35 protein-coding genes and 4 pseudogenes (1 of these 39 running past the window's edge) are annotated in these 57,671 nt (G+C 68.4%); 19 read left to right on the forward strand and 20 right to left on the reverse strand.

From position 1 onward, the window contains the following. A pseudogene (locus tag ABZU91_RS08175) lies at nt 1-463 on the reverse strand (transposase); the annotation flags it as partial. A gap of 1,790 nt (nt 464-2,253) precedes the next feature. Here ABZU91_RS08175 and ABZU91_RS08180 point away from each other — a divergent pair. Both ABZU91_RS08180 and ABZU91_RS08185 read left to right on the forward strand, forming a co-directional pair. Beyond that, nucleotides 2,254-8,634, forward strand: a complete 6,381-nt coding sequence (locus ABZU91_RS08180; RefSeq protein WP_355235789.1) for a DEAD/DEAH box helicase — start codon at nt 2,254-2,256, stop codon at nt 8,632-8,634. Then, complete coding sequence (locus tag ABZU91_RS08185) at nt 8,634-10,787, forward strand: UvrD-helicase domain-containing protein (RefSeq protein ID WP_355235792.1); 2,154 nt, start codon at nt 8,634-8,636, stop codon at nt 10,785-10,787. Before ABZU91_RS08180 ends, ABZU91_RS08185 begins: the two co-directional genes overlap by 1 nt. 95 nt (nt 10,788-10,882) lie before the next feature. Here ABZU91_RS08185 and ABZU91_RS08190 read toward each other — a convergent pair whose 3' ends face one another. From ABZU91_RS08190 to ABZU91_RS08205, 4 genes are read right to left on the reverse strand one after another with little or no spacing between them, the layout of a single operon-like run. Next, nucleotides 10,883-12,097: a TIGR02679 domain-containing protein gene (locus ABZU91_RS08190; RefSeq protein ID WP_355235795.1), complete on the reverse strand. Its 1,215-nt coding sequence runs from the start codon at nt 12,095-12,097 to the stop codon at nt 10,883-10,885. Further along, on the reverse strand, nt 12,087-17,090 hold the full coding sequence (locus ABZU91_RS08195; protein ID WP_355235798.1) for an SbcC/MukB-like Walker B domain-containing protein: 5,004 nt from the start codon (nt 17,088-17,090) through the stop codon (nt 12,087-12,089). The genes ABZU91_RS08190 and ABZU91_RS08195 overlap by 11 nt, the downstream gene beginning before the upstream one ends. After that, nucleotides 17,087-18,370 carry a DUF2398 family protein gene (locus ABZU91_RS08200; RefSeq protein WP_355101608.1) on the reverse strand — a complete coding sequence of 428 codons (1,284 nt, stop codon included), beginning with the start codon at nt 18,368-18,370 and terminating at the stop codon, nt 17,087-17,089. Before ABZU91_RS08200 ends, ABZU91_RS08195 begins: the two co-directional genes overlap by 4 nt. Continuing rightward, nucleotides 18,367-19,914: a DUF2397 family protein gene (locus tag ABZU91_RS08205; RefSeq protein ID WP_355101609.1), complete on the reverse strand. Its 1,548-nt coding sequence runs from the start codon at nt 19,912-19,914 to the stop codon at nt 18,367-18,369. The genes ABZU91_RS08200 and ABZU91_RS08205 overlap by 4 nt, the downstream gene beginning before the upstream one ends. Before the next feature lie 486 nt (nt 19,915-20,400). On the opposite strand from ABZU91_RS08205, the gene ABZU91_RS08210 reads away from it, so the two are divergent. Together ABZU91_RS08210 and ABZU91_RS08215 are read left to right on the forward strand one after the other, a co-directional pair. After that, entirely contained in the window at nt 20,401-20,703 is a 303-nt protein-coding gene (locus tag ABZU91_RS08210) for a hypothetical protein (RefSeq protein ID WP_355235802.1), read from the forward strand. Beyond that, on the forward strand, nt 20,693-21,763 hold the full coding sequence (locus ABZU91_RS08215) for a site-specific integrase (RefSeq protein WP_355235805.1): 1,071 nt from the start codon (nt 20,693-20,695) through the stop codon (nt 21,761-21,763). The genes ABZU91_RS08210 and ABZU91_RS08215 overlap by 11 nt, the downstream gene beginning before the upstream one ends. 291 nt (nt 21,764-22,054) lie before the next feature. On the opposite strand, the gene ABZU91_RS08220 is transcribed toward ABZU91_RS08215, so the two are convergent. Beyond that, a complete protein-coding gene (locus tag ABZU91_RS08220) occupies nt 22,055-22,888 on the reverse strand; it encodes a hypothetical protein (RefSeq protein ID WP_355235808.1) in 834 nt (277 codons plus the stop codon). Then, a complete protein-coding gene (locus ABZU91_RS08225) occupies nt 22,885-27,363 on the reverse strand; it encodes an AAA domain-containing protein (protein WP_355235811.1) in 4,479 nt (1,492 codons plus the stop codon). The genes ABZU91_RS08220 and ABZU91_RS08225 overlap by 4 nt, the downstream gene beginning before the upstream one ends. 225 nt (nt 27,364-27,588) lie before the next feature. Between ABZU91_RS08225 and ABZU91_RS08230 the strand changes: the two genes are divergently transcribed. The 3 genes from ABZU91_RS08230 (at nt 27,589) to ABZU91_RS08240 (ending at nt 30,988) form a co-directional block, all read left to right on the forward strand. Then, nucleotides 27,589-27,975, forward strand: a complete 387-nt coding sequence (locus ABZU91_RS08230) for a hypothetical protein (protein ID WP_355235814.1) — start codon at nt 27,589-27,591, stop codon at nt 27,973-27,975. Next, nucleotides 27,972-28,499: a DUF6036 family nucleotidyltransferase gene (locus ABZU91_RS08235; protein WP_355235816.1), complete on the forward strand. Its 528-nt coding sequence runs from the start codon at nt 27,972-27,974 to the stop codon at nt 28,497-28,499. The genes ABZU91_RS08230 and ABZU91_RS08235 overlap by 4 nt, the downstream gene beginning before the upstream one ends. Before the next feature lie 2,189 nt (nt 28,500-30,688). Further along, nucleotides 30,689-30,988, forward strand: a complete 300-nt coding sequence (locus ABZU91_RS08240; RefSeq protein ID WP_355235819.1) for a hypothetical protein — start codon at nt 30,689-30,691, stop codon at nt 30,986-30,988. Between the two features lie 93 nt (nt 30,989-31,081). On the opposite strand, the gene ABZU91_RS08245 is transcribed toward ABZU91_RS08240, so the two are convergent. Together ABZU91_RS08245 and ABZU91_RS08250 are read right to left on the reverse strand one after the other, a co-directional pair. After that, nucleotides 31,082-31,300 (reverse strand): hypothetical protein, encoded by a 219-nt coding sequence (locus ABZU91_RS08245; protein ID WP_355235822.1) that lies wholly within the window; start codon nt 31,298-31,300, stop codon nt 31,082-31,084. Between the two features lie 407 nt (nt 31,301-31,707). Next, nucleotides 31,708-32,226, reverse strand: a complete 519-nt coding sequence (locus ABZU91_RS08250) for a hypothetical protein (protein ID WP_355235825.1) — start codon at nt 32,224-32,226, stop codon at nt 31,708-31,710. 878 nt (nt 32,227-33,104) lie between these two features. On the opposite strand from ABZU91_RS08250, the gene ABZU91_RS08255 reads away from it, so the two are divergent. Continuing rightward, entirely contained in the window at nt 33,105-33,725 is a 621-nt protein-coding gene (locus ABZU91_RS08255) for a hypothetical protein (RefSeq protein WP_355235828.1), read from the forward strand. A gap of 439 nt (nt 33,726-34,164) precedes the next feature. Here ABZU91_RS08255 and ABZU91_RS08260 read toward each other — a convergent pair whose 3' ends face one another. Beyond that, nucleotides 34,165-36,075: an FtsX-like permease family protein gene (locus ABZU91_RS08260; RefSeq protein ID WP_355235830.1), complete on the reverse strand. Its 1,911-nt coding sequence runs from the start codon at nt 36,073-36,075 to the stop codon at nt 34,165-34,167. Further along, nucleotides 36,072-36,806, reverse strand: coding sequence for an ABC transporter ATP-binding protein (locus ABZU91_RS08265; protein WP_355235833.1), 735 nt, complete (start codon nt 36,804-36,806; stop codon nt 36,072-36,074). Before ABZU91_RS08265 ends, ABZU91_RS08260 begins: the two co-directional genes overlap by 4 nt. A gap of 107 nt (nt 36,807-36,913) precedes the next feature. On the opposite strand from ABZU91_RS08265, the gene ABZU91_RS08270 reads away from it, so the two are divergent. Beyond that, on the forward strand, nt 36,914-38,140 hold the full coding sequence (locus ABZU91_RS08270) for a histidine kinase (RefSeq protein WP_355235836.1): 1,227 nt from the start codon (nt 36,914-36,916) through the stop codon (nt 38,138-38,140). Between the two features lie 17 nt (nt 38,141-38,157). Beyond that, a complete protein-coding gene (locus ABZU91_RS08275; RefSeq protein ID WP_355236336.1) occupies nt 38,158-38,799 on the forward strand; it encodes a response regulator transcription factor in 642 nt (213 codons plus the stop codon). A 693-nt stretch (nt 38,800-39,492) separates the two neighbouring features. Here ABZU91_RS08275 and ABZU91_RS08280 read toward each other — a convergent pair. From ABZU91_RS08280 to ABZU91_RS08290, 3 genes and pseudogenes are all read right to left on the reverse strand, one after another. Beyond that, nucleotides 39,493-39,918 (reverse strand): annotated as a pseudogene (locus ABZU91_RS08280) (ATP-binding cassette domain-containing protein); the annotation flags it as partial. A gap of 153 nt (nt 39,919-40,071) precedes the next feature. Further along, nucleotides 40,072-40,917, reverse strand: coding sequence for an LLM class flavin-dependent oxidoreductase (locus tag ABZU91_RS08285; protein WP_355235839.1), 846 nt, complete (start codon nt 40,915-40,917; stop codon nt 40,072-40,074). 142 nt (nt 40,918-41,059) lie between these two features. After that, nucleotides 41,060-42,079 carry an aldo/keto reductase gene (locus tag ABZU91_RS08290; RefSeq protein WP_355235842.1) on the reverse strand — a complete coding sequence of 340 codons (1,020 nt, stop codon included), beginning with the start codon at nt 42,077-42,079 and terminating at the stop codon, nt 41,060-41,062. Nucleotides 42,080-42,234: 155 nt separating this feature from the next. On the opposite strand from ABZU91_RS08290, the gene ABZU91_RS08295 reads away from it, so the two are divergent. From ABZU91_RS08295 to ABZU91_RS08310, 4 genes and pseudogenes are all read left to right on the forward strand, one after another. After that, a complete protein-coding gene (locus ABZU91_RS08295) occupies nt 42,235-42,813 on the forward strand; it encodes a TetR/AcrR family transcriptional regulator (RefSeq protein WP_355236339.1) in 579 nt (192 codons plus the stop codon). Nucleotides 42,814-43,022: 209 nt separating this feature from the next. Then, nucleotides 43,023-43,409 (forward strand): annotated as a pseudogene (locus tag ABZU91_RS08300) (sulfite exporter TauE/SafE family protein); the annotation flags it as partial. A gap of 49 nt (nt 43,410-43,458) precedes the next feature. Then, nucleotides 43,459-43,575 (forward strand): annotated as a pseudogene (locus ABZU91_RS08305) (sporulation protein); the annotation flags it as partial. Nucleotides 43,576-43,774: 199 nt separating this feature from the next. Continuing rightward, a complete protein-coding gene (locus ABZU91_RS08310; protein ID WP_327034932.1) occupies nt 43,775-43,999 on the forward strand; it encodes a hypothetical protein in 225 nt (74 codons plus the stop codon). A 149-nt stretch (nt 44,000-44,148) separates the two neighbouring features. Here ABZU91_RS08310 and ABZU91_RS08315 read toward each other — a convergent pair whose 3' ends face one another. Next, a complete protein-coding gene (locus ABZU91_RS08315) occupies nt 44,149-44,547 on the reverse strand; it encodes a cupin domain-containing protein (RefSeq protein ID WP_355235845.1) in 399 nt (132 codons plus the stop codon). A gap of 101 nt (nt 44,548-44,648) precedes the next feature. On the opposite strand from ABZU91_RS08315, the gene ABZU91_RS08320 reads away from it, so the two are divergent. Beyond that, nucleotides 44,649-46,277 (forward strand): serine/threonine-protein kinase, encoded by a 1,629-nt coding sequence (locus ABZU91_RS08320; RefSeq protein WP_355235848.1) that lies wholly within the window; start codon nt 44,649-44,651, stop codon nt 46,275-46,277. Further along, nucleotides 46,274-46,864 (forward strand): hypothetical protein, encoded by a 591-nt coding sequence (locus ABZU91_RS08325; protein ID WP_355235851.1) that lies wholly within the window; start codon nt 46,274-46,276, stop codon nt 46,862-46,864. Before ABZU91_RS08320 ends, ABZU91_RS08325 begins: the two co-directional genes overlap by 4 nt. Before the next feature lie 42 nt (nt 46,865-46,906). Here the strand turns inward: ABZU91_RS08325 and ABZU91_RS08330 are convergent, their stop codons facing one another. Continuing rightward, nucleotides 46,907-47,968, reverse strand: coding sequence for an NAD(+)/NADH kinase (locus ABZU91_RS08330; RefSeq protein WP_355235853.1), 1,062 nt, complete (start codon nt 47,966-47,968; stop codon nt 46,907-46,909). Between the two features lie 235 nt (nt 47,969-48,203). On the opposite strand from ABZU91_RS08330, the gene ABZU91_RS08335 reads away from it, so the two are divergent. Further along, nucleotides 48,204-48,686: a hypothetical protein gene (locus ABZU91_RS08335; RefSeq protein WP_355236342.1), complete on the forward strand. Its 483-nt coding sequence runs from the start codon at nt 48,204-48,206 to the stop codon at nt 48,684-48,686. Between the two features lie 148 nt (nt 48,687-48,834). On the opposite strand, the gene ABZU91_RS08340 is transcribed toward ABZU91_RS08335, so the two are convergent. Then, the gene (locus tag ABZU91_RS08340) at nt 48,835-51,645 is read right to left on the reverse strand and encodes a tetratricopeptide repeat protein (RefSeq protein WP_355235856.1); all 2,811 of its coding nucleotides are present in this window, start codon (nt 51,643-51,645) and stop codon (nt 48,835-48,837) included. 290 nt (nt 51,646-51,935) lie between these two features. Between ABZU91_RS08340 and ABZU91_RS08345 the strand changes: the two genes are divergently transcribed. Together ABZU91_RS08345 and ABZU91_RS08350 are read left to right on the forward strand one after the other, a co-directional pair. After that, on the forward strand, nt 51,936-53,057 hold the full coding sequence (locus tag ABZU91_RS08345; protein ID WP_355235859.1) for a ThiF family adenylyltransferase: 1,122 nt from the start codon (nt 51,936-51,938) through the stop codon (nt 53,055-53,057). Continuing rightward, nucleotides 53,054-54,229, forward strand: coding sequence for a hypothetical protein (locus ABZU91_RS08350; RefSeq protein WP_355235861.1), 1,176 nt, complete (start codon nt 53,054-53,056; stop codon nt 54,227-54,229). Before ABZU91_RS08345 ends, ABZU91_RS08350 begins: the two co-directional genes overlap by 4 nt. A 202-nt stretch (nt 54,230-54,431) precedes the next feature. Here the strand turns inward: ABZU91_RS08350 and zwf are convergent, their stop codons facing one another. The 3 genes from zwf to ABZU91_RS08365 all read right to left on the reverse strand — a co-directional run. Next, on the reverse strand, nt 54,432-55,925 hold the full coding sequence (gene zwf / locus ABZU91_RS08355) for a glucose-6-phosphate dehydrogenase (protein WP_355235864.1): 1,494 nt from the start codon (nt 55,923-55,925) through the stop codon (nt 54,432-54,434). Nucleotides 55,926-56,204: 279 nt separating this feature from the next. Continuing rightward, the gene (locus ABZU91_RS08360) at nt 56,205-57,542 is read right to left on the reverse strand and encodes a M1 family metallopeptidase (RefSeq protein WP_355235867.1); all 1,338 of its coding nucleotides are present in this window, start codon (nt 57,540-57,542) and stop codon (nt 56,205-56,207) included. Then, nucleotides 57,539-57,671, reverse strand: the 3' portion of a protein-coding gene (locus tag ABZU91_RS08365; protein WP_355235870.1) for a Pls/PosA family non-ribosomal peptide synthetase. It continues 3,779 nt past the right edge of the window; the window shows 133 of its 3,912 coding nt (coding positions 3,780-3,912); its start codon lies beyond the right edge, outside the window — the gene reads right to left on this strand; the stop codon is at nt 57,539-57,541. The genes ABZU91_RS08360 and ABZU91_RS08365 overlap by 4 nt, the downstream gene beginning before the upstream one ends.

A 57,671-nucleotide genomic window follows, 5' to 3' on the forward strand; every position in this document is an offset into this window, starting at 1 on the left:
ACGGTGTCGGGCACCCCGGCCTCCGTCCGTCGCGCGGGATCGTCGGTCCACGCTTTCGGCAGGTAGAGAGCGACGTCGAGCAGGGTGTGCCCGGCCGGTGAGGCATACGACAGGTGCACCGCGAGTTGGCAGTTCTCGATCTTCCCGGCGGTGCCGGAGTACTGCCGTTGCACCCCCACGGTGTGCACGCCCTTTTCAAATCCCCGGTCTCGTCGATCAGAAGCACACCGTCCGGGTGCCCGAGCTTGACCGCGACGAAATCCCGCACATCGGCGCGGACCTGCGCGTCGTCCCACCTGGACCGCCCGATCAGGTCCTGCATCCCTGCCGGACCGTCGTCACCGGCGTGTTCCGCGATCGTCCAACAGTTCTTGGTCGGCAGCGGCGCCAGCAGCCCGGCCATAAAGTCCCGCACCCGCCGGCGGGGCTCAGGCCTGCCGAAACGCGACCCGACCACGTCCATCAGCTCGTCGAACAGCCCAGACCATCGCTCGACGTCTACTCTGTAGGCGGCAGCCACCGCCGCATCTTTGGTCCACACAACCACGAGACTCAGCGGTGGCTGCTTCATGCCCACGGACAAAACCACACCACCACAGCAGGTCAGAACGGATCTCCTGCTGGAGTACTAAAGGGGCTGAGGTCGGATCTGTATCGCTGCTTTATGGATCAGGTTTGGCGCAATGGCTCGGCCAGTGGAATTATGGCATTAATTCACCCTGAGTCACACTTCACTGATGAACGCGCAAGCCTGCTGCGGCAGGAGGCATACCGAAGGCTCAGGCGACACTGGCAGTTTAGCAACGAGTTGAAGCTGTTCGAAATCGGTAATAAGATGGTATTCGGAGTGCACGTGTACGGGAGGGATCGAGAGAGCATCCGCTTCCTGCAGGCGGCAGCACTATACCATCCATCGACGATCGCAAGGTCTTTGAAGCACGACGGCAGTGGGCCGGAGCCGGGTTTGAAGGACGATGAGGGTAGTTGGGACTTGCGCCCACATGCCAACCGGGTAATCGAAGTGACGGATAGAACCCTTGAGACGTGGGGTGAGCTCCTCGATGACGGGTTGGGTGCGCGCTCCGCGCGTATGCTTTATGTAGTTAATAAAGCTGCCTCCAGTGCCTTGGAAGTCGCTACGAGCCTTCCTCGCGTTTCTCGCGTCGGACTGAAGCATTCGCTGGGGTGGGATGAGACCGCGGATGAAAGGCGCGGTAGATTCATTGAAAGCTGGGGCGAGCGTTCAACTTGGGAAGACGTGATACTTCAGGGCCCGAATCTTTCGGTTTGCCTACCTTTGGCGAAGATTCCGAATTCGACGTTGTCCAGTAACCGAGACTGGAGCCCGGTCGAATTGGAGTCTCTTCCTCCGACATATGTTCCTCCCAGCAAGTACGAGATAATCCAGGATAGGAAGTCCTTCGTCGATGGCTACGTGCAGTGGGGGGACCGATCGGCTGCAGATTTCTATCGCGTTGCTTGGCGTAGTATGGCTCGTCCAGCTAACGAAAGAACACTGATTCCGGCCATTATCCCGCCGGGTCCAACACACCTTACTCAGAGCGTCTATTCAGCGGGCCTGCCGGGCGGGAGTCTGGGGACATTAGTGGACGTCGCCGGATGGCTCTCCTCACTATTGTTAGACTTTATCGTTCGCTCTGCGCCCAAGTCCAGCATTCCTCGCAGCATCATTGATCGCCTGCCATTCGCGCCGGACGCCGCGCTGGAGAGTGATCTTCGAGTGCGAGTACTGCGGCTAAATGCGGTTACTTCAGCGTATCGAGAGCTATGGTCTGAGGTGTGGGACGACTCGTTTGTCGTGTGTGATTGGTCTGGGGAATCTTACTTAAGAGCGCGACCAGCATTAGGCGATATCGCATCTGAATGGAATTCAAACTCGCCGCTCAGAATGGCGGCGGACAGGCGTCGTGCATCAATAGAAATTGATGCAATCGTTGCCTTGTCGGCAGGGTTAAGTGTAGACGATCTATGCACTATTTATAGATCTCAGTTCGGTGTGCTAAGAAAGTATGACAGCGATAGATACTATTATGATTCTCGCGGCCGGAGGGTGCCGAGCGCCGTATTGTCCCTTTGGCGGAAGAAGGGCGAGGCGATGGCACTGGACGAACGAACTGTAAGGCTCCCGTCCGGGGTTGAACAAATCTACTCTCTACCGTTCGTCGCTCTCAATCGAGAGCGCGAATTACGCGAAGCGTATGCATACTTCGAATGCGTACGGCGGGAGCGTTCGTGACCGAACTGCTGCCCACCGTCCAGGCGGCGAACGTCCGAGACAGCCTCGTCGACTATCTGACGACGACGTTCGCGTTGACCGACACCGATGCCCGCGACGGCCTCGACACGTTCCTGTCCGATCCGATAACCGGCATGTTCAAGGGCCCGTACGTGCGCCTGCGGTTGCCGTTCCGGCCCGCCGAGGAGGGCTGGCGGCAGCACCTCGACTGGTACGCGGGCCCGGACCCGTACGGTCATCAGGCCGCCGCGTTCGCCCGGCTGACCTCCCTGGGCGGGCGGCGTCCGCAGCCGACGCTCGTCACCACCGGCACCGGCTCGGGCAAGACCGAGGCGTTCCTGTATCCGATCCTGGACCATGTGCGCCGGGCTCGGCTGGAGGGCGTCACCGGGATCAAGGCGCTGATCCTGTACCCGATGAACGCGCTCGCCAACGACCAGGCCGGCCGCCTCACCGGGCTGCTGACCGGCCACCCCGAGCTGGCGTCGATCACCGCGGCGCTCTACACCGGGGAGAAGGGTCGGCCGCGGACGATGGTCACCGCCGACGGTTTGATCACCGATCGGGGGATTATCCGGGACACCGCGCCCGACATCCTGCTCACCAACTACAAGATGCTCGACCAGTTGCTGCTGCGCCACCAGGACCGGAGGCTGTGGGAGCAGTCCGCAACCAGCCTGCGTTACCTGGTGCTCGACGAGTTCCACACCTACGACGGCGCGCAGGGCACCGACGTGGCCATGCTGCTGCGCCGTCTCGGGCTGGCGCTGAAGAGTCATTGGCCTGCAGATCATCCGGCCGTCACCGAAGCCGCGCGATCCCGGCCGCTGGGGCTGATGACGCCGGTGGCGACATCGGCGACCCTTGGCGACAAGGGGGATCCGGGCGCCATGCTCGGTTTCGCCGAAACCGTGTTCGGGGAGCCGTTCCCCGCCGACGCGGTGGTGACCGAGACCCGCAAGGACCTCGCCGAGTGGGTCGATGACGCGGAAACCGTCGTCGCCGCCGCCGGGTTCACCGTCGCCGACGAGTTCCGGGCCGACAGGGTACGCGCGTGCGTCGAAGCGCTCGGTGCCGACCCGGACGGCGCCGCTCTCGCCCGTACCATCCTGGGTCTGCTCTGGTCCGGGGACCGTGACCGGCTCGCGGCGGCCGGGCCGGACCTGTTGCTCGCCCTGGCGAAAGCGCACCCTCTGGTGCAGGAACTCACCTACGAGACCGTCGACGCGGTAAGCGTCGACGACCTGGTCCGCAGAATCGCGGGCCAGCCCACTCGGCGCACCTCCCGCCTCGCAGCGGGCGGTTTCGACACCGACTGGTCGGAGGCGATATCGGCTGTGGTGGCGGCTCTCGGGCACATCCGGGCGGTCGCCGGACGGGACGCGCTCGCCGTCGACGTGCACCTGTGGGTGCGCGAACTGACCCGCATCGACCGGGCCGCCGACACCACCGCCCGGTTCCTCTGGGGCGACGATGGGCCGCCAGTGGCCGGCGGCGACACCGAGGACATACGGCCGTCGTTCCCCGCCGTCTACTGCCGGTTCTGCGGCCGATCCGGCTGGGGTGTCGCGCTCGCGCCGGTCGGCACCGGCCTGGCCGCCGACGACGAAACCATCCGGCGCAACCACGCCACCCGCGAAGGGCGCTTCCGGGCCCTGCTGTACGCGCAGGTCGAGGCCAGCGCCGCCTATGACGGGAACGCGCAGCCCGACGGGTTGGCCTGGTTCTCGGTACGCGGCCGGGAGCTGCTCGCCGCCGCCCCGTCCGACGATGACTCGGACCTGCGCGACGGGTGGATCCTGCCGGTGCTCACCACCGTCGGTCGCGACGCCGACGAGCACGCGCGCGACGACACCTGCCCGTCCTGTGCCCAGCCGGACGGCATCCGGTTCCTCGGTAGCGCCATCGCCACCCTGCTGTCGGTGTCCCTGTCCACCTTCTTTGGGTCGGCGGCTCTCGACGTACAGGAAAAGAAGGCCCTGGTTTTCACCGACTCGGTGCAGGACGCCGCGCACCGGGCGGGCTTCGTGGAGGCCCGATCGCACACCTTGACCCTGCGGGCCGCGCTCAACGCCGCGATCGCCCCCGGCACCCTCACCCTGGACGCGTTGGTCGAGGACGCGATTCGCCGCACCGGTGAGGACAACTTCCAGCGCTACCGCCTACTCGGCCCTGACTGCGTCGACCGGGAGTCGTTCGCCCCGTTCTGGACGTCGAAGACGCTGCGAGGTGTGCCCGCCCGGGTGATGTCCCGGGTCCGGAAACGGCTCGCCCTCGACGTGGCCATGGAGTTCGGGCTCAACTCGCGCACCGGCCGGACCCTCGAACTGACCGGCGCCGCCACCGTCGAGGTGGATGCCGGCCCACCGAACAGGATGGCCGCCGCGGCCCGAACCGTCCTGACCGGGTTCGCGGGGCAGGATGCACTCGGTGCGGACAACGCCGAGCCGACCGGCGAGGCGCTTGTGCGGTGGGTGCGCGGCGTACTGGACCGGATGCGGGTGCAGGGCGCCATCGACCATCCCTGGTTCACCACGTTCCGTCAGGAGGACGGGAACCGCTGGTCCATCTGGGGCGGGCGGCCCCGAGGCGATGGCATGCCCGCCTTTCCCAACACGCGGCCCGCGCCCAGCTATCCGCGCGTCGGCGGCTCCGCCAATCCGGTCCGGGACAGCGACCTGGACGCCGTCACCCCGGCCCAGTCCTGGTATGCGCGTTGGACCTCCCGGGCGCTTTCGGTCAGCCCGGCCGACGGCGGACGGCTCGCCCGGTTGCTGCTCGACCGCCTCGCCCGCGACGGTGTCCTCACCACGGTCACCAGCCAGAGTGGTGCCACCGTCTACGCGATCCCGTCATCCGGCGTCGTGGTCGCACCGGCCCGACTCGACGACCTGACCGCCAAGCGCCACCTGCTGGCGTGCGACACCTGTCGGGCGTTGGTGCCGGGCAGCCGCACCACCGTCGACCAGCTCGACGGGGCACCGTGCATGCTGGTGCGCTGCCACGGCCGGCTGATCCGGGACGCCCTGGCCGACAACTTCTACCGCCGGCTGTACGCCTCCCCGGACATGCGCCGAATCGTCGCCCGTGAGCACACCAGCCTGCTCGACGACGCCACCCGGCTGGGCTACGAGGAGGGCTTCAAGAGGTCGGCGACCGAGCCGAACGCGCCCAACGTGCTGGTGGCCACCCCCACCCTGGAGATGGGCATCGACATCGGCGACCTGTCCACGGTCCTGCTCTCGTCGCTGCCCCGTACCGTCGCGTCCTACCTTCAGCGGGTGGGGCGGGCCGGGCGCATCACCGGCAACGCCCTCAACCTGGCCTACCTGACGGGACGCGGCGACCAGCTACCCAAGCTCGGTGACCCACTGTCGGTTATCAACGGTGAGGTCCGCCCGCCCGCCACCTACCTGAGCGCCGAGGAGATTCTGCGCCGGCAGTTCACAGCCTTCCTCGTCGACGGCATGGCCCGCGACGACCGGTACATCCACCCGAACAGCGCACAGCAGGCCATCGGGTCCAGCGAGCCGGATTCGTTCCTCGGCGAACTCATCGCCGTGGCCGAGGCGGGCGGCACCGACGCGGTGCGCCGGTTCACCGGCACCATCGGGTCCCTGCCGAAGCCCACGGTCGATGCGCTCACCGACTGGGTCAACCCGGTAGTCGGAGTCGGCACCAGCCTGTTCGCCGGGCACGTACACGCGGCCAGCCGGCGCTGGCAGCAGACCGTTGAGACGCTGAGACGGCGCCAGACCGAGATCAACAAGGTGTTGCCTGAACTCGAGGCCAAGGCCGCGTCCCCGGCCGTCACCGATGACGACAAGCGCGCCCTGCGTTCGGCCAAGACCACCCGCAAGCTGATCGGCGGGCAGCTCGGGCACCTGCGCGGCGAATACTGGATCAGCGTGCTGGAGGAACACGGCCTGCTGCCCAACTACACGCTGCTCGACGACACTGTCACCCTCGCTGTCGGGATCAGCTGGACCAACCCCGACTCCGGCGAGTTCGAGAGTGACAGCGCCCAGTTTCAGCGCGGTTCGGCGCAGGCGATCCGCGAATTCGCACCAGGCGCCACCTTCTACGCCCGCGGCTGGGAGATTGCCGTCAACGCAATCGACCTTGGCATCGACGGTGAATCCATTCGCCCCTGGGTGTTCTGCCCCGATTGTGGTTACGCGGCTGACATTGCCGCCACCGGGCGGGAACAGCAGATCACCAAATGTCCGCGGTGTGGCAGCACCGGCATCGCTGACACCGGCCAGCGTCTTGACGTCGTCGAACTGTCCCACGTCTCCGCCGAGGTGCGCCGTGACGAAGTAAAAATCTCCGACCGGCGCGATCAGCGCGACCGCATCCCCTTCCAGCTCTTCACGGCCGCCGACATCGACCCGGCCGGTGTCGCGGCGAAGTGGTTCGCCGAGAACACCGGGTTGGGCTGCACCTACCTGCGCACGATGGACCTGCGCTGGCTGAACGTCGGCGCACCCGGACACGGCACGTCAAGGATCATCTCGGCCGACGAACGCACCGGAGCGTTGTTCCGGGTGTGCAGCGGGTGCGGCAAGCTTGACACCGACTCCGGCCGCAACCGCCCGCACGAACACCGCGCCTGGTGCCCGTACCGGAGGTCGGCCGTGGAGAACACGGTCGCCGTCGCGCTCTCCCGCACCCTGCGCACCCAGGGGTTGCTGCTGCGCCTGCCGTACGCGGTCACCCTCGGCGACGACTTCGCCGTGCCGAGCCTGGCGGCAGCGGTCCTGCTCGGGCTGCGTGAGCAGATCGGTGGGCACCCCGACCACTTGCGAGTCGAGCATGTCGTCGACCCCACCTTGAGCGACGGCACCGACAATCACGACGCGCTGCTGCTGCACGACGTGGTTCCCGGTGGCACCGGATACCTGGCCGACCTCGCCGACCCGCAACAGCTGCGCGACCTGCTCGCGCTTGCCTGGCAGCGAGTGCACGACTGCGAGTGCCGCCACGAGGATCGCCTCGCCTGCCACCGATGCCTGCTGCCGTTCACCCCGCCCGCCGCGTTGCGCCGCACCTCCCGGGCCGCCGCCGAGCGGCACCTCGCCCACCTGCTGGCCTTGGGCGAGGACGCTGACACCCCCGACGGTCCGCCATGGACGCTCATCACGACGCCACCGCAGGACAGCCCTGAATCCCACCTGGAACAGCGGTTCCGCAAACTCATCGCGCGGCGGTTGAAGGCGATCGGGGCGGCCACCACCGAGGTGCCGAAACCCTGGGGCAATGCCCTGCGTTTCACCCTGCCCGGCGACCACCGGCAGTGGACCCTCACTCCGCAGGTAAACGTCGAGAACTCCCGTCCCGACTTCCTGCTGGAGTCCAACGACACCTCCGTGCCGGCCGTCGCCGTCTTCACCGACGGCCACGCCTTCCACGCCGTCGCGACCCGCAACCGGCTCGCCGAGGACGCCGAGAAACGACAGATCCTGCGCGACACCGGGCGCATCGTCCTAGCCGTCACCGCAGCCGACCTCACCGCGGCCGAGCAGGACACCAGCACCGCCCCGGGTTGGTTCGCCGAGGCGACGGTGGCCAAACTGATCAAACAGCCGCCGTTCCAGGCCGCGCCGAGCGCGTACGAAGGGCTGCGTTCCGACCCGATCTCCTGGCTGCTCGCCTGGGTGTCCGCGCCCAAGCCCGCGGACCTGGGGATCGTCGCGCGGGCCGTGCCGATGTTCCTCGTCGATGGTAAGTCCCGCCGCACCTGCGGCGACGGCGTCAGCCTCGCTTCAGTAGGGCGGGCCGCATTGCTCGGCGAGGAGCTGCCACCCGGCGACCGGACTCTCCTGGTACGGCAGTTCGGCGCCCTGGCCGTCGTCGTCGAACCGACAAAGTCGGCAGTGCACGCCGCGCTCGTGCTCGACGACCGGGAGCAGGCCCTCGACGCGGCACACGCCGACGCCTGGCGGCTGTGGCTGCAGCTGTCGAACGTTATGTCCCTGCGCGACTGGCCTACCGTCATCACGACCACCAGCCGGGCGGGCAGCCTTGCCGCCACCGCGACGGCCGGGCCGGAGCCCGCTGGCCCCGACGGGCTGCCCGATGGCGTGGACCAAAGCTGGGCGTCCGCGTACGAGTCGGCCGCGCCGGGCACCGAACGCGATCTGATCCGACTCCTCGCCATCCACGGTGGCCTCGACGCCCCATTGATCGGCGCGGAAGGACCGCAGGGCATCCCGATAGACATCTGCTGGCCGCAGCGGCTCATCGCCGTGGACCTGTACGACATGCCCGACGAGGACCGCGCCGACCTGAGTGCTGCCGGATGGCACGTCGTGCCGCCAGACCCGGATGCCATCGTCGCGGCACTGACCGGCACCACCGACAGCGGGGAGCGCTGATGCCGACGATCATCATGACCAAATGGCCTGTCAAGATCGACGGCTCGGTTAAGGCGAAGGCGATGTCCTTCCTGCAGAAGCTCTCCGCCGACGATGCCACGCCAGGCCTGCACGTCGAACCGATAGCAGGCGCGGCCGATTCCCGTGTCCGCACCGGTCGGGTCGACCAGTTCTGGCGAGCCGTGATGTTCCGGCTCGATGGTGCGGGGGAGTGCCACTACGTCATCCACGGCGTGTGGCCCCACGACGACGCGATCACCGTCGCCGCCCGGGTCCGCCTCAAGGTCAACCCGATCAACGGCCTGCCCCAGATCGAAGAGGCGGAACCCGCTACGCCGCTGGCTGCCAACCCTCCTGCCCCAACTCGGCCGGCGGAATCCCACCCAACTCCGGCGGAGCCGCTTATGGTTCAGCTCGGGCGGACCCGCGCGGATCTCGTCGACCGGCTCGGCGTCCCCACCGACGTCGCCGACCGGGCACTGGCCGCGCCGAATGAGGATGCCATCCTGGATCTCGCCCAACGCCACGAAGGCTGGCTGGGACTGCTCTTGGTGGACCTCGCCACCCAGGACTCAATCGACACCATCGTCGAACGGCTGCACCTTGAAGCGCCCAAGCAGACCGGCGACGACGACGCCGACCTGCTGCGGTCGCTCCAGCAACCCGCCGCCCAGGCGCAATTCGCCTTCATCGACGGCCAGGAGGAACTCCGCAGGGTCATCGAGAACGGCGACTTCGGCTCGTGGCGGGTGTTCCTGCACCCCGAGCAGCGCCACTACGCCGTCCGTCGCTACCGGGGTCCCTTCCGGCTCTCTGGAGGCGCCGGAACCGGCAAGACGGTAGTACTCTTGCACCGGGCTCGAGCGCTGGCCCGCGAACGCCCCGAGGCGCGGATCGTGCTGACGACCTTCACCACGAACCTGGCAGACGCGCTGCGCGACGGTCTCGGCCAACTCGATCCGACGGTTCAGCAGGCTAGCGCGCTCACGGCATCCGGCGTGTACGTGACAAGCGTCGACGCTCTGGCCGCCGCTGTCATTCGCGCCGCCGGCGACGGCATCGCCGATGCCATTCAAGCCGTCCTGGGCGACGCCCGATCCACCCCCACCGGCCGGACTCCGACCGGCCGGTGGCGAGACGTCATCGAAGCATCGGCGACCCCGCTGCCCTCGGAGATCGTCAACGAGACCTTCCTCAGCGCCGAATACGCGCAGATCGTCCTGCCCAACAAGGTTAAGAACGAGAACGAGTATCGCCGAGTACGTCGGCCCGGCCGCGGGGTCGCCCTCGACCGTGCCAAGCGGGACAGTGTCTGGGCGCTGATCGCTGCCTACCGGGCGCAGTGTCGCATCGACGGCACGCTCGATTTCGCCGAGGCAGCCGCTGTCGCTGCCGCCCACCTGACAGCCAGCGGCGGCACGGCCGACCACGTGCTAGTCGACGAAGGTCAGGACCTGTCGCCGACGCACTGGCAAATGCTGCGTGCCCTGGTCGCCGAGGGTGAGGACGACCTGTTCATCGCCGAGGACTCCCACCAGCGCATCTACGGCAGCCGAACCGTGCTGGGCCGGTACGGCATCAAGATTGTCGGCCGGTCGCAGCGGCTCAGCCTCAACTACCGCACCACGGCGCAGAACCTCCGCTACGCCATGGCCATACTCGACGACGGCGACTACGTCGACCTCGAAGAGCAGGCGGAGGTTACCGGCTATCGCTCGGCGCGATCGGGGCCGGCACCAGCGGTGGAAGCCGTCGAGTCTCTCGTCGCCGAACTCGACGCCATCGCCGACCGCATTCGCTCCTGGTCCGATAGTGGGGCGATACCCGAGACGATCGCGGTGCTCGTAGCCGACAAGTTTCAGCGGGAACGGGTCGTCAACGCGCTCAACGAGCGCGGCGTGCCCGCGCGAGCAGTCGACCGCGACCGCCCGGGGGAAGGCCGGGTGCTGGTGATGACCATGCACAGGGCTAAGGGAATGGAGTTCGCCAAGGTTGTGCTCGCCGATGGGGGGCCCCAATCGGCTGCCGAGAAGGTCAGGCTCAAGGGTCTGGATGCCATCGAGCGGCAGGACGCCGAGCTGCGGGCCCGGTCATTGGTGTACGTGGCGGCAACCCGTGCTCGCGATGAGCTCTTGGTAGTGCAGCGCTCATAGTGCTACTGGTCCAATATGGAATTCGATCTCAGTTCAACTATGAATCCGAGGCGGCAAGATCACTGCTGACCCGAGAGGCCGGGGCATGCGGGGTTTCAGCGCAGGCGAGCACCGAGGATTCGCGCGAGGAGAACGTCATGCTCCTGGTAGACAGCGGCCGCTGCGGCAGCGAGCGCCTGGGGCGGCGCCCCTTCGCGCGGCCGAGGCCAAGGTGTAGCCGGCCGGTGATGTCGAGCTTCGGAGGCGGTGTCGTCATCCATCGCGATTAACTCGGCCCCATAGGTCGATGCGACGACTGCCGCGATCTGTCTGCCCGCAGTGTCGATGTCACCGGCATACCGCAGACGCACGCCGTGCGAGACAGCGAGTTGAAATAGCACATGGTCGATCGCGCGCAACTGGCCGCTGGTGCAGGCGATCGGTTGCCGCACCTCGGCCGTGAAGGCGATCTCCATGACCGACGGGTTCTCCACGACCGTCAGGGTTTGCGGTGCGAGAACAGGCGGATGTTGTAAAAGGTCGAGCAGGGTGAGCGCCACAGGTGCCGGTGAATCGCGCAGTCGCCGGTCGATCGGTCCGTCGCCGACAGCCTCGACGTTGAAGAGCAGGACGGTCGCGGAGAGCCGGTCGGCGATGACACCGACGCTGGCCAGCAGCGCGCGTACAAGATCCGGCCGATTCGGCTCGGTTTGGCCGGCGCGTTCGGCGATTGCAGCCACGAGGCGGATACCGTTGAGGGTGGTCAGGTCGAAGTAATGTGGGTCGCCGGTGATGTCGTGGGCGAGCTTCGCCAGAGGTACCGGCGGCCGGGCTGGAATGCGTCGCAGGGCTGCGGCGAGCGCGGCGATGCTGTGCCGGATCTCGGTATCGTCCTCGCCGACGCCGGTGACCCGCATCCGGGCGACGAGCTGCGGAAGGTCGGGAAGCCCCTCGGTCGCGTACTGCCACAGCTGCGCACGACGGTCCGCCGCGGCCAGCGTAGCGGCGCTACGGTCGATGACCGGTTCCCCCACTGCTTTCTCGACCAGTGCGATGAGCGTTTCTCGTTCGATGTCGAGCGCGGCGAGGAGTTCTCGCAGCGGGACCGTGGCGGTATCGCCGGACACGGTGACGGCGGATGTGCCGCGGCGTCGGCGTGTGGAGGTGTCGAGCCAGGTCCGCAGTTGCGCGATACCGGCTGTGCTCATTGCCAGGACCCGAACGGTGTTGATCGCCTCGGGGCGGGTGCCGGCGCAGAGACGTCCGTGGACGGCGCGCCACAGCGGATGCAGGTCGACGTCTTCCGCCAGGTAGGTGAGGTCAGCCGGCATCGTTCAGTGTCCGGCCGGGGGTTGTGTCTGCGGTAGGTGCGGCGAGGGGTAGGGGCGTCGGTTCCCCGCTGCCCTTCCACAACCACGGAACGGTCACGCGGTGCCGGCCGTCGGTGATGACTTCGTGGACGACGACGTGCTGAGCTTCGCGTTTGATCAGTGGGGCGATCGTGGGTGTGGTCGCGAGGATGTCGAAATCCCAGGTTCGCAGCAGGGTGAGGATCTGGCGCAGGTTGCGGTCGTCGAAAGCGGCGTCAATTTCGTCGATGGACAGCAGGCGAGGCCCCTGGTAGTTGTCGCCGGAGTACATCGACCAGGCGGCGGCCAGCAGCGGGAGCATCGTCGCGAGTCGGGATTCGCCGGTGGACAGGCCTTTGAGCGGGTTGGACCGGGCGTTCACCGGCTTGAACTGGTCGGCGCCGAAGCTGCTGTGCGTGACACTGATCTCCCAGTGGTGCCAGGAGCGGTAGTCGAAGGTGTGAGCGACCCGGTCGGCCCAGGTTTCCTCGCCGGCGTCCTCCATCCGTTCCCGCAGGATTTCGTACATCTGATCGAAGACCTCGTCGGAGGGCGGCGCTTTGAGCAAAGCGACCATTTGCTGGGAGTTGCCGTCGTCGCGGACCTTCCAGTCGACCTGGACGCCGACGCGGGCCACGCCGGTCCGGACGTTCTCGAGGGTGGCCCGAATCTGTCGGACAAGTTCCCTTGCCGCCTCGCGGCGGGTCTGGATGTCACGCCGCAGCTGGGTGAACATCGACGTCTTGAGAGTCGCTTTGACGTCCTGGCGCAGATCTCGTTCGAGGCCTTCGGCTGTGGCGCGAAGTGTCTCGGCGGCTTGCCGCAGGTCCTCGCCGACGGCGGCGTTGGGTGCGGCGAGCGTGATGCGCCGCCACTCGGTGCCCTCGAGGGTGGTGCTGTCGAGCTGCTGATCGAACTCTGCGAGGGCCTGGTTGACAGACCGCATCGTGCTCTCGAGCTGCTTCTGCACCCGTTCCCGAGCGATCCTCAGGGTGTCCAGCCGGGCGCTGGTGGTGGGTTTGCCGGCGAGCAGTTGACGCGACCAGGTGAGTGCGGCGGTCAGGTTGGCCGGCCGGTTGTCGCTATCACGCGGCAGGGTTTCCGGCACTTCGGCGAAGCCGTGGGTGATCAGCAGGCACATTCGATCGAAGCAGTCGGTGCGGTGCTGGTCGGCCTCTCGGCGACGCGGCGCGATCTTGTCGAGCGTGGTGGTGGCGGCGACCGCAGCATTGTCGTGCGTGCGGAATTCGGCCTCGCGTCGCTCGACCTCGGCCAGTTTGTCGGTCAGTTCGTCGGCGAGCCGGTCTTTCGTCTGGCGTAGCTCGGCGTATTCCGCCCCGTACAGCGCTCGGGTCTGCTCCATCCGGGCGTCCAGTTCCTGAGCGGTGAGCCGGATCTGGTCTGCGGCGGCGACCGCTTTCTGGAACCGGCCGGCGACCCGGTCCGCTGTCCGCTGCTCGCGCTGGGCTGTTGCGAGCAAGTCGAGGGTTCGCTGCCCGGCGCTCTGCCAGGCCCCGATCTGCTGCAGCAGGTTAGCGACCAAGTCCCGGTGGCGTCGTAGCACTTCTCGGTCCGTTGGCAGGATGGCGCCGTCGGGCAGCGTCGCGGCGGTATGCAGTTCGCGCAGCGCCGTGCGGACGCGGTCGCTGGCTTGCTGGTGCCGGCGGCGGTGCTCGTCGACCGAGGCGCGGGCAGCGGCCTCGTCCCGTTCGGCGGCGTCCTCATCGCGGGTGGTGCGGCGCAGCTGCTCCACGTCGGGGAATCGCTGTTCCTCGGCGGTGCACAGTTGCTGAGCCGTTCGGGCCTCGTCCCGTCGCTCGGTGGCTTCCGCCAGATCCTTCCGCGCGGTGGTCAGGGCGTCGCCGGCGTCGGACTCGGATTGCCGGGATCGTCCTAGTGCGCCGGCCGCCTCTTCAAGTCGCCGGCGGGCAGTTTCCACCGTCCTGTCTATGGCGTTGCGGGCAGCGTCGAACTCGGTGAGCAGGCCGGTGAGCTGCGCTGCGGCGGTGGCCAGTGCCTGCGTGGTTTGCTGCTGAGCTTTTGCGACGCCGAGCTGCAGTTGGCTGACCTGCTCGCGTGCCACGGCAACCGCGTCGGCGGGAGGGAAGTCATCCCGCTCCCGCCGGGACGCGCGGACAGCGGCTTCAAGGTGTTCAACGCGCTGCTTCTCAGCAGCGAGATCTTGGCGCGCGGTGGCCAGTCGCTGTTCGAGGTCGGCGACGAGCGCGAGCCGGGCGCTTTCGCGGGTGGTTCGGCCGATGAACGTGGCTCGGTAGTTTGGCGGGGCCGACGCGATCACGTTGCCGGTGCGCAGGTGCCCGATGTTGAGGTCGCTGCCGGTCAGGTCGATGGCGACGGCCTGCAGCAGCCATTCGACGTGCCGCGGGTCGGCGCCCGAGCCGTTCTCCGCAACGAGGATGTCGGCGAGGCTCTGCCCGGCGGCGGGACGGTCGCCGGCGAGCACAAGGTCACCGTCGCCGACCAGGCCCTCCCCGGTGATCAGCGCGTCGAGCAGGCCCGCGGTCAGCAGGGCACCTTCGATACGGTCGGCCTGCTTCGCGCTGATGTGCTCGGCGAAAGCAACGGCGGCCCACAACGGCACCCCACGGCCCAGATCGCGTGGTGCACGCCACGGCGGCGTTTGCGGCACCGGCAGCTGTTGCCGGGCCTGTTCGAGCTCGGCCTCGATCCCGGTGACTCGTTGCCCCGCATCATCGACGGCACGCCCTGCCTCGGATATCGCGCGTTGCAGACCGCTGACGGCCGCCGAGTGGGCCCGTTCCAGATCGAGGAACGGCTGCCGCAGATCGATGGCATCCGGATCGTCGGGCAGGTTCACCACACGGCCGTCGAGGTGGACGAGCCTGGCGCGCCACCCAGCCACCTGACGGTTCCACTCCGTTGCTGCCAGGGTGGCGTCCACTCGGCCGTCGACCAGCTCTTGCTCAGCTGTGGCGGTGATGGCGCGGGCAGCGTCCACGTCGGCGTCATGGTCGGCTCGGGCTTGGCGGGCCTGTTCGTCGACGGCCGTACGGTCGATGTCGGCTTGGGCCTGCGCGTCCTCCAGGTCACGTTGGGCCTGATCGGCGACTTGTTCGGCCCTATCCCGAGCCTGTGCGGCCCGGTGTGCCGCGCCCTCGGCAACCTGCACGAGGCGGGTGCCGTGCACGACGTCCTGTTCCCGGGCTGCCAGGGCGATCCGTTCCCGTGTTGCGGTCTTAGCCTCATGCAGCCAGGCAACCAACTGGTCGGGGTCGATTCGGTCCTCGACATCAGTCGTCAGGTCCGCCGGTACGGACGGAAGCTGGGCCCGGCGGCTGTCCCACTGGTCCAATTCGTCGAATAGGTCCTGTTCGGCGGCGCGACGTTCGGCGCGGGCATCACCGGCACGATCGGCGGCACGATCCTGGGCTTCTTCGGCGGTGCGGAGATGCCCGGCTTCGGTTCGTTGCTCGATTTGTGCCATGTCGTGTTCGTGCAGGACGGTGTCGATGCCGTTGAGGGTTGTCGTGCGCGTCTCGATCCAGCCGCGGGGTGTTTCGGCGATCTGGGCGAGGTCAACCTTGGGCAGGTCCTGGTCGAGGCTGTTGGCTGCCGTGACCTGTTCGGTGACCTCGGTGAGACGATCGACGAATGCGTGCGCCCCGACGTCGGCGGCTGTCGCGCGTAGCCGTGAGCCGATCCCCGTCAGATGGCGCTGACTGTTGCGGAACTGGTCCACGGACTCCAGCGCCTGCTGGGCGGCGTATTGCGACTCTTCCTGCAAGTCCAGGCCGGCTGCTTCCAGCTCGGATTGCTGCTTGCGTAGATCAGTCAGGCGTTCTTCGAGATGCGGAAGCTCCGCGCCGGCATGGTCACGCAGCGCATCCTCGGCGGCCTGCAGCCGGCCGCGGACACCGGCGATCTCGCCGCGCAGTTCCTCACGCCGGGCCTGCACCCGCACCGCCTGCGTCTGCGCCTCCGCCAACTGCTGCTCGGCGGTACGCGCTTCACGGGCGTGGTCGTCGAAGACCGTCTGGGCATTCGCCAGTCGGGCGGCTTCCTCGGCGGTGATCGCGTCGATGTAGCGCTGGTACTGCTGCTCTGATTGTTCCAGCTGCCGAATCTCGGCACGGGCTTGCTTCAGTTGTGCCTCAAGGTCGGCGATGCGTTCCATGGTGTCGGCGATGAACTGCAACGCTCGGGGATCCAGCGCCGGAAGCGCCTCGGTCAGCACCGCGCGCATCTGGTTCGGGGAGATCGCCTCTGCGGTGCGGACGCTGCGCAGGCTGCGCAACACTCCGACGAGAGCGTCGAACTGCACCGAGTCCAACGGCGCGAACAGCGTCGTGCGGATCGCGTCGCGGTACTGGTTCTCCTCGGCAAGGTTCACATAGTCCCGGACCTTTGAGGTGAGACGGTCAGTTGAGGTGAACAGTCGGCCGCTCGCGGCGCCAACCTGCTCGGCGAGCCCTTCAATCGGTACCGGATCCCGCTGTCGGGCGAGGAAGAGGTCGGTGCCGACACGGCCCGGCATGATGAAGAACGCCTTCTGCAAGCCGCTGCTCTGCGAGCGCAGCCACAGGCCGGTCGTCAGGTAGCGAACATCACCGGTGCCGCTATCGCGGTAGCCGTACTCCAGCCACCACGCTCCGGTGCGATCCTCCTTCGGGTTGCGGTCGGTGTGCCGGTCGATCAGCGTGCCGACGGCCTCACCAGACACCGACAGCGCCTTCTGCGACACCTCGCCGTCGAGCAGTACGGTGACCAGCATTGAGGCCGTCAAGGACTTACCGGATCCGTTCGGCCCGGCCAGCGCCAGCCAGCCGTCGGCGAACATGAGCGTCTCGTCGGTCCACGCCCACGAGTTCACCGCACCGGCTCGGGTTGGCTGCCATCTGTCGGCGGCGATCGGTCCGTCGTTCCAATCCGACATCGGGCCGCCGGTGTCGTGGCTTCCGGTTGGCTGTTTGCCCGGGTGCGCGATGAGGGTCACGCCGGCCCCTCCCTCGTGTCCGAGTCAGTTTCCGTGCGGTGCCGGCCCGGACGGGCGGGCTGGCCTTGCCGTGCCCGCACGCGCCACAGGTGCACGCCCGGTGTGATCTGCCACCGGTCTTCGTCGCCGGTGACCCGGAGCAGGCCGGCGGTGACCAGTTCCGCGGCAGCGGCTCGAGCAAGGACGGGCAGTTGTTCGGCGTAGCCGGCCGCCCACCGTGGCATGTCTCGACGGATCTCTTCGAACAACGTCGTGATCTCATCGACGGTTACCTCGGACGCGTCGTGGTGCGGCAGGTGCGACAGCAGGGCTAGCGCACCCTGCCGCTCTGTCTTGCGGCCCTGCGGGAAGTCGGAGTCAGAGGCGGTTCCCGTCGGGTCGGTGATCTCCCACCAGTCGCGGCGCACGCTGGCGACCAGCCCCAGCGCGGCGGCGAGGTTCAACGCGCGTTCCCGGCCGGTCGAGGTGGCGAGGTAGCCGACCGGGTTCGGGTCGTCCTCCGGGTCAGCGGCAGGATCGTCCGCCACTCGCCGCAGCGCGGTCAGCCGGCGCCCCTCCACGCTGGCCTGCCGTTGCGCGACGGCGTCCGGCTCGGCGTCCGGAAGCGAGACCGCTGTCAGCGTGGCGACGTGCTGACCGGGGGCCCGGCCGCTCAACGACAACAGCGTCGGAGACAACGAGGCGAACTTGTTGGCGAGGCTGTCGCGGTCAGCGGTGATGAACACCTCCGCGTTCTCGTCCGTCACCGCCCGGTCCAGGTCCGCGTCGACGCCGATCTCCCCGTCCACCTGCAGCAGCTTTATCGCATCCACGATGTTCGCCCGTGCGGCCTGTGCTTCACGCTTGCTGACCCCGTCCGCGGCCACGATCCGGAAAGCCGGTAGCCGACCCGTGGCCGCCTCAGCGGCGCACACCTGAGCAACCGACTGCAACAGCTCGCGCAGGCTGATCCGCGGACGCCGCCACAGCTGTTCACAGACCAGCGCGGCCAGCACCAGCACCTGAGCAGGAGCCAACTCGCCTCGTCCGCTGCGCCGCTGCAGCCGCGGCCCGCGATCCCCGGGAACATCGTCGCGGCGCTTATGCAGGCGCACCATCCCGCCAACGTCGTGAATGTGCAGGGTCCACCCTAATTCCGTACGGAAGAAGTCGGTGATCTCCCGCCGGCCGCGCAGCACCGCCCGGTAACGAACCGGATCATCGGCCGAAGAGATCCGGCAGGTGAGGATCAGGTGGCGTGCCGCGTCAGCAAGATCCGGGTCGAGAAGCCGCTGGGTCATGCAGCGCCCTCCGTCATTACGACCTGCGGATCCTGGGCGGCTTCGGTCGGGGTCACGGTGATCAAGAGCTCCGGCGCCACCAGGGTCCCTTCGGCAAACCGGATCGGCAGGTGGGTCTCGGGGCGGCCCAACCGGACCCGGACGACCACGCTGGCACCCTCGGCATGGACTTCGCCGTATCCGGTAGCGACATCAATCGTGTTGCGCGCTACTTCGATCGCGCCGAGCAGGATCACCAACGCCGCTGTCTCCAGACCGGTGAAATAACTCAGCGGCACTTCGCCATCGGTGGCCAGCAACGCGCTGAAGCGCCGCCGATTGGCCGCAGTGGCGGCGGCCTTCTCCAGAGCGGCAGCCCGGGCAGCACCGGCGTCCGGGACCTTGCGGGGACGGCCGCTGGAGCGACCGACGCGTTCGTGCTCGCGCAGGATCACATCCACCTGGTGCCGGCTGGTCCCACCGGCTGCCAGGGTGGCGTGAGCGACGTCTTCTTCGGCCGTCCCGACGACCCCATGCACGGCAGGCCATTGGCCGAACGCGGCCGCGTACACCCGGCGGGCAGCCTCGTCGTCCGGCTGGGCGAACAAGCTGTAGGCGAGTTCTCGGAAGTCGGCGGCCAGATCCGAGCCGCGCCGTAGGGCTGTGTAGCGTCGATCGATGGCCACCAGGAGGGTATGCACGGCGCCGGCCGCCGAGGAGATCAGTCGCTGCACCGAACCCAAAGGGGCGAACCAGGCGGCCAGGTCAGAGAGCCGACGCACCCGCTCGTCGATCCAGTCCTGCTGATCCCGGGCGTCAAGCAGTCCGGCGTGCATGGCGGCGGTTTCGACCAGCGGCCGGTGCCCGGCCGACTCCAAGTCGGTCAGGGCCGCCTCGACCCGGCGGAGCGCTCGTCCATACTCGCGCGGGAACTGCCGCAGGGCCTCGATGACACGATCACGGTTCTCCCCGAACAGCAGGTCATCGGTGACATCGGACTGCACCATCTGCGCCAGCGCAGCGTAGAAGTCGGCGGTGACCCGCTGCATCTCGTCCAGCCTCGTCCGGACGTCATCCAGGTCGGTTGGTAGGAGCCCAGCGTCGGAAGCGAGATGCTCGATCAGATCACGGACCGTGCGTTCGACGCTGTCGAGAAGACGGCTCGGCAGTTGCAACGCCCGCCGCGAGTCGACGACAGCCGTGCGCACTGCGGCCACCACGGCCCGGCCGATCTTGGTTAGCGCCCAGGCCTCCTGCCGGCGGACCACCGCATCCAAACCCGCGTTGAGCGCCGCATAGTCCCGGAAGGGCTCGACGAGATGCGCGCTCGTCAGATAGTCGAGCACCGCACGCAGCTCGAATTCGGTCACCTGGTCACGGAAGCCGACGTCGCGCATCTGCGCGGCGATGTCGGCCGGCGTCGACATCGGGGCGCGTGTCGCCAACTCCTCCAGGGCTGCCAACACTGCGGTGTTGCGCTCGCGCGCCAGGTCCTCGGGTTGGCCGAAGCATCGCCACACGACCGGATCGATGTCCTGCCACCACAGCCGTGGCGGGTTCGGCACGCAGTTCCTCCCGGACGACCGTTACCTACCGCGCCATCGTCGCGGCACTCACCAACACTTACTCGCTACTCTCCGAGACGCACCAGTGACCGACGCCGCAAGATTACGGTCTTCACGGCCCGAAACGCAGCCCTGAGCACAGGAATCGACAGGCGGACCACCACTACTGGGCCGTCATCATCGAACGTCACCCGAACTAACTATCGACAGGTTGGGTCAACCTGGCTTCAGGCACGTTGCGATCATGGAAGAGGCGGCCGAACGGATCGTGCCTCGTCTGTACTGCCTGAATGTGATTGTTCGGTCATGAAACAACTTATCCGACCGAAGGAACACCTCGTCGGTCCACTCGTACCTGCTGTCCTGCCCGCGCGTCCGGGTCCAAGCCCGATGCCGATGCCAGCTCTACCTGCCCGAGTCTGTCCGTCGGCGATCACGGACGCGCCCCTGTTGCTGTGGATGGCTCTTCCGGCACGCTGTGGCCGGGTGAGCGCGCAGCACCTCCTGCGCGCGCTGGGATGGCCCCCGCAGCACCGCGTCGACATTCAGCCGCGCCACGGCATGCTCGTTATCTGCTCGGCCAACGACGGCCGCCATCAGGTGGGCAGCCGAGGGGACCTACCCTTGCCGGCGAATGCCCGGCACATGTGCCGCATCGAGCCCGGTCAACCCGTGCTGCTCGCCGCCATCGTTGCGCACGACCTGCTCGTCGTGCATCCCGTCAGCACCGTCGTACGCCTGCTCGCCGACCTGCACACTCACCTGGCGGGAGCCGACAATGACCGCTGACCCCGCCGCCGTCGCTGCCGCACGACAGGTTCTGGCTCACCTGGGCGTCACGGTGACCGATCTGCAATCGCATCCCGCGACGCCGTCCGTTGTGCCGACGGTCGCCGAGTACCTGCCCCGTGTTCTTGCCGCTGCCGGGCCCGGAGCACGCCGCACCTACGGCACCTACTGGGAACGGATGGCCGCCGCGTGGCCCGAGCGGCCCTTGGACACCATCACTGCCAGTGATTTCGAGGCTCTGAAGCAGGCGATGATCGCCAGCGCCGTGTCGCGGCGCAACAGCCGCAACGGCCGGCACGCCGGTGAGCACCTCATCGCCGCCGCCCGAGCCTTCTACCGATGTGCCATCGCCGACGGGCTGATCGACGCCGCCGCCAGCCCCGCGCACCGCGTCGCGAAACCCCGACGCTTACCCGGCACCCGCCGCGCGTTGACCGCACACGAATTGGAGGAAATCAACGCCATGGCGCGCACCAGCGGAAACGACGTCATCCTCGACGCGCTGATCCTGCGCCTGCACACCGAGACCGCAGGCCGCCGCGGCGGCGCCCTGGCCCTACGGCTGGTCGACCTCGATGCCACCAACGGACTCGTCCGCCTCACCGAGAAAGGATTCACCATCCGCTGGCAGCCCATCACCCTCGATCTCGCCGGACACCTGCGAGAGCACGCCGACGCTCGCGGCGCGGTCCTGCCGACCGATGCGCTCCTGCGCGCGCGCAACGGCCAACCGATCACCAGCCGCCGCTACGACCACCTGTGGAAACGCTTAGGTGAGCGCCTGCCCTGGGTAGCCGTGCACGGCATCTCGACCCACTGGCTGCGCCACACCACGCTGACCTGGGTGGAACGGCACTTCGGCTACGGCATCGCCCGCGCCTACGCCGGACACACCGACAGCCCCGGTTCCTCCACTACCACCTACATCAAGGCCGACCTGCACGACGTCGCCAACGCGCTGTCGGCCATGACCGGCCAACCCCATCCACTGGCCCGGGTGGCAAATCACGCCGGCACGTGGGCGCAGGCGAACCACGTCGCCTCGCCCACGTCCGAGTAGGAGACAGTCGCCGCGTGCGGTGTCGGGGGAACCAGCCCCGTATGCACCGCACGCGGCGAGGCGAGCGGACCGGCCTTGCGGCCTCGGTCCCCAGCCGAAAGGTTCTTCGGCAGCAGGTCAGGACTGCCCCGTCGTTGATCTTGTTTCGTGCGGCGTCTCAAGCGGCCGCATTGAGACGCTGCGGCGCTCGGGCCACGCGCGTTGATGGGGTGCCAGCATGGTGATCGCGCGGCCCCGGATGGCCCAATCGTCCCGTGCGCCATGTTGATCCGACCCCGGTTGGAACAGCGTCTATGCCTTGAGCTGTTCGAGGTCGTTGAGCGCGGCTACGACGACGTTCCAGGCGATCCGGACCGTGTCGTCGTCGGGCGAGTAGTGCTGCTTGATCTGCTTCTTTGGGTGTACCAGGTTGCGGTGGTTGCGCAATACGTGGGCATAGTCGGTTACGTCTCGAGCGACCCACTTTTTCTCGGCAGCCAAATCGATCAGCGACTCCAGGTGATCGGTGGGGCGCTGGCCCCCGGTGTGTCGAGCGAGCGCTACGTCGTAGAGGACGCCTTCGAGCAGGCTTCCGAGCATGATGACGGCGGCGGTGCAGGCACCGGATTGCCAGCAGATGTGGGCCTCGTTGAGTCGGGCGGTGAGGTGGCGGCCGAAATCCGGGTCTTTCAGGATGTTGGCGAGGCTCGCGGTGAGTTCCAGCGGCACCTGCATGGTAGGTCGCGTCATCGTCGGGGTCTGCGTGACGAGTTCGGGCCGGCCCGATGCATAGCGGATCTGATAGCCCTCCACGGCGAGTAGCCCGTTGAGATCGTTGACGAGGTGGCACCGTGCCTCGTCGTCGTCGAGATATTCGCGGGGATCGGCGAGACGGAGTAGCAGCCGGCGAAGCCCATCAGGGTCGCGACGGCGACGCAACGTATGGAGGACCCATTCACGGCGACCGCCGTTGACGTCGCCTACGCGGCGCCAGCCTGCGGCCTCGAAAAGGGCGGTGATCTGTCGGCCGGTCCGATAGTAGGGGGTGCTGTCGTCGCCGCAGATGAGGTCCGCGAGTCGGTCGAGGACGTTGCCGTCGAGCTCGACAGTGACCTCGCTGCTGTTGGTCATGGGATCAGTTGTCATAGGTTCTGCTCCTCATGTTCGGAAGGCAACTCGATCGGCTTCCAGGCACTGGCAGGTGTGTCCGATGCGCTTCGCGGCCCGATCCCACGTTCGGTGAGCCGAGTGAACAGGGTCGCGAGCTCCTTGTTGGCGTCGAGCTCGAACTCGCTTTCGCGTATGCGAATGACTTCCCAACCCATGCGGAAAAGTTCTCGGTCCCGACGCCCATCGGAGATGACGTCCGTCGGTCGGGTGTGCCAGCGGTGGCCGTCGCATTCCACTGCGAGCCTGCCGCCGTCTCCCACGACCACGAGGTCAAGCGTGCGCGATCCGACCTTGAACTGGGGCACGACGTGGTAGCCGCGACGTTTGAGGATCCGAAACACGCGCTGTTCGAGCAAGGATTCGAACGGAGCACACTGGCGGTCGGCGCTGACAGTCTTGAGGTCTGGCGAGGGTCCGTACACGGACGGCGGGTTCAGCATGTAGTTGATCAGCGATGCGCGAAGGTCATCGGGTTTGTAGTCCTTGGGCGGCACGGAGGTGAAGAGCCAAAGTTGATCACGAGCGCGACTGACGGCGACGTTGTAGTTCTGGTACAGGTTCTCGCCGACCCGTCGAGGCGCCGCAGTGACGACTGTGGACAAGAAAATGACGTGACGCTCTGCTCCTTGGAAGGTGGGCGCCGAGCCGACGTTGATCTGGCGGGCGGCGCGGACTTCCGGTGCGATGGCCGCGTTGATCTCGTGCTCAAGGAGTTTGATTTGCCCGTGTCCGTGCAGCACGATAACGCCAAACGTCTTGCCCGCATACGTGGGATCGTTCAGGCATTCGAGCAGTTGTGACACGATACGTTTCGCCTCTACCGGGTTGCGGACTGCCTGTGCAGATCCCTCCTGGTAGGCGCCCTCGACGTGAGCGACGCGCAGCGGCTCCAGATCGGTAGCTTTCCTCTCGCGCAACGGAATGATCTCACTGGCACCGCGGTAGAACTGCTCCTTCGACCAGTTGATGATTTCAGGCATGCATCGGAAGTGTTCCCGTAAACGGACGACGGCGTCTCTTCCGGATCGTGCCGAGAGGAGGCCGTACAGGTGAGCTTTAGGGGTGAAGTGGTATCGAATTTCGGGATCAAGGTCGCCGAGGTGGTCCCCAATGGCCCGAAAGTGTTCGTCGAAGGTCCTGCCCATCCGATTGGGTGCCGGGGTGCATTGCTGGTCGTCGCCGACAACGATGATCCTTGGTGCCAGCCACAAAAGAAAGAGATGTTCCAGACCAACCTGACTCGCCTCATCAACGATGATCACATCGAAGGCATTGCGTTCGACGGTCAGATTCTCTAGCAGGCTCGGCAGGGGAATCACCCAGGCAGGCACGATGCTCTGGGCCTTGCTCATCGCCGCCTGCGCTGCCTGACGCAGCTCGCGAACCTTACGTCCGCCGCCAGCCCCGATCTGCTTGCGGAACCCGCGGAAGCTGCGCAGGGCGCGCATATCCGCGTCATTCAGGCGGTTGACGAACGCCCGAGTTGCTTCGGCCGCTGCGAGCTGCTCGGTGACCTGGGCCAGGTGTACTTCGACGTCGTCGTAGTCCCGTCTGACCAGGTGTTCCGTGCCCGCTGTGCGCTGGGCCCGCACGAAACGGTCCGCGTGGTACCAGGCCCATGCTGCAGGCAGATCCCGCATGCGGTCGTCCCAGTGAGAATCCAGGTAGCTGTCTTGCAGCAGGCGAAGCAGTTGCGGATGGGCCTCGTCCAGTTGGTGGGTGAGGCTGAGGCGGCGTCGCTCGGCGTACTGCTCGCGATGGGCGGTGTCCAGTGCATCGATTGCGTGGTGGTATTCCTCGAGGGATCGCTGGTCGATGGCGGCGATGAGGAGTTCAACCTCGGGGCAAGGGTTCTCGCGCGTCAGGTGCCTTCGGGCTGCGTCGCGGTGTCCGGCTATGGCGGCCTGCGCTGCTCGCAGGCGGATGTGGTGGCGGGCGGCTGCGGTGGACGAGGTCAACGCGATGACGTCGTCAGTGGTGGGCAACCTGGTCGGCAGACCAGCGGCTTCCAGGCGGTCGCGGATGGTGGTGTGGACCCCGGCGAGTTGTTGGACGTGCTGAAGGTGGCGGTACGAATCTTGCAGCTCGGACAGGGTCGCGGTGACGCGGCCGGGCGTGATAACTACCCCGACGTCGGCCCACAGCCGCAGGAGTTGAGTGGTTTCGATATGAACTTCGAGATGATCAAGTGCGGCGTCTAGCAGAGGCACCGTAGTAGGTGGCCTTCCATCGACACGCATGCCGCTGATCAGTGCGGCGGCCTTGATGCGGGCCGGCTGCACGGCGAGAAGCGTGCGACAGGTCAGACTTTCAAGGTAAGTGCGGAGTTCGCGGCCCAGGGCGAGCATGTGACGGGCTTGCCCTAGGTCGAGCTCACCAGCGTTCGTGAAACGCACTTCCGCACCCAACGTGTGCACTCGAAGTTTGGCCTGCAGGCGCTCGGCGCGTCCGGCGACCTCGGCCACGTGCCGCCACAGGGATTGCCGCCGTCCGGAGAAGTGATCTGCGATGGCACGTGCCACCCAGTTCGGCGACGACTCAGAGTCCGCGTCCAACCCGAGCCGCTCCACGATGGCGGTGAAGCGCTGCCCGAGCAGGTCCAGGTCCTTCAGCATGTCCTCACCGGCAGCCGCCAGACGGGGCGCCCACACAGTGGTGTGTTCCTGAACGGCGGCCGTGGCGTCGAGTTCGGCGTCGAACGCCTCGGCGAGCGCGGCCGGCCTAGGTAGGTCTGACAGGTCAGGGATCACTTGGGCGAGGCGGGCACGTCGAGCTGGGTTCGTCGTTCGTAGCAGATGCACCAGTTCGGTAGCCTCCGCGGTCGTCAAGGGCGGCCTGTCGGGTAGGTCGGGTACAGCCGTGGGCATCCAGTCGAACTGCTTCGCGTTGCCCTTGACCTGGCGTGCGATCTGACCAAGTGATCCCCGGTAGAGCTCGCTGCTGAACCAGGGCACGACCGGGTCGTGGGCGATGAACTCCGCCTCACGCAGCTGTTGTATGCGCTGGTTGAGGTAGGCGGATCGAGACCGCAGCTCGTGCCGTTCGCCGCGAAGCGCCTCAACCTTTATGGTCAGTTCCTCCGTATGGGCGTACGAGGTCAGGTTGGACAGAGCGTCAAGACCGAAGCCGACCTCGGTAGCGGCGTTTCTGCCATCGGTCATCAGCACGCAGAGATCACGCAACGACGCCGGAACCCTCTCGCGAAGCTCGCGCAGCGCCTGATCCTTCTGGCTCGTGACGAGCACCCGCTGACCGCGCGCCAGGAGCGCCGACACCAGATTGGCGATCGTGTGCGTCTTGCCGGTTCCCGGCGGCCCTTGAACCACGATCCCCGTCTCGGAGCGAAGTAGCTCGATGACGCGCATCTGCTCATCGTTCGTCGCCTTAGGAAAGAGAGGGTCGCCACCGAGCACGTCGCCGTTTACAGCGCCCTGACTCCTCAACCACCCGTTACGTTGCTCGGGCTCCGTGTCCACCACAAGCTGAGCAAGCGCAACGGGAACCTGTGCGTCAGGTTGTCGCAGCGCCTCCCGGATGTGCTGATAAGCCTCGGCGAGGAGCACCCGACTGCGCCGACGTACCAACAGCGCCGGCGACAAGCTGATCACCGGGATGCTCGGCAACTCCTCATCCGCCACCGCGGGGTGGGCTTCCTGGTGCACCGCCGTATCCAGACATTCCTCGAGAAGGCCCACGATCGGAGGTAGCAAAGCTAACCATGGCAGATCCCCGTCGACGATTTCCTGACGGCGATACCTCCCACGCTCACCCCGGAACAGCTCCTGATCGCCTAGGACTTCCCGGTCTTCGACCCTTCTGCGTCCCGTTCCCATCGACACCGACACCTCGGCCGTCGCTCTGTCCAGTCGAGCGACTACACCTTCGGCCATAAGGTGACGACGAAAACGGGTGCCGTCCGGCGCCGTCCAACGAAGCAGACCGATCCCGAGAACGAACTCGTACTCGTCGTCCTGCTGCTCCATCGTCTTGGCAGCACGCTCAAGTTGCTCATACAACTGCCCAACGGCGTGCAGGCGTCGAGCCTCGTCGGACCATGCCTGCCACTGCTCGACCCAAGTGTCGAAAGCACGCACAATCCGCCCAGGCGGTGCCTCGTGACTGTCATCACCGCTCAGCCGAGCGTCCAACAGGCGCGGCGCAGAACCAGCGAACCTGCCCACGGGGTCCATGTCGATCCACTCGTGCAGCAACTCCGGTGGCGTCGGCTCCGCCGGTGGCCGAGACGGACGCAGCCGCATGATCACATCATCGGCAGGGCTAGCCATCCACTGAACGCCCCGCGGTAGGGCATCGAGCCAGATGACGGGATCAGGCGCGTCCGGGTCTTCCAGAATGTCGCACACTGGGTCCCGCTCGACTGCGGCCGTCACCTCAGCGAGAAACTCGACCAACTTCGTCGTCTTCTCGATCGCATCCTGACTGAGAGTCACGCTCGCATGCACCCCCTGTTAGTGGACAGGCAACGTCACAGACTGCGCTGCCTACAACCAAGATCACAAGGGTGATGCCGTGCGTGCAGCATGAGTGAACCCTCCGAGCAGGGGCGCGGCCCAAAATCGGGCACCCGTCGCCACCTCACCTCTGCGGTGTTCGCGGGCGGTGCCGCGATAGTCTGCAACGGATGAAGCCGTCGGCTCGAAGGTGAGGCTTGCCCGATGGGTACCAGCTACGAACCGATGAGTCTGGCCAGGTTGGCCACCCATTTGGTATCCGCGGACACCGACCAGATTCGCTGGAAGCTCGTATGGGAGTTTCTGGAGGAGTACCGCTGGGAACCCGCCGACACCAGGGTCGACCTGTTAAGAGATGAGCCCGGACTAACCAAGGACCCACGGTGGGACGCGCTGCTTGCCGCGCTCGCGGAGCACCTGCTAGCTCAGGCAGATCTTGCCCCGCCCGGGTGGGTTGACGCGCGTGTGCTGCGCCGGGCATGGTTTCCGGCCGAACTGGCCATCCACCGGGCCGACGCCCTGGCCTGGGCACCGGCGGCATTCCGGAAGCATGGTGTGTACCTGTCCGTGCACGACTTGGCTGCGGCGTGAGCGGATCAGACGGCGTCCTCACGGGGCGCGCGGAACTCGAACGCGCGTTCACTCACCTGGGCGACCGGCTTGTCCGCCGCGGAGTCGTCGCTGACATCTTCATTGTGGGTGGTGCCGCGATGGCGCTGGCCTACGACGCGAAACGGGTTACCAGGGACGTCGACGCGATGTTCGTCCCGCACGGAGTCGTCCTCGATGAGGCGCGTGCAGTGGCCGACGAACTGGGCCTACCGCCGTGGTGGCTCAACGAGCAGGCCAGCGTGTATGTATCCGGCAAGGACGACCCGGGCAAGCGGCGCGTCTTCGACCACCCTGGCCTGCGCGTGATGGCCGCCTCCCCGGAGCACATCTTCGCGATGAAAGCGCTCGCGGCGCGAATCCGCGACGTGGACGACCTCCGCGCCCTGGCGGCGCTGGCCAAGGTAACGACGGTGGACGACGCTAAACGTCTGTGCGCCGACTTTTACCCCGACGAAGCGATCTCGCCACGAGCAATGGGAGTTATCCGCGAACTTTTCGGATGATTCGGACCCCTGGTAGCGCGGCGGTCAATGTGATCACTTCCGATGGCTCAGGCCTCTAAGCAGGATTCTCACCTGTCCGCCGAGAGCGCGTGAAACGTCACCGTCACGCGCGGCGCTTGCTCAGAATCCTATCTGCGGTTGTTCGCCTCGGACATGGAACAGCTGGTGCCCGTCGGGGGAGAGGTGCTTCGGGAATCTGCCGTTCCTGTTCAGCGTCAGAGACGTGCGACGGCAGGATGGACAGATCTGACGACTGCGTGGGCGCCTGCACTGCCTTGGGATATCACGATCCGCAGTGTGACGAGTCGTTCCCGAGCCATTGCATTCCTTCTGGGCGCCGTAGCTGAACAAGCCGTACGTCTCTTCACCGTAATGCTTCGGCAAAGTCTTGATCTTCGTGAGCTTCAGACGCAGACAACAGACGTCACAGTGGGCCAAGGGGGGCAACCTCCCGTGACGGACGCTCCCGGCACCGATCGGCGTCCAGAGGGGTTCTGCCACTGCATTCGCTGTAACGCTTCAGGGCTGATGCGCGGGGGAGCCTTGAGCGGATGCTGCCCGAGGCCCGATCGCGGTCCCCTCTACTCAGGGGCAACGCATGTGGAGTCATGCACGGAAAGTATCGATCAGAGTGCGCAGGGTCAAGAGGGGTGATTTGTCGTGGTACTGGCGTCGCCGTGACTGTCTACCGCAGCGGTCGGGTGACTCAACCGGATCCAGACCTTCGCCGTGGCGGTGCGAGCGCAGATCCGCGCGTTGCAGAAGCGCCGCGTTGCATCGCGCTGATCGGCGCTGGATTCTCTGGCGCTGCGCGAGGTTGTGGTGAATTTGAGAGTTCGACGAAGGCGGTGAAACTCGTGTACTCACTAGCGAGGGACGCGAGCGATGCGGGTTGCCGTCAACGCCGACGGACTGAAACTCACCAGGACCCACGACGGAGGGCTCCCGCTTGATGGCTGCACGTTCATTTCGGTCAGTCGATGGCCGAGCGAGTTGGCTGGCAAGCGTCGGACCCGACGCGTCCTAGCTGCGATTCATGCTTACGCGCGGTAATGAGCGTGCGAGGTTGAGTCAACCCTGACCGTGACGTAATCTATAAGCATGTGCACTTCTAATGGAGCACAGGTGATACGTACAAGAGTTCGAATCCCCCCTCGGACACGATCCATAGGCCCACGGTGCGCGCTGAGATCGGTTTCAGCGTGCACCGATTGCGCTTCGGGGTGGTATGTCAGCCGTAGGCCCAACTGGCGGTAGACCTCGGTTTTGTCGGCGGGGTCCGCGTCGCGGAGCACGGTGACCTTGTTCCCAAGGGCCTCGACCAGCGTGGTGATCTCTGCCTGGGTCATCCGGCGTGGTGCGGCGGAGTTCCCTGCGTGCAGCTCCGTTTCGGCTCGGGTCCGTTCGGCCTGTGTCTGGGCTATCCAATTACTGACGACTGAGGGGTCGGCTCCGGCGTCGAGGGCCGCCCGGTAGCGCTGAGTTTCGTGTCGCAGTCGTTGATGGTCGCGCGGGCGGCGGTGATGGTGGGGGATGCGTGGTCGCCCAGCTGGCCGTCTGCCATCGCGGTGATCGTGTTCTCGATGCGGTCAGGGTGGAACGCGGTGGCGAGCCAGGTGTCGACTGAATCGGTGAGGGTCTCCTCGCGGAGGTAGACGTTGCGGGGATGGGTGACGTCTTACACGCGGTGCAGTAGATCAGGCCGCGAAAGACGTACGGGTTGCGGGCGCGGCGTTGCCGTTGCGGCAGGTCCAGACCCAACCGGTGTCGAGCGAGCAGCGTCTGCGCCTGTTCGAAGGTGGCCTCATCGATGATCGGTGGGTGGGTGATCTCGTTGGAGACCACCCACTTGTCCCGCGGGTTCCACCGCATGACACCGGTGTGACCGAGCGGAACGTCGTCGACGTCCAGGAGGACCGTCTTGGCGACTCGCGGATACGCAAACACGGCGGCACAAACTCCGCGACTGTCTTCGAGCACACCCAAGCCTGGCTCCGAAACGACGACAACGCGATACTCCGAGACATCCTCGGCCGGCCCTCCCGCGGCTGGACACCTTGCCGAGTGAGGCACTGTCCCAACTGCTCCACTACGGCCGCACCGGCCGGTACGAGCTGTCGTACTTCGAGGTCGGTGACACGCCGGGACGGAACGCCGATCGGGCGGGAAATCAGGCCAAACTGACTAGCGTGCCCCTCGGTATCTCCGCGGAACTGTTCGACGGCAACGGTTTCGACGGCGACGCGTGGTTCACCATCCCCGAAGGGCGTGGTGGACGACGCTGGCCCCGGCCGCTCGGGTCGGCCGGCCGACGTATGGGAGAACATCCTCTGGAAATCGGGCCCACCGACGCCTCGCGAACACTGATGCACCTCATGCAGGACGACGCCGTCGCCCGCTGGCCGTACGGCTTCACCCGGGTCTACGTCCTTACACCAAGCCCCCGCTGGTCACTCAGCAATGTCGTAGCGGAGACCTTGCAGAACTAGCCGCCCAGCACCCGGGGCGCGGTCAGGGCCCGCACCGCTCTGGCCAACGCCTGCGCCCACTCTTGCTGCCCGGCCAGGGCCGGCCCTGCGCAGTTACGCCGCTGCCCCGCCCTGGCCGGCAGCATCCGCCGCCACGGCAAGCTCACCGAGGCCCTTGCCCAGCCGGATGACCGCGCTGCGCAGCACGGCGATGAGTGCGTCCGGCTCCCCGACCTCCACGTCGCCTTCGAGGAGCTTGGCGAGCCGGTGCGCTGCGTCCTGAAGAGACATAGCGTGGTCGGCGTACCCGGGAAAGTTGCGGATGAGGCTCATCGTGCCAGGACGGGGCTACGCGCGCCCGGGGCGATCCGGTAAGCCAGGTGTTCCTCAAGCTGATTCAAGCCCCAGAGAGGCCCGGAGTTTCCGGGCCTCTCTGCCTGTCCGCCGCCGGCTCAGCCTCGTGCGCGGGCCGCCCGTTCGGTCGCCTCGTCCTCGGCGCAGGTCTTGTGGCAGGCCTGCCGTCCTGGTCCCGGGTTAAGGCGCCGGACTTGCAGATACGGCACGGCTGTCGGTCGCCGACGGCGCAGCCGCTCGTTCCGACGGCCAGTTGACCAGCGTTACCGCTGATTCCGGGCTGAGAACTACACCTGGGCTTTACGTCAGCGGTCACCCGGCCCGGTCGACGGATCCGCGCTGATTGATCGGACCGGGCCCGAAAGGCGCGCTTTACGGGCTCAGGTTCAAGTGCCGAGCCCGCCCGCGCAGTACGCGGCGACGTACCCCTTGCGCCCCTTGTAGTTGACCGCAACCCAGGAGTTGTCGACCGGGTCGCTGCTCGTACAACGGTAGTTCTGCCCGACTTCTTCTCCGCAGCGATCCCAGACGGGCAACCGCGTGCCGGTGTACTTGACGATCAGCGAGGCAGTGGGGGACTTCGAGGTGCGTACGTTGTAGTACCCAAACCGATCCCACACATAGAGGTAGCAGGCTACGGCCGAGCGCGAGGAGTCTGCGGTAGCCGAGGCGTGCATGGCGCCTTGGTCAGCAGAGGCCGGTGAAACGCCTGCCAGCACGGTCCCGCCGGCGAGGATGGCTCCGGCGATCAAGCTGGTTACCCGTGGCATGACTTTCTTCATGGTTGCCCCCCCGGTGGTTACATGGTCTGGGGAAACGGTAGCTATCGAAGTACCTGAGTGGCCCGATCTGTCCGGCAGCCGGGTCAGCCCCGCAGCGGCGACAGCAGAGAGCTTGCGCTTCATACCCTTCTCCTCCTTGTGGTGTGCCTGGCACTTCTCTGATGTGGTAGCGGATTCCTGGTCGGAAACCGGCGGTTGCTGAGCATCCGACTGGGCCCTGGCCGACGCGGCCGGACGGCTGGGCAAACGCGTCGACGCTTTCGGCCCCGCTGTCGGACGCATCAATCTGGCGCTAAGCCTGACCTGCGGGTGGTAAGGCGGAACAGGGTCTGAGCTGTGCGGAACAGTTCCGCTCGCGTCGAATCGAGGGCTGCCTGCGGCTTGGTCCGTCCGGATGTTCCGAGGTGCGGGCCGTGCGATTTTCGGGAAGCCCCGAAGCCGCGCCAGTTCCTCCGCCGAAAACACATCCTGAGTCGCCACAAACCCACCACCCGAATTCCATCACCGGCGCCCGGGCCGGTCGCCGCGCTGCTGCTCGAGTACCTCGGCCAGCGCAGCAACCTGGCCACCGCCACGAACCGCGAATCGCGCTGGCTCTTCCCGGGCCGCCGCGCCGGCCAACCACTGCGCTCCGACACACTGTCCGCGCTGGTCCACGGCCTCGGCGTCCGGCGACCGCCTCTCGCGCGGCGGCGATCCGCCAGCACGTCCTCGACCTGCCCGCCCCGATCGTCGCCACCGCGCTCGGCTACCACCAGGTCACCACTGCCCGATTTGCTGCCGAATCCGGCACCACCTGGGCGAACTACGTCACACGCCGCGGCAAGTAGCTCATGCGATGATCGTGACCGAGCAGGGCTCAGGGCCAGGGCTGACCTCAAGCTCGAGAATGACTTCGGCGGCGGTGACGGTATCGGCCTCGAAACGCCCTCCATCGGTATCGCGGAACTCCACAACGGCCTGCAGCGCGGTGTTGATCCTGTGGTGCGTAACCTTCTGCTGTGGATCGACGGGGATGGTGGCTGGTCATTGCCTCCGCCAGTGTGTTGGCTCTGGTATCGCTTGCCTCAAATGTGACGACCCTGAACCAGCTCGAAGGCAAGGCGAACACGCTGCTGGTCGCTCGGCTGACCGTCAGCCAACTGGTCAATGCCGGTACGGTCTGGGCCGGGCTGGCGGTGGTATCCGGGTGGCTCGTCCGCCGCGCTGCCCCGGCTGTTGCCGCCGGAGTCGTCGCCCTGCTCACCGCTTGCATCGTGCACTACGGGGTGGGGACAGCCTACGGAATGTTCGATCCAGATGTCTTGACGGCGAATTTGCACTGGCTCATGGCCGCGATGCTCGCGGGCGGACCACTCGGCCTGGTGGGCGCAATTGCTCGGCGGTTGGATCCGTGGGGGATGGCGGCCCGCCTTGCCGTCCCGGCCGGAGCCGTGCTCGAACCATTCGTCCTCGGTCGGTTCACCACTCCCGCGATCCTGCCCTGGCCGAACCGGGTGGCCGACTTCGTCAGCGGATCGGTGCTGTTGACGGCTGGAGCGGCAGGCTGCGTTTGGGTCCTCGCCGGCGGGTGGAGACGGCGGAACGCGTTACATGAACGCCGAGCTCCCGCCGAGCTGTAAGCCCAGTTGTCGATGGTTGGAGACGTAGAAAGAGCCAGCGACCGCATCTACCCCTCAACTGTGATGGACCGCGGGAGCTCTGAAGTCGGTCCGGGACGATCCGGTGCGCGAGGTGAATCAGCGAAGCTTGCGGGTCAAGGCCGAGTGCGGCGGCGACGAGCTTCGGGTCGAGGGTTTTGACGAGGTCGCCTACGTCGCAGTGCCACCGCCGACCGCGAGATCCTCCGCAAGATGCCTTCTCGAAGATCCCGGCTCGACTACGACGAGTAGCTGAAGCGGGTTTCCGCGCCGAGAACTCGCGACAGTTGAATAGGCGCTCTCACCAGTAGGACGGGCCAACAACTCGCGCGGCAGCTTCAGCGAGAACCGACCTTCCGCCACTGACATCGGACCTCCTGTCGGAACGATTCAACACCGTGAGATCTTTCGGGGTCCACGCTCATGGCGTGTTCCCGGCTAGATGTGGAGCCTTGCGCGTACGGATACCGGCCGCTGCTGCGGCCACGGTGAGCAGCAGGCAGGTGACGCCGATGCCGAGCAGCGGGAGCCATGGAATGGTGATGGGCACGGCGATGCCGACCAGGTCGGCGGTGATGGCGCGGCGTACGAGCCAGCCGAGCAGCACGGTGGTGGCACCGCCCAGGAGCAGGCCGGTGCCGCCGACGAGGGCGGCCTGCCAGATGGCAGCTCGCCGGACCTGATCGGGGGTCGCGCCGAGGAACTGAACCAGGTCGCGTTGCCGACGCCGCTGGGATCCGCCGATGAGGGTGGCGTTGACGATCGCGATGGCGGCGTAGAGGCCGGCCGGTCCGAGCAGGATGGTAAGGCCGAGCTTGTTGGCCTCGCGGGTCTGGGCCGTGGTGGCGTCGATCCAGTCGCCGGAGTCGAAGATCCGGCTGTGGGTGCCGGCGAGGGTGCGCTCAAGGGAGACGCGCGCCGCCGCAGCGTCGGCGCGCGGTAGGACGAAGACCGTCCCGGTGGCACGTTCGCTTGCGGGCGGGAGCAGGCCGGCCGGGATGAGGAGGTCGCCGTACAGGTCGGGTGCGTCGGGGATGACGGCGACGACCCGCAACGGGACCCGCTCGCTGGCGATCCAGACCGGCACAGTGCCGCCCAGGCCGATGCCGGCGTCGCTGGCCTCTGTGGCGGTGACCGCCACCACGCGTCCGTGGAAGTCGTCGAGAGTGCCGCGGGTGGCGGTCAGGCCCCGGGCGGCGGAGGCGGTGACGGGGTCGAGGATCTCGACCTGATCGCGCACGCCGGGACGGCCCTCCTCGTCACGCTGGAGCATGGCCTGCCGGCGTACGTCGGCGATCGCGACGGCCTTGTCGGACGCGACTGCCGCCGCTGTGGCCGGATTGGCCGCCTCGACGACGAGCGGTGCGCGCAGCCGGGCCCGATCCTGCGCGTTCGTCCAGTCGGCGGTGAAGCTGAGGGACAGCAGCAGCGACCCGGCGATGGCGGAGATGGCCACGACCGGGGCGGCGACCGCGGCGGTGGTGCGGGCGGCCGCACGTACCTCGTCGCGGGCAATCCGGGCCGTGACGTCCCGGGCGACGAACGGGCGGGCGAGCAGGGCGGCGAGCCGCGGAATGACGGCGTAGCCGATGCTCATCAGGCCAATCACGACCACCTCTGGCAGCAGGATGGAGGCGACCAGGGCGAACAGCGGCGGCATGTCGGCGGCGACGACCACCACCAGGCCACCGAAAGACAGCGTCGCGACGGCGAGCTGGAGAATGCTCGGCCGGGTTCGTTCGATCGTGGCCTCCCGCAGGGCGGCGCTCGGGGCGATCCGGGCGGCGCGGCGTGAGGATCGCCAGACCCCGAGAAGCGCGATCACCGCACCGGTGGGCACGGCGACCGCCCAGGCGATCCACGGGCGCGGTGCCCGAAGGTCGAGCGTGGTGATCCCGATGGCCTCCACCAGCCAGAGAACGGCGGGGGTCAGCGCCGTGCCGAGCAGACCGCCAACCGTGGTGGCCGCGGCCGCGACGACGAGGGACTCGCCCAGCAGAAGCCGGCGCACCTGCCCTGGCGTCGCGCCGACCAGGCGCAGCAGGCCGAGCTCGCGCCGGCGGCCGGCCACGACGAAGCCGAACGTGCTGCCGACCACGAACAGCGCCATGAACGCCGATACCGCCGACATCATCCCAAATATCGCGGCCAGGTCGTCGAGTTGGGCGCGCTGGTCGGCGGTGACGCCGGGCCGGCCGCCGGTGGCGTCGACGCTCCCGATGAGGGTCACGGTAACGGCGATCAGGACGACGCCGAACAGCAGCGCGACGAAGGCGCCCAGGTAGCCGCGCCATGAGCTGCGCACGGTCTGCCGGCTCAAAGTCAGCATCATCGCTCCAGGTCGGTCATCGTCGCGGCGATCTGACCAGCGTCGGCGTCCGTGAGGCGACCGACGATCTGCCCGTCGGCGAGGAACAACACCGCGTCCGCGTACGAGGCAGCCAGTGGATCGTGGGTCACCATGACGACGCTCTGGCCGCCGTCGGCCAGCGAGCGCAGGAGTTCCAGCACGTCGCGTCCGGTGCCGCGGTCCAGGGCGCCGGTGGGTTCATCGGCGAACAGGACGTCGGGCCGACCGTGCAGCGCCCGAGCGATCGCGACCCGCTGTTGCTGGCCGCCGGACAGCTCCGATGGCCGGCGCCCGGCCTGTTCGGCAAGGCCGACGTGAGCCAGGGCGGTCTGCACGGCTGCCGGGTCGACACGGCGTCCGGCCAGGCGGGCGGGAAGCGCGACGTTTTCGAACGCGGTGAGCGCGTCGAGAAGGTTGTAGGACTGGAAGACGAACGCCATCGACGTGCGCCGGAAGCGGGTCAGCGCGGTCTCGCCCAGCTTGTCGAGCTGAGTGTCGCCGACGAGCACCCGCCCGCCGGTCGGCCGGTCGAGGCCCGCGGCGAGCTGCAGCAGCGTGGATTTTCCGGAGCCGGACGGTCCCATGATCGCGGTGAACGTGCCGCGTTGGAACACATGGGTGACGCCGCGCAGCGCCTGCACCGTGCCGGCGCGCGAGCGGTAGGTGCGGGTGAGGCCGTCGAGCGTGACGGCCGCCGGGGATGCCTGGTTCATGCCCTCACTGTGCCGGCCGGCGCGGCCCACCACACGGGCTTGGACGCGACTTCGGGGTAGCGCGCACGCTACCCCGCCCGGCCGGCGCGAACCGTAGGGTTGGGCAGGTGAATGATGCCTGGACAGCCGTGCGGGGACGCCCCACGCGGTTCCTGGCGTCGGTGTGGCCGTGGCGTTCACTCGCGTACGTGGCCAGCACCGTGCCCATCGGTCTCGGTTGGCTGATCCTCCTGCTCGTGGTGCTCACGGTGGGCGTGGCCACGATCGTGGTGATCGCAGGACTGTTCGTGCTTGCCGGCCTTCCGACGCTCGCGCACCTCGCCGCCGCTGGCGAGCGGCACCGGCTCCGGCTGATCTTCCCCGGGCGGCCGGTGAGCCGGTTACCCGCTCCGCGCGATCGGGACCACGGCCGCGTGGCCTGGCCGGAGACGGGCGTCACGGTCCTGCTGGTGACGCTGTTCTGGCTCGTGGACGCCGTGGTGGTCGTGCTGCTGACGGCCCCGGTCCTGCTGATCCTCGCTCCGGTGCTGGTCCGTCACGACGTGGTCGAGGTCGCCGGCTGGCGGGTGGACGACACCGGTGAGGCGTGGTTGGCGGTGCCCGCCGGCATCCTCACACTCGTGCTGCTGGCGTACGCGGTCACCGCGCTGGCCTGCGGCCAGGCGGCCCTGGTGCGGCACCTGCTGGACCCGCCCGAAGCCCAACTGGCCGAAGCGGTCCAGCAGCTACGCCGCTCCCGAAGCGGGCTGGTCGACGCGTTCGAAATCGAACGTCGCCGGATCGAGCGCGACCTGCACGACGGCGTCCAACAGCGCCTCGTCGCGCTGACCATGACACTGGGCAGCGCCGAACTGGACCTGACCGACGGTCCCGGCCTCAATCTCGTGCGCGAGGCCCATCAGCAGGCCGAGCAGGCCCTCGCCGACCTGCGCACCACGATCCGGGGCATCCACCCCCAGGTACTGACCGACCATGGTCTCGCCGCGGCCGTGCACGAGATCGCCGATCGGTCACCGGTCCCGGTCCACCTCGATCTCGCCCTCGACGGCCGGCTCCCCCCGGCCATCGAGGCCGCGGCCTACTTCTTCGTCAGCGAAAACCTCACCAACGTCGCCCGCCACGCCCGGGCCCGATCGGCGCAGGTGCACGCCTGGACCGAGGACCACGCGCTGATCGTCTCGGTGGTCGACGACGGCGTCGGCGGCGCTGACCCGCAGGCCGGCACCGGCCTCGCCGGACTGCGCGCCCGGCTCGACGCCCTCGACGGCGACCTGCACATCACCAGCCCCGTCGGCGGCCCGACCCAGGTGAGGATGAGGTGCCCAATCCAGTGACGCCGCTGCCGAAGGCACTGCGCATCGTGGTCGCCGAGGACGCGGCCCTGCTCCGCGAAGGGTTGGTGCGAATCCTCGAACGCGCTGGCCACGACATCGTCGCGGCGGTCGCAGACGCGCCGGCTCTGCTCACGTACGCGGCCAACTGCCGCCCCGACCTCGTCGTCACCGACATTCGCATGCCACCCACCCACACCGACGAGGGCCTGCGCGCGGCGGCCACCATCCGAGCCGCCCATCCCGGCATCGCGATCCTGCTGCTGTCCGCCTACGTCGCCGACGCCTACGTCGGCGAGCTGCTCGACTCCGCCCCCGGCGGCGGCATCGGCTATCTGCTCAAGGACCGGGTCGGCCACGTACGCGACTTCCTCGACAGCGTCGACCGTGTCGCCTCGGGCGGCACGGTCATCGACGCCGAGGTCGTCCGTCAGCTCGTCGTCCGCCGGCACACCGACGGTCCCCTCGCCAGCCTCACCGAACGCGAACGGGAGGTGCTGGCGCTGATGGCCGAAGGCCACACCAACCACGCGATTGCCGGCAAGCTGTTCGTCAGCGAGGCCGCGGTGCGCAAGCACATCGGCAACATCTTCGCCAAGCTTCCGCTCGACCCGCACTCGGACCGCCGGGTGTCGGCCGTTCTCACCTATCTTCGCGGCTGACCGAACGGAATCGATCACGCCTGTCAGGCATGCCATCGGATCGGCGGCTACCACGCCCACATCAGCGGCCATGTTTCGATGGGCCGCTCTCGGCGGCATGCTGCGCTCTCATTCGAGGCAAACCCGCGCCAACAGCGTTGCACCGTCAACACAGCCGATTGACACAAATGCGAAAGGCGCTCTCAGTGTGCTGACGGTGCTCACGGTGCCTTCCGCGGTCGGATAACTCGCGGCTGAACGCACGGAGTTGGCACCTCATAATGCCGCGACTGCGAATACGCACATGCCCTCCTCGCTCGGACGTGTGGTGATAGAGAGACTGCCGTTCGGACATCCTCCATGCTGAAGGGGAGTTGGTCGCAATGCGAGCAATCAGCGACGAATTCTTCTTGACTATGGCAGAAGTGTCTGGTGCTCTTGTCGGCACACTTCTTGTCGGAGTCTTCTTCTACCTCGACTCCGACCTGCACAGGACCCGCCGGGGTTCAGCTGCAGCCGACCGCTACATGCGCTCGGGGGTGCGGTGGATCTTCTTGGTCTCGGCCATCCCGCTCATCGTGTCCCTCACGCTCGCTGGCCTGGAGCCGATCTGGGGTGCTCTTACTTTCCTCGCGCTCTCTGTCGTGCTGGTCGCCTCAACTGCCGACACGACCTATCGCACAGTCGCTCGTGGCAGCTTCGCCATATCGACCGCAGCGCGGCGGCGATGCCGAGCCGCTGGCCCATGCCGAGGGAGAAGGCGCCGACCCGTTTGTGGGCGACGGCCGAGAGACCGACCAGGTCGAGCACCTCGTCGACGCGGGAGCGCCGAATGCCGTTCGCGCGGGCCATGGCCAGCAGGTGGCTGACCGCAGTGCGCCCCGGGTGCACGGCCTTGGCTTCGAGCAACACGCCGATCTCGTGCAGTGGCGCTGTCGACGACGCGTAGGGCTCGCCGTTGACCAGCACGTCGCCCGAGGTCGGCGCGTCGAGACCGACGATCATCCGCATGGTCGTCGACTTGCCGGCACCGTTGGGGCCGAGGAAGCCGGTGACCTGTCCGGGCTTCGCCGTGAACGACAGGTGGTCGACGACCGTCTTCGCGCCGTACCGCTTGGTTACTTCACGTACCTGAATCATGCTCACCACGCTAGGTTCGGGCACAGCCCTCATCGTGGTACCGCGGTCGACTCTTTCGGCCCGCCGTTGGTACTCAGGTTCTACCGGCCATCGCTCGGCGAGCGAGAATTCCCAGTTCGACGACTGGCCGACCACACCGACCCGCCCAGGGGGCTATGCGGTCGACGGGGTGATGAGCTCATTGGCGACCCAACGCGCGACACCAGCCGGGTAGGGCGCCGGCAGTGTGAGCACGATGTGTCCGATGCCGGCGCCGATCGCCCTGTCGATGGCGTCGCGGGTGAGCCGGGGCTGGTCGTAGGAGACAGGCAGGTTGATCGAGTGGGTGATCGACGCCGGGTCGCGGCCGATCGCCGCGCAGTAGCGTTCCAGCAGGGCACCGCGGCTGACGGCGGCGTCGACGTCGCCGCTGGCGATGTTCCAGATGTCCGCGTGCTCGGCGACCACCCGCAACGTGGCGGCGGAGCGGCCACCGATCACGATCGGCGGATGCGGGCGCTGCACGGGTTTGGGGCTGGCAAACGCTCCGGTGAGGTCGACGTACGTGCCGTGGAAGTCGAACGGGTCGTTGCTGGTCCAGAGCCGCCGGATGACCGTGAGCGCCTCGGCGAGGCTGCCCACGGCGTCGGCCGTGTCGGCGAAGGGCAGGCCGTGCGCGGCGTACTCCCGCCGCGCGAGGGGATGATCGGGCCGCGACCCGACGCCGATGCCGAAGTCGAGGCGCCCGCCGGAGACGATGTCGACGACCGTGGCGATCTTGGCGAGCATCGCGGGAGGCCGGAAGCGGTTGCTGGTCACCATCACGCCCAGGCGCAGCCGCTCGGTCTGCGCGGCGAGGGCGGAGAGCAGGGTCCAGCCTTCGTACGCCGGTCCGCCCGGGTCTCCACCGATGGGCATGAGGTGGTCGAACAGCCATGCGTGCTCGATCTCAGCGATGGCGTCCGCTTCCCGCCACACCCGCAGGATGTCGTGGTAGTCGACCTGCATCGGGGCGGTCATGAGCCCGAAACTGGGCGATGGCTTGCTTGGCATGGGTCTGTTCCTGCTTTCGGCGCGAGCCTGGAAGGTCTGGCTGTGTGACCAGGCGGACGCGCAGGCGCACGTCCGTCTGCCGCCGCCTGGTCAGTGACGTGCCGAGTGATCAGCGGCGGCGCAGCGCCGGATCGAGCAGAGCGGGAGGGGTGTCGTTCTTCTCGTGGGCGGCGAGGTCGACGCCGGGAGCCACAATCGTGTCGATCGCGTCCAGCACGTCGGCCGAGAGCACCGTGTCCGCGGCGGCGAGCTGCGAGCTGAGGTGGTCCATCGTGCGGGGGCCGATGATCGCGCTGGTCACGCCCGGGTGCGCGGTGACGAAGCCGAGCGCGAGCTGGATCATGCTGAGGCCAGCCTCGTCGGCAACCTTGGCGAGCTGCTCGACGGCGTCGAGCTTGGCGCGGTTGGCGGGGATGCTGACGTCGAAGCGTTGCTGCATGAAGCCCGCGCGGTTCGTGCTGATTCCCTGTCCGGCGCGGATCGCCCCGGAGAGCCAGCCCGACGCCAGCGGGCTCCAGGCCAGTACGCCCATGCCGTACTCCTGCGTCGCGGGCAGTACGTGGGTCTCGATGCCACGCTGCAGGATCGAGTAGTTCGGCTGCTCGGTCACGTAGCGGCTCAACCGCCCCTCGCGCGCGGCCCACTGCGCCTGCACGACGCGGTAGGCCGGGAAGGTCGAGGAGCCGAAGTAGCGGATCTTGCCCGCGCGCTGCAGGTCCGTCAGCGCCGACAGCGTCTCGTCGTCGCTGGTCGTCGGATCCCACCGGTGCATCTGGTAGAGGTCGACGTGGTCGACGCCGAGGCGGCGCAGGCTGTTCTCCAGCGCGGTGACCAGCCACCGGCGTGAGCCGCCCCGCTGGTTGCGCTCGTCCCCCAAGGGCAGGGTCGCCTTGGTGGCCAGGACGACGTCGTCGCGGCGTCCGGCGATGGCCCTACCGACCATCTCCTCGGACTGGCCGCCGCTGTAGGCGTCGGCGGTGTCGATGAGGTTGATTCCCGCATCGAGCGCGCCGTCGACGATGGCGGTGGCGTCCTCCTGGGTGGTATTGCCGATCTTGCCGAAGTTCATCGCGCCAAGTACGAGGGTGCTGACCTGCACACCAGTGCGACCCAAGGTGCGGTACTGCATGACTGTCTCTCCTTCAGACGTCCGGCGGTCCACGGTTTGGTGGCGACCCGCCGGCTGATTATGCTGGGTAAGCGGAGCAATGTTCCGGTAAGAACGATACGGAACCACGTTCCGTTTACCAAGTGGAGTGACGGAGGTAACGCGACGTGGCCGACATCGACAGCGGTTCGGAGCAGCTGGTGCCGCGCAAGCGGGCCGACGCCCGGCGCAACGAGAAAGCCCTGCTCGACGCTGCCGCCGCAGCGTTCGTCACCTCCGGCGTCGACGTACCCGTGCGGAACATCGCCGTCCTGGCGGGCGTCGGCGTGGGAACGATCTACCGCCATTTCCCCACCCGAGCCGACCTCATCGTCGCCGTCTACCGACACCAGATCGAGGCGTGCGCCGAGGCAGGACCGGCCCTGCTGGCCGACAGTGACACGCCGCACGCCGCCCTGGCGCAGTGGATCGACCTGTTCGTCGACTTCCTGGTCACCAAGCACGGTCTGGCCGCAGCGCTACAGTCCGACGACGCCGCCTTCCAGGCCCTGCACGCCTACTTTCTCGACCGGCTCGTCCCGGTCTGCGACCAGCTCCTCGACGCCGCCGTCGCCGCCGACGAGATCCGCCCCGATATGGATGCCTACGGACTGCTGCGCGGTGTCGGCAATCTCTGCATCGGCGCGGGCACCGATCCCCTCTACGACGCACGCCGCCTGGTCGACCTCCTTGTCGCCGGGCTCCGCGTCCGCTAGTGCGGCGTCCACGAACGTCCACCGCGTGTCCGGCGGCCGTTGTGGATTCTCACCTCGTGGGCGAACGACCCCCTCCGGGCGGCGGGGCGGGCCACCTCATCCTCGCGGCGCGCGTGGGGGGCTGGAATCACGTCGGGACCGGCCGGCACCGGAAGAGTGCCGGCCGGCTCGACGGTGGGTGATCACCTCCGACAGCACACCGGCTGTCGGAACCACGCAAGGTCATTGGATCGATCGACACCAGCGAGTTCCTGGTCGCCGTCGCGGCGAGCCTCGGCTTCCTCCTCGGTATCGGTGCGGAGAACGTCAACTTCGGCTGGGTTGCCGCGCTGCTCGTCGGCGGGGTGGTCGCCGCGCCGGTGGCGGCCTGGCTCGTCCGCATGGTCCCGCCCCGGGTGCTCGGCTCCGCGGTCGGCGGCGTGATCGTGCTGACCAACAGCCGAACCCTGCTACGCAGTGACTGGTTCAATGCCCCGGCCACCGTTCGTTATGGCTGCTACGTGGTCGTCTGCGCGATCTGGGCGGCCGCCGTGACGTACTCGATCCGTCAACACCAGAGGGAGCAGCAACACAGCGTCACGATCAGTAACGGCTGAGCTGGCAGGCGTCGATCCAAGTGATCAAGCGTGCCGGCACGGCAGCCCGGAGGCGTTCAGGCGGCTCGGCTTCCCGTTCAAGGGCGCCGACCTGGAACGTGGGCACATCGTCGGCCTGCACCAGAGCCTGCCGTTCCAACAGGAGGTCGAGTACTACGCCGCACCCGGTACGCCCGCGACTCGTGCGGCCGCTACCACGCCGCCCGCGCTGACGCCGACAGCGTCGACCGGGCCGCGCAGGTGGACATCGGACGCGATGGAGGTTGGGCATCCACATTAGACTTTGCTGCCGCAGCAGTGATCTAATTCGCGAGGATCGTCCATCTCCGGTCGGATTGTCCGACCGGGATCGAGAAGGAGTGTGCATGCCCGTCACCGCCGACTTCACCAAGCTGGTCGACAAGGCCTACCAGGACAAGTCCCTCACCGAGCTGGTCGACGCCCCGGTCGCGGCCCTCGCGGGGGTCAGCGACGGCGACGCCAAGCTCCTCAAGGACGCCTTCAACATCACCACCGTCGGCGACCTCGGACGCAACCCGTACTTCCGCACCGCCAGCGCACTGGTCGCGCTGACCGGCGGCACCAAGTAACACCCGTCACACCAGATGCCCGGTGGCCACGGCAACTCGTGGCCGCCGGGCATCTGCGCCCTCAGAACAGCCCGCGGACAGGTGCACCGCCACGCTGGTCTGCCGTAGTAGGCGCCGTTGGCCGGCGCCGACGAGGCGGGTGCTGCTGCTCACAGCATGTGGAAGTCGGCGAACTCGAAGCCCGGGCTCACCACGCAGCTGACGAGAACGTGCTGGTCGCCCGCCGGGCGCGCGGACTGCCACTGGCCCGCCGGCACCAGGATCTGCGGACACTCGGCACTCAGGATCGTCGGCTCGGAGTCCCTGCCGATGGTGAGCGCCAACGGGCCACCCGAGTGCCAGAACCAGATCTCGTCCGACCGCACGGTGTGCCAGGCCGACGTGTCACCCGGTGTCAGAAGGAAGAGGATCGCCGTCGCGGCGGCACGGCTGCCCGGGTAGCCGTCCGGCTCGAACGCGACAGCAGAGCGATAGGTCTCCCGGAACCAGCCACCTTCCGGATGCGGCTGCAGATCGAACTGCTCGGCAAGAGGCGGACGTGCGGTCATGGAGGCCACTGTAGTGACGTCACCGCGCTGCGGTCAGTGATCCGGTGCCGGCGGTGGTAGCCGCCAGGAGGGCGTGCGCGCCTCGATGTAAGGTCCTGCGCGTGATTGATCCACTCCTGCCGAGTGATCCAGTGGACCTGGGGGGCTACCGGTTACTCGGACGGCTCGGTCAGGGCGGTATGGGCGCGGTCTATCTCGGACAGGACGCCAACGGCCGGCGGGTCGCGGTCAAGATGATCCGGCCCGAGTACGCCGACGACACCGAGTTCCGCGGCCGGTTCCGCAGTGAGGTCAACCGGGCCCGGCAGGTCCCGCCGTTCTGCACGGCCGAGGTGCTCGACGCCGACCCCGACCATCCCACGCCCTACCTGGTGGTCGAGTACGTGGACGGGCCCAGCCTGGCCGAGGTGATCACCCGCAACGGCCCGCTCGGCGGGGGTAGCCTGCACAGCGTCGCGGTCGGGGTGGCGACAGCGCTGGCCGCCATCCACGGCGCCGGGGTGATCCACCGGGACCTCAAGCCGGCCAACGTGTTGTTCGCGCTGGGCACTCCCAAGGTCATCGACTTCGGCATCGCCCGGGCCTTCGAGGTGACCAGTCAGCACACCCGTACCGATCAGATGGTCGGGACGGTCGCCTACATGGCGCCGGAGCGCTTCGACACCGAACACCGTGCCCTGGTCGGCCCGGCCGCGGACGTGTTCGCCTGGGGCGCGGTCGTCACGTACGCCGGCACCGGGCGTACCCCGTTCCGGGCCGACTCGCCGGCGGCGACCGCGGCCCGGATCCTGACCCAGCCGCCGGAGCTTTCCGGGTTGCCGGACCGGTTGCGCGAGGTGGTGGCCCGCACGCTGGCCAAGGACCCGACGGAGCGGCCCACCGCGCACGAACTGCTCGACCTGCTGCTGGACCTGGATACCGACGTCAAGACCAAGCTGATCCGCCCGGAGCTGCTCCGGGCAGCCACGGCGGCCCGGAGGACCAGCAGGTTCGGCTTCGGCCGCCGGCGGGCGGGCCGGGTGCGGCGGATGGTCCTGGCCGGTGGGGCAGTGCTGGCGCTGGGCGTGACCGGGGTCCTCACCACTCAGCTGCTGCCCGGGCTGGGAGTGGCCGGGAATGGGCAGGGCGGCACTCCGGTTCCGACGGGTGGCGCGGGCACACCCGGGCCGACCTCGTTGTCGAGCCGGGTCGCGGGACGTCCGGCGATCATCGACCGGCTGGACCGGCCTGGCCAGTGGACGGACAGCCGCGACGAGGCCGAGGGCCGGTGCGTCTTCGGCGACGGGCGGTTCGAGGCCCGGACCGGGATGTCGCCGGTGTACCGCTGCCACGGTCCGCAGGACTCCTTCAAGGATCAGACGGTCAGTGTCGACGCGACGCTCCTCACCCCGGGAGCGTGTGCGGCGATCTGGTTTCGGGTGGCCGGTGCGAACGCCTACCTGGTGTCGCTCTGCGAGACCGAGGTCCGACTGGGCGTGGACACCGACGACGGCGTCACCCAGGAGGCGCGGGCCGCAGTTGCCGGAGCCGTCCTGGGACATGCACGCCGGGTGGGAGTCGTCGTGCAGGGCGACAAGGCGACCGTCGAGGTCGACGATGCGCCACTGATCACCACCACGCTCGGGCCGCCGTCCCTGACGGCCGGCCGGGTGACATTGGGCGTCATCGACGACGTCATCAGCGGCGACGCACGCGCCGCGTTCGCCCGTGTGGAGGTCACGAAGCTGTGAGACACAAGCTGCTCGCCGCGCTGCTGTTGGTCGTGGTGATCGGCGGTTGCGGCACCGGCTCGCCGGACACCTCCTCCGCCGCCACCGCGTCACCGTCGGCCGTCTCGGGCCTCGGCGGGCCCGCGAGCGACCAGCCGGGCACCCCCACAGGTACGTCAAGCAGCGCAACCGTGCCGCAGCCCCGATTCGCCGACCTCACCCAGGGCAGCACCACGTCGGTGGTGACGCTGCACTCCTACGACCCGGCGAACGCATCCGCCGTCGTGGAACCGATCCTCTTCATGACCAGCGACGCGTACTGCCGGGCATTCAAGATCGAACGATCGGACGGCCGGTGTACGCACCTGGCGTACATCACGGAGGAGAGCCATACCAAGGTCACCGTACCGCTCGCCGACGACGTCGACTACTTCACGTGGGAGGACGCCCAGGGGGACGTGTGTATGGACGCCCCGGAGAAGGGGGGCACGTGTCCCATGACGGGCAAACAGTTCGCCGCGTGGTTCGCGTCCAACAAGGAGGCCATGGTCGCGGTCGCCACCGAGCTCGGCGTCATCACCCGCATGGCGATCGTCTACACGCCCTGATTGCTTCCCCGCTCCGGCGTTCGGAGGCGTGGGACGTGCGGCTCAGCCGGACTCGGACCCCTCGGCTGGCAGGTGCAGGTGTTGCAGGTCCTCCGGTACCGGTAGGTCCGGCCGGTAGATCAGCAGTGGGGGCTGGCTGTCGGTGTCGGCGCGGGCGGCGGGAGCGTCGGCGAGGGAGAACTGGTCGCGGAGTCGGCCGAAGAAGTCGTCGACGTCGGCGACGATGAGCTTCGCGCGGCGTCGGGCGGGGTAGACGGCGACCCAGTCGCCGGGGTCGAGGATTCCGTGTACGCGTCCGTCGACGACGACGGTGACCTGGCCCGAGCGAGGGAGCACCTGGACACCCACGGGTTCGTCCGGGGCGGTGACCATGCTTCGGTTGAACGCCATGTGCGGGGCGACCGGGGTGAAGACGAGGGCGTTGAGGCGCGGCGACAGGACCGGTCCGCCTGCGGCGAAGGAGTAGGCGGTGGAGCCGGTCGGTGAGGCGACCATGACGCCGTCGGCGGAGTAGGTGGCGAACAGCCGCCCGGACAGGTACACCGCCACGCTGGTCTGCCGGTCCCGGCCGAGCTTCTCGAACACGACGTCGTTGAGGCCGCTGAGGCCCAGCGGGACACCCCAGCTCACCTGGTCGGGCGTACCCCGTCGGGGGATGGGCGGGGCGGGCGCGGGACCGCGGCCGTAGCGCAGCAGGGTCCGAAGCTCCGGTGGGACCTGTAGCGGGCGCGACGCCCGCAGGGTGAGCAGCATGCGTTGCTGGATGGTTGCGCGGCCGGTCAGGGCGGCGCCCAGCACCCTCGGCAGGTCCGTCGCGGCGAACGGGGTGAGGAAGCCGACCCGGCCGGCCTTCACGCCGAGAACGGGTGCGTCGGCCTCGACCGCGACGGCGAGTCCGCGCAGGAGAGTGCCATCGCCGCCGATGGTGACGACGAGCTGCGGTCGCTGCGGCAGGTCGGCCAGCACATCGGCGGGGCTCTGCTCGTCCCGCCAGACGTCCAGGGTCCGCGCCGTGGCGCCGTGTTCGGCGCAGATCCGCGACACCAGGTCCGCCGTCTCGGCGGCCTGCGGCCTGGTCGGGTGTACGACGACGCCAACGAGCATCCGAATCACCACGTCCTCTTGGCTCCCGACGTCATCTGACGTGACCACTGCGGAAATACTCTACGGAGCGGTGGGGCGCCGCACTCCCATCTGCTTCGGCATCGGTGTGACTCCGGTGCCGGAGATCCTCGCCGAGGTGACGACATCGCTCGAATGGCTACCCCTGGCGCGAATCGGTTGCCGGTGCCCGAGCGCTCCGCCGCGGGCACGGTGCCGGCGGGTGGTAGAACGGTGTGTGGAGATCGGGCGGCTCAGCCAGGCGTTGGAAGAGATCTTCGACGGCGCGGTCGTGCATCACGGCTACACCGACTACCTTCGCGACTACGAGGTCATCGTCCACGTCACCGCAGACCCGCGTACCGGCATCCCGTCCGTTCACCTCCGCTACCTCTTTAGGTACTGCGTCGCAGCTGAGGTGCGGACGGCGGTGAGTCCCGACACCTGGCGGCGCTCCCTCGACGAGCGGCTGACCGACCCGGAAATCGGTCCGGATCTGGACGGTTTCGTGTGGGCGGTGCGCTGGCAGCCGCTCTACCCAGGTGCGGAGGTGGTGACGGACTCCGAGCGTGCACGGTCGTGGTCGGACGAGATCGGCATCCCCTTTCACGAGGTCCGCTTTGAGATGAACGCGCACACCCTGGCTCTCGTCTTCAGTGACCTCGAGGTGACGGAGGTGGGGGAGGGCTACGCGCCCTTCACGGTCACCAACGACGACTGACGCAGGGATCTCGCACCTCGCGTGGAAGACGCTGGGTGGAAACCGGGACGGACGCTTCCGCGCGTGCGCGTTCGGCCTCGATCTGCGCGACAGACCCGGTGACGACCGCCGGATCGGCTCCGGCGTCGAGGGTGGCGCGGAGCTCGGACTATGCCGAGGGCGGCAGGGCGTCGAGGCGGGCGCGGACCGACTCACTCGACGGATGGTCGAGGTCGGTGAGGATGCTCAGGGCCTGCTGCCACACCGCCCGCGCGGCGCCCGCGTCTCCCGCGCTGAGGTGGGTGTCGCCGAGGTGACTGAGGGTGTCCGCCTCGTGGGCGCGGTAGCCGAGTTCTCGGAACAGTCCGAGGGCCTGCCGGTAACAGTCGACGGCCCGATCGTGCTGGCCGAGGTGGTGTCGGGCGTGGCCGAGGCTGTCCCAGGTGGCGGCCGTACCGCCGCGGTCGCCCACCCGGCGCAGGAGGCTGAGCGCGTGTTCGCAGTATTCGACGGCGGTGGCGTGGTCGCCGAGCAGTGTGTGGCACCAGCCGACAGCGTTGAGTGCGAACGCCTCCCCGCGTTCGTGTCCGGCCGCGCGGTAGAGCAGGACGGCCCGGCGGGCGTGTTCCAGGGCGCCGGACGGGTCCTCCCGGTGCTCGTGCAGGTAGGCGAAGAGGCGGTGGATGAACGCCTGCCCAGCCGTGTCGTCGCTGTCCACATAGAGGTCGAGGGCGCGGTGCAGGTGCTCCTGTGCGTCGTCGAGCCGCTGCAACCGCAGGTCGGTGTGCGCGAGGCTGAGGTGGGCGCCGGCACGCGCGGCCGGAATGGCGAGCCGGTCCGCGCACTCCAGCGCGGTCCGCCAGGCGACGGCGCGGTCGTACCAGTACCCACGGCGTTCCAGGTACGTGTCGAGGGCCCAGGCGAGCTGCCAGGCCTCCCGGTCGAGGCCGGACTCGGCGGCGAGGCGCAGAGTGGCGAGCAGAGCGGCGCGCTCGGCGTGGAACCAGGCCGTCGCCTGGCCCGGGTCCGCCAGGTGCTCCGGCGTGTCGGCGGCTAACGGCGGGTCGAGCGGGAGCGGAATGGGGTCCCGCTGGGCGTGCACGAGCCGGTTCGCGGCATGCGCGGCGTGCGTGTAGTGGCCGACCAGGCGCGATCGCGCGGCCCGCCCGTCGTCGGGGGCAACCTCCTCGGCGGCGTACGCGCGCAGGAGGTCGTGCAGGGCGTACCGGCCGGGTGCCGGTTCGGCGACCAGGTTGGCGCGGACCAGTTCGGCCAGCAGGCGGCGGGTGGGGGCCAGCGGTTGCCCGGCGAGGCTCGCCACGGCGTACGCGCCGATGTCCGGGCCCGGGTGCAGGCTCGTCAGGTGGAACAGCCGCCGCGCGTCGGCGCTCAGCGCGGCCTCGGACCAGGAGAAGACGGCGCGTACCCGGGTGGTCGGATCGCCGGCGTCGAGGGCGTCCAGGCGGCCGTGCACGTCGTCGAGTTCGGCGGCGATCGCGGTCAGCGGGAACGCGGTCTGCTGCGCGCGGGCGCAGACGATGGCGAGGGCGAGCGGCAGCCGCGCGCAGGCGGTGATGATCTGCCGCACGGCGGCCGGCTCGGCGGTCACCCGGTCGACGCCCAGGCGGCGGGCCAGCAGGAGCCGGGCCTCGTCGGGGTCGAGGACGTCGACGGCGAGCGGGTGGGCGCCGTGCACGGTCACCAGGGGAGCGAGCCGGTCGCGGCTGGTGACCACGGTGGCCGACGTGGGTGCGCCGGGCAGCAGGAGCCGGACCTGGTCGGCGTCGCGGGCGTTGTCGAGCACGACGAGGATCCGCTTACCGGCCAGCAGGCTGCGGTAGCGCGCCGCCTGCACGTCCGGCTCGGCGGGAATCCGCTCGGGCGGTAGGCCGAGGGATTCGAGCAGGCCGCGCAGCGCGGCGGCCGGCCGGACCGGCACCCCGGCGGGGTCGAAGCCGCGCAGGTCGGCGTAGAGCTGGCCGTCGGGAAACCGGTGGGCCACCTGGTGCGCCCAGTGCACGGCGAGGGTGGTCTTGCCGACCCCGGCGGTGCCGGAGATCACCGCGAGCACGCCGCCGGTCGCCTCGCCGGTGGGCTCGGCCAGCAGCTTGTCGAGGCCGGCCAGGGCGTCGGCACGCCCCACGAAGCCGCGGACGTCCGTGGGCAGCTCCGCCGGCACCGGGGCCGGCGTACCGGCGGCCGGAGCGGCCCGGGGTTGCGGGGAAGCGCCCTGCAACAGCGCCTGGTGGAGCATCTGGAGGTTCGGTTCCGGGTCGACGCCGAGCGCTTCGGCCAGCCGGGTCCGCAGTGCGGCGTACTCCCGCAACGCGTCGGCGGTGCGCCCGAGCGCGTGCTGGGCCCGCATCAGCGCGGCGGTGAGCGACTCCACGAGCGGGTGTTCCGCCGCCAGATCGGCCAGCAGCCCGATGGTGACGCCCGGGTTGTGGGCACCCAGCTCGGCGTCCGCCCACGCCACCACGGCGTCCAGGTGCTCCCGGGTCCAGCTCTCCCGCATCCGGGCGGCCCAGTCACCGGCGATGCCGGCCAGCGGTACGCCCTGCCGGAGCCCGATCGCCGCGCGCAGGGTGGCCAGCCGTTCCCGGTCGTCTCCGGTGTCGCCGGCGCGCAGCAGCAACCGGCGGAACCGGTGCAGGTCGACCAGTTCCTCGTCGATCTCCAGCACGTACCCGCCGGAGCGGTGCACCAGCGGCGGCGGGTCGGCGTCACCGGCGGCCTCGCGCAACACCTGCCGGATCCGGGTGACGTGCGCCCGCAGGCTGCCCCGTGCGTCGACGGGGGCCCGCTCGCCCCACACCCGGTCGACAAGCGCGGCCTGTTCGACGACCCGGCCGGCGTCGACAAGCAACGCCGCCAACACCGCCCGCTGTCGCGGCGGCCCCGGGTCGACCGGTCGTGCCCCGGCGAGAACCTGCACCGGGCCGAGCAGCCGGTACCCGACCGGTTCGGCCCGCCCGTTCACCACGAGACCCGCACAGCATCAGCCACCTTCGGCGTCGCAACGATTCCACAACGGTACGGCCCATCGTCGGTTGCCATTCTCTTCGTGCTCGACCGGAACGGCACACGGGGGGTCCGGAGGTGTTCGGTCGAGCCGAGAGGGAGGGAGGCAGCCATGAAGATCGTCGTTCGCACCGTGGAGTCGGTGAAGACCACGCAGTACCCCGATTCCTGATCAAGCCTGGTGGGCGGCCGTCGTTCCCCGGCGGCCGCCCACCCCGGTGAAACCATCCTCGGAACCGGAGGTTTGTCATGCGCGTCGGCCTCAAGCCCTGCGAGTGGGAGCGCGTCGGCGACGGTCTGGTCGTCGTCTGCGACCCGAGCCGCTCGGTGCTGCTCGACGACCCGGACGGCCAGGTCGAACGCCTGCTCACCGTGCTGTCCGATCAGCCCGGAACGGTCGCCGAGCTACGTGCCGCCCTGGCCACCGACGGGATCCAGGTCAGCGCCGACGACCTCAGCGGCGCGCTGAACGCGCTCGACGACCTGCGGTTGCTGCGGGACCTCGACCGGCACGTCGACCGAGCCCGGGCCGGCCGGGACTTCAGCAACCTCGCCTTCTTCGAGCTGTACGCGACCCTGGGGGCCAGCGAGGCCGACCTGCAGCGGCGGGTGCGCGACGCACACGTCCTGCAACTGGGCACGGGCGGGCTCGGCTCCAACGTGCTGCAGAACCTGGCCGGCCTCGGCGTCGGCAGGCTCACCCTGGTCGACGCCGACGAGGTGGAGCCACGCAACCTCGCCCGGCAGTTCCTGTATCGGGAGGCGGACCTCGGCACCACCAAGGTCGACCTCGCCGCCGACTGGGTGCGCGCCTTCCACTCGGGCATCACCGTCGAGGCCGTACGCCGCTGGATCGGCGGCCCCGACGACATCGCGGACCTGCTGCCCGGCGTCGACCTGGTGGTGTCCGGCGTGGACCAGGGCGAACGGATCGACAACTGGGTCAACGAGGCGTGCCTGCGCGTCGGGGTGCCCTGGATCCGGGGCGGCATGGTCGGCTCCCAGCTCATCTACTTCTCCGTCGACCCGGGCCGCAGTGCCTGCTACGAATGCCGGGTCCGCGCCTACGGCGACGGACGGGGCGTCCAGGCGTCGGTGCTGGAGCCGACCGCCATGACCGCGCAACGGCTCAGCGCCCGCATCTCCCGCGTCAACCGGGCCAACGGGCCGTCGGCGGCGCTGGTCGGGTCCCTCGTGGCGTTCGAGGCGCTGCGCTACCTGACCGGCTACGAACCGCCGTACGCGGCGGGCGCCGAGGTGCTGGTGGACCTCTCCGCGGGCTGCCAACCCAACCGTGAGCCGTGGCCACGCGACCCGGACTGTGCCATGTGCGCGGTGGCCGGCGCGCGCACCGCCGCCACCGCGTCATGACCGACGCGACGAGCACCGTACGGCTGCGCCCGCTGACGGTCGTCGAGGAGGGAACGGACGTCCTCGTCGGTGACCCTGAACGGGGCACCTACGTCGCGATGCCCGCGGTCGGGGGCGTCGTCATCCGGGCGCTGCTGGACGGCGCTCCGCTCGCCGAGGCCGCCGAGCGGGGCGAGGCGTTCGCGGGCGAGCCGGTGGACCTGGAAGACTTCGTCGCCGTCCTGACCGAGCTGGGGTTCGTGGAGAGCGATCAGGCATCCGCGCCGGTGCGGACCGCCGCCGTACAGCAACGCTCCTGGACCGCCGGCCCCCCGGCGGCACTGGTCCGGCCGCTGTTCTCCCGGGTGGCGTGGGTGGTCTACGCCGCCGCCGCGATCGGGGTGGTGGCGTGCCTCCTGGTACGCCCGGACCTCTGGCCCCGGCCGACCGACCTCCTGCTCACCGATGACCTCGGCGCCAGCCTGCTGATCATGTTGCCGGTCACGTACGCCCTGGTCGCCGTGCACGAGGCGTGGCACTGGCTGGCCGCGCGCGCACTCGACCTGCGGACCCGGTTCGGCATCGACCGGCGGCTGTTCTTCCTGGTCTTCGAGACCGACCTGTCGCAACTGTGGAGCGTGCCGCGCCGCCGACGCTACGGCCCACAGCTCGCCGGGCTGGCCGTCGACATGGTCCTGCTCGCGGCGCTACTGGTCGGGCAGCTCGTCCTCGGGCCGGTACGCCCGCTCCCGGCGCTGGTGTTCGTCCTGGTGGCCAGCACGCTCTGGCAGTGCATGGTGTTCCTGCGCACCGACCTGTACGCCGTCCTGGTCACCGCGATCGGCTGCCGCGACCTGTGGCGCGTCAAGTCCCTGCTGCTGCGGCGGGCCTTCGGCCGGCTCGACGAGCGGCAGCGCGCCGAGCTGGACCGGGCCGACCCGCACGACGTGCGGGTGGGCGCCTGGTTCCGCTGGGTCTGGCTCGCCGGGTGCCTGCTCGCCGCCGGCTACTTCGTGCTGTTCTACCTGCCGCTGCTGCGCTACGCCGCCGACTGGGCGGCCGACGGGTTCGCCGCCGGGGTGGGCAGCGCGAGGCTGTGGTGGGGTCTGGTGACGGCCCTGCTGGTCTACGCGCCGATCGTGGCGACGCTGGTGCTGGCCGTCCGGCAGGTGCGCACCCGAGCGGGTCGGTGAACCGGAAAGCTCGACGCGCTACCCGCACCCGGTTGCCGCGATCTCCAGATGATCCGAGGCGGTTTCAGGCCGACTGTGGGCCACCACACGGCTCGGCCACACGGCCCGGCGACGCACCGGAGCCTGCGGACCGCGCTGTCCGTCGCTGCTCGAGCCCAAGTGATCGGGCTCAAGCAGCGCGGTCGTACGTGTAGTGGCTGGGTCACGCCGAGTTGCGCCACTTGCGGCCGTGTCGGCCGATGAGCCGGTCGGCGTCGGTCGGGCCCCAGGAGGCGGCCTCGTAGGTGGGGATCGGCGAGTTGTCCTTCTCCCAGTGGTCGATGATCGGGTCGACGATCCGCCAGCACTGCTGCACCTCGTCGCTGCGGATGAACAGCGACGCGTCACCGATCAGCGCGTCCAGGAGCAGACGCTCGTACGCCTCCGGGGACTCCTCGACGAACGTCTGGTCGTAGGAGAATTCCATCGTGGCGGTGCGGACCCGGAAGGAGTGGCCCGGCACCTTGGCACCGAAGCGCAGCGAGATGCCCTCGTTCGGCTGGATCCGCAGGATCAGCGCGTCAGCGTCGAGGCCGGTGAGCTGATCGGTCGGGATCGGCAGGTGCGGCGGCCGCTGGAACTGCAGTGCCACCTCGGTGAGCCGGGCCGGCAGGCGCTTGCCGGTGCGAACGTAGAACGGCACCCCGGCCCAGCGCCAGTTGTCCACGTTGAGCCGCATGGCGGCGTAGGTCTCGGTCCGCGACAGGGGGTCGACGCCGGCCTCCTCGCGGTAGCCGGCCATCAGCTCCTCACGGGTGCCGCCCCGGGTGTACTGGCCCCGGACCGCGGCCTCGGCGATGTCCCGGTCGGTGGGGAGGCGGATCGCCTGCAGCAGCTTCACCTTCTCGTTGCGCAGGCCCTCGGCCTCGAAGGAGGCCGGCGGCTCCATCAGTGCCAGCGCGAGGACCTGGAGCACGTGGTTCTGCACGATGTCGCGCATCGCGCCGGCGTCCTCGTAGAAGCCGCCGCGGCTGCCGACGCCGAGGGTCTCGGCGACGGTGATCTGCACGTGGTCGACCCAGGAGCGATCCCAGATGGGCTGGAAGATCGAGTTCGCGAAGCGCAGTGCCAGCACGTTCTGGACGGTGTCCTTGCCCAGGTAGTGATCGATACGAAAGACCTGGTGCTCGTCGAAGGCGCTGTGCACGACGCCGTCGAGTTCGCGGGCCGTGACCACGTCGCGCCCGTACGGCTTCTCGATGACCAGGCGGGAGAACGAGCCTTCGCGTGGCTGGTTGAGCCCGACTCGGGCCAGTCCGTTGATCACCGGCTCGAAGGCGCCAGCCGGGGTGGACAGGTAGAAGAGCCGGTTGCCGGACGTGCCCCGCTGTGCGTCGAGCTCGTCGAGGGTCTCCACGAGTCGTTTGTAGGTCTCCGGGTCGTCGTAGCCGCCGGCCACGTACCGCACGCCGCCCTGGAGTTGACGCTTGCTGGCGAGGGCGTTCTCGCCGAGGGCGCTCTCGACGAACTGCTCGTCGGTCATCGACGTGCGCGCGACACCGACAAGCGCGAACTGGTCCGGGAGCCGCTCGTGCCGAGCCAGGCTCTCCACTGCGGGCAGCAGCTTGCGCCGGGTGAGGTCACCGGAGGCACCGAAGATCACCAGCGTGGCCGGTGGGGCACTCCGCTCCTGGATGAGCTGGGATGCGTGGTCCATCGTCTGCGTTCCTCCGGGCACAAGGGGTGTGAGGTCGGGGTGTCATGCCAGGGATTGTGCGGCTGTGGCGGTAGTGGGCGGCGTGGCTCCGTTGGTTGCGGAGCTTGAGCCTCGCATGCCGGCTGACGGACAGGCGACCCGGTGACAATTCGGTGCGGCCCGTCGACGGAGGAATGTGCCATCCGAGGTGCCGGTCCCGGAACTCCCGAGCCAGCCGACGTCGGCTGCTTCGGTAGTTCCGGGACCGGCTCTGGGTTCCGCGAGCCGGTGGCGTCCTGGTCAGCGAGGTAGTGGAGGCAGCGTCCGACGGTCGATCCAGGCGTCGAACAGATCGTCCAGCGGATCGCGGGAGAATCGCTGGGCGTGCAGCCGAAACTGCTCGGTCGTCACCGTCGCGTGGCGGTGCTCGGCGGCCCAGGCTCGCAGGAGCGCGAAGAAGGACTCGTCGCCGATCCTCTTTCGCAGGGCGTGCACGGTGAGCGCGCCGCGCTTGTAGACCAGCGGGTCGAACATGCGGTCGACGCCGGGATCCGCGACGACGACGTTTCGCGGGCGAGCCGCGATCCACGCGTACCACTGCGCGGCCACGGCGTCGGTTGGCAGGTCGCCACAGACGCCGGACCACAGCCACTCGGCGTAGGTGGCGAAGCCCTCGTTGAGCCAGATGTGTCGCCAGTCCGCCACCGTGAGGCTGTTGCCGAACCACTGGTGGGCCAGCTCGTGCACGACGAGCCGCTCGTGCGTACGCCGCCCGTCGACGTGGTTCCGTCCGAAGACGGCCATGCCCTGCGCCTCGACGGGATCGTCGAGTACGTCGTCGGCGACCACGACCACGTACTCCCGGAAGGGGTACGGTCCGAAGAGCCGCTGCAGCGCCGACATGATCTCGCCGTGCCTGCCGAAGTCGTGTGCCACGTTCCTGCGTAGCGCGGGCGGGATCGCCGCCCGCTGTACCACCGCACCGACAGTCAGGTCCACCATGTCGTAGCGTCCGACCTGCACGCTCATCAAGTACGGCGAGGTAGGTTCGCGGCGCTCGTACACCCAGCTCGTGCCGTGTGGGCCTCGCCGCTGCAGCACGGGGTCACCGGTCACCAGGACCGTGTACGGAGAGGGTGCCGTGACAGCCACCCGGAAGGTGGCCTTCGCGGCGGGCTGGTCGTCGCACGGAAACCACGACGGCGATCCGTTCGGCTGGCTGGCCACGAGCGCCCCGTCGGTGAGTTCCTCCCAGCCGAGTTCACCCCACCGGCCGGAGATGGGCACCGGCTTACCCGCGTACCGAATCTCCACCCGGAAGGTGTCCCCGGCGCCGATCGGCCGCTCGGGTTTGATCTGCAGCTTGTCCGGACGGTGCAGGTACTTCGCCGGGCGCCCGTTCACTCGGACGTCCTGCACGCGGAATCGACCGAGGTCGAGAGTGAACCGCGAGAGCGGCTGGACGGCGACCGCGGTGATGTCGGCCTGGCCCGCAAGCCGGTTCGACGCGACCCGGTAGTCGAGGTCGAGGTCGTAGTGCCGCACCTGGTAGCCGCCGTTGCCGTGCTCGGGCAGGTAGGAGTCGCCGGAGCGGGCGGCGCCAGGTGATGCGCCGCCCGACGCCGCCTCTGGATTCATTGCGACCGTGCCGCTGGAGCCGGCCAGGCGGTGATCGGGTTACCCAACCATCGGCTGTCGCTCGGCACGGCGTCGCCGCGGGTCACCAGTGAACCGGGCCCGACGGTGGTCCGCGCCCCGATGCTCGCA

Source organism: Micromonospora sp. NPDC005174 (assembly GCF_040608495.1).
Classification (GTDB): Bacteria; Actinomycetota; Actinomycetes; order Mycobacteriales; family Micromonosporaceae; genus Micromonospora.

Excerpts from the sequence above, each read along its gene's own strand:
- ABZU91_RS08315 (WP_355235845.1), bottom strand. The coding sequence starts at position 44,547 with ATGACCGCACGTCCGCCTCTTGCCGAGCAGTTCGATCTGCAGCCGCAT.
- ABZU91_RS08190 (WP_355235795.1), bottom strand. The coding sequence starts at position 12,097 with ATGCCGGCTGACCTCACCTACCTGGCGGAAGACGTCGACCTGCATCCG.
- ABZU91_RS08290 (WP_355235842.1), bottom strand. The coding sequence starts at position 42,079 with ATGCAGTACCGCACCTTGGGTCGCACTGGTGTGCAGGTCAGCACCCTC.
- ABZU91_RS08260 (WP_355235830.1), bottom strand. The coding sequence starts at position 36,075 with ATGATGCTGACTTTGAGCCGGCAGACCGTGCGCAGCTCATGGCGCGGC.
- ABZU91_RS08250 (WP_355235825.1), bottom strand. The coding sequence starts at position 32,226 with ATGAAGCGCAAGCTCTCTGCTGTCGCCGCTGCGGGGCTGACCCGGCTG.
- ABZU91_RS08265 (WP_355235833.1), bottom strand. The coding sequence starts at position 36,806 with ATGAACCAGGCATCCCCGGCGGCCGTCACGCTCGACGGCCTCACCCGC.
- ABZU91_RS08220 (WP_355235808.1), bottom strand. The coding sequence starts at position 22,888 with ATGACAACTGATCCCATGACCAACAGCAGCGAGGTCACTGTCGAGCTC.
- zwf (WP_355235864.1), bottom strand. The coding sequence starts at position 55,925 with ATGGACCACGCATCCCAGCTCATCCAGGAGCGGAGTGCCCCACCGGCC.
- ABZU91_RS08215 (WP_355235805.1), top strand. The coding sequence starts at position 20,693 with ATGACCGCTGACCCCGCCGCCGTCGCTGCCGCACGACAGGTTCTGGCT.
- ABZU91_RS08330 (WP_355235853.1), bottom strand. The coding sequence starts at position 47,968 with ATGCTCGTTGGCGTCGTCGTACACCCGACCAGGCCGCAGGCCGCCGAG.
- ABZU91_RS08360 (WP_355235867.1), bottom strand. The coding sequence starts at position 57,542 with ATGAATCCAGAGGCGGCGTCGGGCGGCGCATCACCTGGCGCCGCCCGC.
- ABZU91_RS08350 (WP_355235861.1), top strand. The coding sequence starts at position 53,054 with ATGACCGACGCGACGAGCACCGTACGGCTGCGCCCGCTGACGGTCGTC.
- ABZU91_RS08345 (WP_355235859.1), top strand. The coding sequence starts at position 51,936 with ATGCGCGTCGGCCTCAAGCCCTGCGAGTGGGAGCGCGTCGGCGACGGT.
- ABZU91_RS08185 (WP_355235792.1), top strand. The coding sequence starts at position 8,634 with ATGCCGACGATCATCATGACCAAATGGCCTGTCAAGATCGACGGCTCG.
- ABZU91_RS08310 (WP_327034932.1), top strand. The coding sequence starts at position 43,775 with ATGCCCGTCACCGCCGACTTCACCAAGCTGGTCGACAAGGCCTACCAG.
- ABZU91_RS08230 (WP_355235814.1), top strand. The coding sequence starts at position 27,589 with ATGGGTACCAGCTACGAACCGATGAGTCTGGCCAGGTTGGCCACCCAT.
- ABZU91_RS08285 (WP_355235839.1), bottom strand. The coding sequence starts at position 40,917 with ATGACCGCCCCGATGCAGGTCGACTACCACGACATCCTGCGGGTGTGG.
- ABZU91_RS08200 (WP_355101608.1), bottom strand. The coding sequence starts at position 18,370 with ATGACCCAGCGGCTTCTCGACCCGGATCTTGCTGACGCGGCACGCCAC.
- ABZU91_RS08245 (WP_355235822.1), bottom strand. The coding sequence starts at position 31,300 with ATGAGCCTCATCCGCAACTTTCCCGGGTACGCCGACCACGCTATGTCT.